The sequence below is a fragment of the Mycolicibacterium boenickei genome (genome assembly GCF_010731295.1).
In the GTDB taxonomy this organism is placed as follows: domain Bacteria; phylum Actinomycetota; class Actinomycetes; order Mycobacteriales; family Mycobacteriaceae; genus Mycobacterium; species Mycobacterium boenickei.
In genome coordinates this window covers 4775433-4833103 of record NZ_AP022579.1, presented here as the reverse complement: position 1 = coordinate 4833103, position 57671 = coordinate 4775433, and the positions used below count along the sequence as shown (strand labels likewise).

54 protein-coding genes (2 of these 54 cut by a window edge) are annotated in these 57671 nt (G+C 68.1%); 44 read left to right on the top strand and 10 right to left on the bottom strand.

Annotation, left to right across the window (positions count from 1 at the left end):
• The 4 genes in view from alaS to G6N57_RS22990 are tightly spaced (at most 4 nt apart) and all read left to right on the top strand, a layout consistent with a single transcriptional unit that may run on beyond the window.
• Nucleotides 1-1270 carry the 3' end of an alanine--tRNA ligase gene (gene alaS / locus G6N57_RS23005; protein ID WP_077741715.1) on the top strand. Its footprint begins 1421 nt before the window's first position, so the window shows 1270 of its 2691 coding nt (coding positions 1422-2691); its start codon lies beyond the left edge, outside the window; it ends in the stop codon at nt 1268-1270.
• 4 nt (nt 1271-1274) lie between these two features.
• Nucleotides 1275-1793 carry a Holliday junction resolvase RuvX gene (gene ruvX, locus G6N57_RS23000; protein ID WP_019344427.1) on the top strand — a complete coding sequence of 173 codons (519 nt, stop codon included), beginning with the start codon at nt 1275-1277 and terminating at the stop codon, nt 1791-1793.
• Complete coding sequence (locus G6N57_RS22995; RefSeq protein WP_097926377.1) at nt 1786-3030, top strand: endolytic transglycosylase MltG; 1245 nt, start codon at nt 1786-1788, stop codon at nt 3028-3030. Before ruvX ends, G6N57_RS22995 begins: the two co-directional genes overlap by 8 nt.
• Complete coding sequence (locus G6N57_RS22990) at nt 3020-3844, top strand: shikimate dehydrogenase (RefSeq protein ID WP_077739242.1); 825 nt, start codon at nt 3020-3022, stop codon at nt 3842-3844. The genes G6N57_RS22995 and G6N57_RS22990 overlap by 11 nt, the downstream gene beginning before the upstream one ends.
• A gap of 4 nt (nt 3845-3848) precedes the next feature.
• On the opposite strand, the gene G6N57_RS22985 is transcribed toward G6N57_RS22990, so the two are convergent.
• Nucleotides 3849-4829, bottom strand: coding sequence for an NAD-dependent epimerase/dehydratase family protein (locus G6N57_RS22985; protein WP_077741716.1), 981 nt, complete (start codon nt 4827-4829; stop codon nt 3849-3851).
• Between the two features lie 169 nt (nt 4830-4998).
• Between G6N57_RS22985 and G6N57_RS22980 the strand changes: the two genes are divergently transcribed.
• The 4 genes from G6N57_RS22980 (at nt 4999) to aroB (ending at nt 8527) form a co-directional block, all read left to right on the top strand.
• Nucleotides 4999-5424 (top strand): prepilin peptidase, encoded by a 426-nt coding sequence (locus G6N57_RS22980; protein WP_077739243.1) that lies wholly within the window; start codon nt 4999-5001, stop codon nt 5422-5424.
• 94 nt (nt 5425-5518) lie between these two features.
• A complete protein-coding gene (gene aroC / locus G6N57_RS22975; protein ID WP_077739244.1) occupies nt 5519-6727 on the top strand; it encodes a chorismate synthase in 1209 nt (402 codons plus the stop codon).
• The gene (locus G6N57_RS22970) at nt 6727-7455 is read left to right on the top strand and encodes a shikimate kinase (RefSeq protein ID WP_097926376.1); all 729 of its coding nucleotides are present in this window, start codon (nt 6727-6729) and stop codon (nt 7453-7455) included. Before aroC ends, G6N57_RS22970 begins: the two co-directional genes overlap by 1 nt.
• On the top strand, nt 7448-8527 hold the full coding sequence (aroB, locus tag G6N57_RS22965) for a 3-dehydroquinate synthase (protein WP_163646657.1): 1080 nt from the start codon (nt 7448-7450) through the stop codon (nt 8525-8527). The genes G6N57_RS22970 and aroB overlap by 8 nt, the downstream gene beginning before the upstream one ends.
• A 54-nt stretch (nt 8528-8581) precedes the next feature.
• Here aroB and G6N57_RS22960 read toward each other — a convergent pair whose 3' ends face one another.
• Entirely contained in the window at nt 8582-9151 is a 570-nt protein-coding gene (locus G6N57_RS22960; RefSeq protein ID WP_077739245.1) for a B-4DMT family transporter, read from the bottom strand.
• A 33-nt stretch (nt 9152-9184) separates the two neighbouring features.
• On the opposite strand from G6N57_RS22960, the gene G6N57_RS22955 reads away from it, so the two are divergent.
• The 4 genes from G6N57_RS22955 (at nt 9185) to G6N57_RS22940 (ending at nt 13694) form a co-directional block, all read left to right on the top strand.
• Entirely contained in the window at nt 9185-10270 is a 1086-nt protein-coding gene (locus tag G6N57_RS22955; protein ID WP_077739246.1) for a M24 family metallopeptidase, read from the top strand.
• Between the two features lie 24 nt (nt 10271-10294).
• Complete coding sequence (efp, locus tag G6N57_RS22950) at nt 10295-10858, top strand: elongation factor P (protein ID WP_077739247.1); 564 nt, start codon at nt 10295-10297, stop codon at nt 10856-10858.
• Between the two features lie 2 nt (nt 10859-10860).
• Nucleotides 10861-11349 carry a transcription antitermination factor NusB gene (nusB, locus tag G6N57_RS22945; RefSeq protein WP_019349168.1) on the top strand — a complete coding sequence of 163 codons (489 nt, stop codon included), beginning with the start codon at nt 10861-10863 and terminating at the stop codon, nt 11347-11349.
• Nucleotides 11350-11444: 95 nt separating this feature from the next.
• A complete protein-coding gene (locus G6N57_RS22940) occupies nt 11445-13694 on the top strand; it encodes a molybdopterin-dependent oxidoreductase (RefSeq protein ID WP_077741717.1) in 2250 nt (749 codons plus the stop codon).
• A 138-nt stretch (nt 13695-13832) separates the two neighbouring features.
• On the opposite strand, the gene G6N57_RS22935 is transcribed toward G6N57_RS22940, so the two are convergent.
• Nucleotides 13833-15413, bottom strand: a complete 1581-nt coding sequence (locus G6N57_RS22935) for an HNH endonuclease signature motif containing protein (RefSeq protein WP_077739248.1) — start codon at nt 15411-15413, stop codon at nt 13833-13835.
• A 266-nt stretch (nt 15414-15679) separates the two neighbouring features.
• On the opposite strand from G6N57_RS22935, the gene G6N57_RS22930 reads away from it, so the two are divergent.
• The 10 genes from G6N57_RS22930 to G6N57_RS22885 all read left to right on the top strand — a co-directional run bounded on the left by G6N57_RS22930 (nt 15680) and on the right by G6N57_RS22885 (nt 27096).
• Nucleotides 15680-16435: a GntR family transcriptional regulator gene (locus tag G6N57_RS22930; protein ID WP_077739249.1), complete on the top strand. Its 756-nt coding sequence runs from the start codon at nt 15680-15682 to the stop codon at nt 16433-16435.
• Complete coding sequence (locus G6N57_RS22925) at nt 16432-16659, top strand: 4Fe-4S dicluster domain-containing protein (protein ID WP_036444492.1); 228 nt, start codon at nt 16432-16434, stop codon at nt 16657-16659. The genes G6N57_RS22930 and G6N57_RS22925 overlap by 4 nt, the downstream gene beginning before the upstream one ends.
• A 9-nt stretch (nt 16660-16668) precedes the next feature.
• Complete coding sequence (locus G6N57_RS22920) at nt 16669-18099, top strand: ABC transporter substrate-binding protein (protein ID WP_077739250.1); 1431 nt, start codon at nt 16669-16671, stop codon at nt 18097-18099.
• Nucleotides 18096-18956, top strand: coding sequence for an ABC transporter permease (locus G6N57_RS22915; RefSeq protein ID WP_077739251.1), 861 nt, complete (start codon nt 18096-18098; stop codon nt 18954-18956). Before G6N57_RS22920 ends, G6N57_RS22915 begins: the two co-directional genes overlap by 4 nt.
• Nucleotides 18953-19708: an ABC transporter ATP-binding protein gene (locus G6N57_RS22910; RefSeq protein ID WP_077739252.1), complete on the top strand. Its 756-nt coding sequence runs from the start codon at nt 18953-18955 to the stop codon at nt 19706-19708. Before G6N57_RS22915 ends, G6N57_RS22910 begins: the two co-directional genes overlap by 4 nt.
• A complete protein-coding gene (locus tag G6N57_RS22905; RefSeq protein ID WP_077739253.1) occupies nt 19705-22392 on the top strand; it encodes a fumarate reductase/succinate dehydrogenase flavoprotein subunit in 2688 nt (895 codons plus the stop codon). Before G6N57_RS22910 ends, G6N57_RS22905 begins: the two co-directional genes overlap by 4 nt.
• Before the next feature lie 63 nt (nt 22393-22455).
• Entirely contained in the window at nt 22456-22950 is a 495-nt protein-coding gene (locus G6N57_RS22900; protein ID WP_197908746.1) for a DinB family protein, read from the top strand.
• Between the two features lie 87 nt (nt 22951-23037).
• Complete coding sequence (locus tag G6N57_RS22895) at nt 23038-25644, top strand: helix-turn-helix transcriptional regulator (RefSeq protein WP_097926472.1); 2607 nt, start codon at nt 23038-23040, stop codon at nt 25642-25644.
• 55 nt (nt 25645-25699) lie between these two features.
• Nucleotides 25700-25891, top strand: coding sequence for a hypothetical protein (locus G6N57_RS22890; protein ID WP_077739255.1), 192 nt, complete (start codon nt 25700-25702; stop codon nt 25889-25891).
• A gap of 182 nt (nt 25892-26073) precedes the next feature.
• Entirely contained in the window at nt 26074-27096 is a 1023-nt protein-coding gene (locus G6N57_RS22885; RefSeq protein WP_077739256.1) for a hypothetical protein, read from the top strand.
• Here G6N57_RS22885 and G6N57_RS22880 read toward each other — a convergent pair.
• On the bottom strand, nt 27093-28295 hold the full coding sequence (locus G6N57_RS22880; RefSeq protein ID WP_077739257.1) for a serine hydrolase domain-containing protein: 1203 nt from the start codon (nt 28293-28295) through the stop codon (nt 27093-27095). The genes G6N57_RS22885 and G6N57_RS22880 overlap by 4 nt on opposite strands.
• A 115-nt stretch (nt 28296-28410) precedes the next feature.
• Here G6N57_RS22880 and G6N57_RS22875 point away from each other — a divergent pair, with 115 nt between their 5' ends.
• From G6N57_RS22875 to pyrF, 8 genes are all read left to right on the top strand, one after another.
• A complete protein-coding gene (locus G6N57_RS22875) occupies nt 28411-29757 on the top strand; it encodes an MFS transporter (RefSeq protein WP_077739258.1) in 1347 nt (448 codons plus the stop codon).
• 101 nt (nt 29758-29858) lie between these two features.
• Nucleotides 29859-30416 (top strand): bifunctional pyr operon transcriptional regulator/uracil phosphoribosyltransferase PyrR, encoded by a 558-nt coding sequence (pyrR, locus tag G6N57_RS22870; RefSeq protein ID WP_070187432.1) that lies wholly within the window; start codon nt 29859-29861, stop codon nt 30414-30416.
• A complete protein-coding gene (locus G6N57_RS22865) occupies nt 30413-31369 on the top strand; it encodes an aspartate carbamoyltransferase catalytic subunit (RefSeq protein WP_077739259.1) in 957 nt (318 codons plus the stop codon). The genes pyrR and G6N57_RS22865 overlap by 4 nt, the downstream gene beginning before the upstream one ends.
• Nucleotides 31366-32685: a dihydroorotase gene (locus tag G6N57_RS22860; RefSeq protein WP_077739260.1), complete on the top strand. Its 1320-nt coding sequence runs from the start codon at nt 31366-31368 to the stop codon at nt 32683-32685. The genes G6N57_RS22865 and G6N57_RS22860 overlap by 4 nt, the downstream gene beginning before the upstream one ends.
• The gene (locus G6N57_RS22855; RefSeq protein ID WP_077739261.1) at nt 32682-33182 is read left to right on the top strand and encodes a PH-like domain-containing protein; all 501 of its coding nucleotides are present in this window, start codon (nt 32682-32684) and stop codon (nt 33180-33182) included. The genes G6N57_RS22860 and G6N57_RS22855 overlap by 4 nt, the downstream gene beginning before the upstream one ends.
• Nucleotides 33179-34342 (top strand): glutamine-hydrolyzing carbamoyl-phosphate synthase small subunit, encoded by a 1164-nt coding sequence (carA, locus tag G6N57_RS22850; protein WP_077739262.1) that lies wholly within the window; start codon nt 33179-33181, stop codon nt 34340-34342. The genes G6N57_RS22855 and carA overlap by 4 nt, the downstream gene beginning before the upstream one ends.
• Nucleotides 34343-37696: a carbamoyl-phosphate synthase large subunit gene (carB, locus tag G6N57_RS22845; RefSeq protein WP_077739263.1), complete on the top strand. Its 3354-nt coding sequence runs from the start codon at nt 34343-34345 to the stop codon at nt 37694-37696.
• Between the two features lie 2 nt (nt 37697-37698).
• Nucleotides 37699-38511 (top strand): orotidine-5'-phosphate decarboxylase, encoded by an 813-nt coding sequence (pyrF, locus tag G6N57_RS22840; RefSeq protein ID WP_077739264.1) that lies wholly within the window; start codon nt 37699-37701, stop codon nt 38509-38511.
• 193 nt (nt 38512-38704) lie between these two features.
• Here pyrF and G6N57_RS32115 read toward each other — a convergent pair whose 3' ends face one another.
• Nucleotides 38705-39268, bottom strand: coding sequence for a hypothetical protein (locus G6N57_RS32115; RefSeq protein WP_234815875.1), 564 nt, complete (start codon nt 39266-39268; stop codon nt 38705-38707).
• Between the two features lie 499 nt (nt 39269-39767).
• Here G6N57_RS32115 and mihF point away from each other — a divergent pair, with 499 nt between their 5' ends.
• From mihF to metK, 5 genes are all read left to right on the top strand, one after another.
• Nucleotides 39768-40082 (top strand): integration host factor, actinobacterial type, encoded by a 315-nt coding sequence (gene mihF, locus G6N57_RS22830; protein ID WP_003880790.1) that lies wholly within the window; start codon nt 39768-39770, stop codon nt 40080-40082.
• A gap of 11 nt (nt 40083-40093) precedes the next feature.
• On the top strand, nt 40094-40687 hold the full coding sequence (gene gmk, locus G6N57_RS22825; protein ID WP_077739265.1) for a guanylate kinase: 594 nt from the start codon (nt 40094-40096) through the stop codon (nt 40685-40687).
• Nucleotides 40688-40778: 91 nt separating this feature from the next.
• Entirely contained in the window at nt 40779-41105 is a 327-nt protein-coding gene (rpoZ, locus tag G6N57_RS22820) for a DNA-directed RNA polymerase subunit omega (protein WP_036444461.1), read from the top strand.
• An 18-nt stretch (nt 41106-41123) separates the two neighbouring features.
• Nucleotides 41124-42371, top strand: coding sequence for a bifunctional phosphopantothenoylcysteine decarboxylase/phosphopantothenate--cysteine ligase CoaBC (gene coaBC / locus G6N57_RS22815; RefSeq protein ID WP_077739266.1), 1248 nt, complete (start codon nt 41124-41126; stop codon nt 42369-42371).
• A 143-nt stretch (nt 42372-42514) separates the two neighbouring features.
• The gene (gene metK / locus G6N57_RS22810) at nt 42515-43714 is read left to right on the top strand and encodes a methionine adenosyltransferase (protein WP_003880794.1); all 1200 of its coding nucleotides are present in this window, start codon (nt 42515-42517) and stop codon (nt 43712-43714) included.
• Nucleotides 43715-43794: 80 nt separating this feature from the next.
• On the opposite strand, the gene G6N57_RS22805 is transcribed toward metK, so the two are convergent.
• A complete protein-coding gene (locus tag G6N57_RS22805) occupies nt 43795-44394 on the bottom strand; it encodes a TetR/AcrR family transcriptional regulator (protein WP_077739267.1) in 600 nt (199 codons plus the stop codon).
• Nucleotides 44395-44490: 96 nt separating this feature from the next.
• Here G6N57_RS22805 and G6N57_RS22800 point away from each other — a divergent pair, with 96 nt between their 5' ends.
• Nucleotides 44491-44964: an SRPBCC family protein gene (locus G6N57_RS22800; RefSeq protein ID WP_077739268.1), complete on the top strand. Its 474-nt coding sequence runs from the start codon at nt 44491-44493 to the stop codon at nt 44962-44964.
• 4 nt (nt 44965-44968) lie between these two features.
• On the opposite strand, the gene G6N57_RS22795 is transcribed toward G6N57_RS22800, so the two are convergent.
• On the bottom strand, nt 44969-46441 hold the full coding sequence (locus G6N57_RS22795) for a flavin-containing monooxygenase (RefSeq protein WP_077739269.1): 1473 nt from the start codon (nt 46439-46441) through the stop codon (nt 44969-44971).
• Complete coding sequence (locus G6N57_RS22790; RefSeq protein WP_077739270.1) at nt 46441-47820, bottom strand: cytochrome P450; 1380 nt, start codon at nt 47818-47820, stop codon at nt 46441-46443. The genes G6N57_RS22795 and G6N57_RS22790 overlap by 1 nt, the downstream gene beginning before the upstream one ends.
• Nucleotides 47821-47903: 83 nt before the next feature.
• On the opposite strand from G6N57_RS22790, the gene G6N57_RS22785 reads away from it, so the two are divergent.
• Nucleotides 47904-48947, top strand: coding sequence for an AraC family transcriptional regulator (locus G6N57_RS22785; protein WP_097926476.1), 1044 nt, complete (start codon nt 47904-47906; stop codon nt 48945-48947).
• A 54-nt stretch (nt 48948-49001) separates the two neighbouring features.
• On the opposite strand, the gene G6N57_RS22780 is transcribed toward G6N57_RS22785, so the two are convergent.
• Entirely contained in the window at nt 49002-49658 is a 657-nt protein-coding gene (locus tag G6N57_RS22780) for a suppressor of fused domain protein (protein WP_077739272.1), read from the bottom strand.
• 148 nt (nt 49659-49806) lie between these two features.
• Between G6N57_RS22780 and G6N57_RS22775 the strand changes: the two genes are divergently transcribed.
• Together G6N57_RS22775 and G6N57_RS22770 are read left to right on the top strand one after the other, a co-directional pair.
• Nucleotides 49807-50886: a catalase family peroxidase gene (locus G6N57_RS22775; RefSeq protein WP_234815876.1), complete on the top strand. Its 1080-nt coding sequence runs from the start codon at nt 49807-49809 to the stop codon at nt 50884-50886.
• Nucleotides 50883-51449: a cytochrome b gene (locus G6N57_RS22770; RefSeq protein ID WP_077739273.1), complete on the top strand. Its 567-nt coding sequence runs from the start codon at nt 50883-50885 to the stop codon at nt 51447-51449. The genes G6N57_RS22775 and G6N57_RS22770 overlap by 4 nt, the downstream gene beginning before the upstream one ends.
• 3 nt (nt 51450-51452) lie before the next feature.
• On the opposite strand, the gene G6N57_RS22765 is transcribed toward G6N57_RS22770, so the two are convergent.
• Nucleotides 51453-52397: an alpha/beta hydrolase gene (locus tag G6N57_RS22765; RefSeq protein WP_077739274.1), complete on the bottom strand. Its 945-nt coding sequence runs from the start codon at nt 52395-52397 to the stop codon at nt 51453-51455.
• Between G6N57_RS22765 and G6N57_RS22760 the strand changes: the two genes are divergently transcribed.
• The 5 genes from G6N57_RS22760 to G6N57_RS22740 all read left to right on the top strand — a co-directional run.
• Entirely contained in the window at nt 52360-53166 is an 807-nt protein-coding gene (locus G6N57_RS22760) for a lysoplasmalogenase (RefSeq protein ID WP_077741718.1), read from the top strand. The two genes, G6N57_RS22765 and G6N57_RS22760, sit on opposite strands and share 38 nt — an antisense overlap.
• Nucleotides 53163-55163: a primosomal protein N' gene (locus G6N57_RS22755; protein WP_097926473.1), complete on the top strand. Its 2001-nt coding sequence runs from the start codon at nt 53163-53165 to the stop codon at nt 55161-55163. The genes G6N57_RS22760 and G6N57_RS22755 overlap by 4 nt, the downstream gene beginning before the upstream one ends.
• Before the next feature lie 48 nt (nt 55164-55211).
• Complete coding sequence (locus G6N57_RS22750) at nt 55212-57032, top strand: DUF2207 domain-containing protein (RefSeq protein ID WP_163646655.1); 1821 nt, start codon at nt 55212-55214, stop codon at nt 57030-57032.
• Nucleotides 57026-57562: a LemA family protein gene (locus G6N57_RS22745; RefSeq protein WP_077739276.1), complete on the top strand. Its 537-nt coding sequence runs from the start codon at nt 57026-57028 to the stop codon at nt 57560-57562. The genes G6N57_RS22750 and G6N57_RS22745 overlap by 7 nt, the downstream gene beginning before the upstream one ends.
• 108 nt (nt 57563-57670) lie before the next feature.
• Nucleotide 57671 carries a 1-nt sliver of an HNH endonuclease signature motif containing protein gene (locus G6N57_RS22740; RefSeq protein WP_077739277.1) on the top strand. It continues 1598 nt past the right edge of the window, so just 1 of its 1599 coding nucleotides falls inside the window; the start codon is cut by the window's right edge — 1 of its three bases falls inside, at nt 57671; its stop codon lies off the right edge, out of view.

The following is a 57671-nucleotide window of genomic DNA, read 5'->3' as shown; positions in this document are numbered from 1 at the left end:
GGCACGCATTCTCGGCATCTTCGTGGACGGCAAGCGGGTGCCCGTGGTGACCCATGAAGGCCTTGACGCCGATCGCGTGGAACTGATCCTGGATCGCACCCCGTTCTACGCCGAGTCCGGTGGCCAGATCGCCGACGAAGGAACGATTTCCGGCACGGGCGCCTCGGTCACCGCCAAGGCTGCCGTCACCGATGTGCAGAAGATCGCCAAAACCCTGTGGGCGCACCGGATCAACGTCGAGTCGGGCGAGTTCGTCGAAGGCGACACCGTCACCGCCGCGGTGGATCCCAAGTGGCGTCACGGCGCGACCCAGGGGCACTCGGGTACCCACATGGTGCACGCCGCGCTGCGACAGGTACTGGGCCCCACCGCCGTTCAGGCCGGTTCGCTCAACCGTCCGGGCTACCTGCGGTTCGATTTCAACTGGCAGGGCGCGCTCACCGACGATCAGCGCACGCAGATTGAAGAGGTCACCAACGAGGCCGTCGAGGCCGACTACCAGGTGAACACCTTCATCACCGCCCTGGACAAGGCCAAGGCCATGGGCGCGATGGCGATGTTCGGCGAGAACTATCCCGACCAGGTGCGGGTGGTCGACATCGGCGGGCCGTTCTCACTGGAACTCTGCGGTGGCACCCACGTGCGCAACTCGGCCCAGATCGGCCCCGTGACCATCCTCGGGGAGTCTTCGGTCGGCTCGGGTATCCGCCGTGTCGAGGCCTACGTCGGGCTCGATTCCTTCCGCCACCTGGCCAAGGAACGCGCCCTGATGGCGGGCCTGGCCTCGTCGCTCAAGGTGCCCTCCGAAGAAGTGCCCGCCCGGGTGGCGAACCTGGTCGAGCGGCTCAAGGCCGCCGAGAAGGAACTGGACAAGGTCCGGCTGGCCAACGCCAGGGCCGCGGCAGCCAACGCCGCCGCCGGCGCCGAGACCATCGGCAAGGTCCGGGTCGTCGCCCAGCGGATGGCCGGCGGCATGTCCGGCGGTGATCTGCGCACCCTGGTGGGCGACATCAAGGGCAAGCTCGGCAGCGACCCGGCGGTGATCGCGCTGATCACCGAGGGGGAGAACGACGCGGTGCCCTTCGTGGTCGCGGTCAACCCGGCCGCCCAGGATCTGGGGCTGCGCGCCAACGAACTGGTCAAACCGCTCAGTGCAGCGGTCAACGGCCGCGGCGGCGGCAAAGCGGACATGGCACAAGGTTCCGGTAAGGGGGCGGCGGGTATCGACGCGGCATTGGCCGCGCTGCGCGCCGAGATCGGCCGGGGCTAGCTTCGTGTCCGACACGGTCGACGACCGGCTACCGGACCGCCCAGGGGACGACGACCCCGGACGCGGGCGGCGCATCGGCATCGATGTCGGGACCGTGCGGATCGGCGTGGCCAGCTGTGATCCTGACGGCATATTGGCCACCCCCGTCGAGACCGTTCAGCGGGACAAGCGCGACCGGTCGGGCAAGCACCTGCGCAGACTGGTCAAGCTGATCGGCGAGTACGAAGCGGTCGAGGTCATAGTCGGACTGCCGCGCACACTCGCCGACCGGGCCGGAAGCTCAGCCGTCGATGCCGTCGAACTGGCCGATCTGCTGGCGCGTCGAATCGCCCCGATACCGGTGCGGATGGCCGACGAGCGGCTCACTACTGTGACGGCTCAACGGTCGTTGCGTGAGGCGGGGGTTCGGGCAAAGGGACAGAAGGCGATGATCGACCAGGCCGCTGCGGTGGGCATTCTGCAGAGCTGGCTGGATCAGCGACGTGCGGCTCTGGCTGCGCGCGGAGAGGGCATGGATGGCTGAGAAGTGGGGCGCCAACAAGGCGAAGCCCGAGGCGATCGGGCCGCCGCGCCGCGGGTTGAGCAAGGCCGAGCGGGCCCGCAAAGCGCGCAACGACCGAAAGCGGCGCGTCACCCGGGGCTTCTCCATCGCGGCGCTCATCGTGGTGGTGATCGGTGCGGTGTTCCTGGGTTCCAAGCTGTGGCACAGCATGTCCGGCAGCGCCAACGACTACGCGGGTGACGGCGTGGCCGACATCGTCGTCCAGGTCCACGACGGCGATTCCACGACGGCCATCGCCAAGACCTTGCAGGACAAGAAAGTGGTCGCCACCGTCAAGGCGTTTGTCGACGCGGCACACAAGAACGAGGAGATCTCGGCGATCCAGCCGGGCTTCTACAAGCTTCGCACCGAGATCCCGGCCGCCAATGCCGTTGAGCGCCTGGTAGATCCGGAGAGCCGGGTGGGCAAGCTCACCATCCCGGAAGGGCGTCAGCTCGACGACACGGCCGACGTCAAGACCAAGGCCGTCACCGAAGGGGTCTTCACGCTGATCTCGCAGGCCTCCTGCGTCGAACTCGACGGCAAGCAGCGTTGCGTGCCGGTCGACGAGCTGCGGGCGGCCGCGCAGACAGCGCCGGCGGCGGCGCTGGCCGTACCCGACTGGGCCGCCGCCCCGGTCGCGGCGATGCCCAACGACCACCGGCGGTTGGAAGGGCTGATCGCACCGGGCACCTGGAACGTCGACCCCGCGGGCACGGCGCAGGACATCCTGTCCACCTTGATCGCGGGCAGTGCCAATCTCTACACGCAGAGCGGTCTGCTCGACACCGCCGCCGCAATGCAGATGTCGCCGTATCAGATCCTCACCGTCGGATCCCTGGTGCAACGAGAGGCCAAGCCGCAGGACTTCGCCAAGGTCGCGCGGGTGATCTACAACCGGCTGGCCGAACACCGCAAGCTGGAGTTCGACTCGACCGTGAACTACCCGCTGGATCGCCAGGAAGTGGCGACCACCGATGACGACCGGGCCAAGACGACTCCGTGGAACACCTATATGAGCCAAGGACTTCCGCAGACCCCGATCTGCTCGCCGGGCACCGATGCGCTGGCCGCGGCCGAGCATCCGGCCGACGGGGACTGGTTGTACTTCGTGACCATCGACATGCAGGGCACCACGCTGTTCACGCGTGACTACGAGCAGCACCTGGCCAATATCGAGCAGGCGCAGCACAACGGTGTCCTCGACAGTGCCCGATAGGCGGCCCGCCGCCGTGCCCGATAGCCGGAAAGCGGCCGTTCTCGGCTCGCCGATCACCCACTCACGTTCGCCGCAACTGCATCTGGCGGCCTACCGGGCGCTGGGGCTGATGTCGTGGACCTACGAGCGCATCGAGTGCACGGCCGAACAACTGCCGGGCCTCGTCGGTGGGCTCGGCCCGGAATGGGTCGGGCTGTCGGTCACCATGCCAGGCAAGTTCGCCGCGCTGGAGTTCGCCGATCAGCGGACCGAACGCGCCGAATTGGTGGGTTCGGCCAACACCTTGGTGCGGACGCCCACAGGAGGCTGGCGCGCCGACAACACCGATGTCGACGGAGTGGTCGGAGCACTCGGCACGGCCGGCGACGCGGCACTGGTGATCGGATCCGGCGGCACCGCCCCGGCCGCCGTGGTGGCCCTGGCCGAGCTCGGCGTGCAGCGGATCACCGTCGTCGCGCGCGACGAGGGCAAGGCGGCACGGCTGGTCGAGTTGGCCGGCCGGTGCGGAGCGCAGGGCAGCTGGTGCGACATCGGCAGCAGCGCACTGACCGACGCGGTTGCCACCGCGGATTCAGCCGTCAGCACCATCCCGGCGGACGCGGCTGCCGCCTACGCGGACACGCTCGCCGCAGTGCCGCGGGTGCTCGACGCCATCTACGACCCGTGGCCGACGCCGCTGGCCGCGGCCGTCGAGGCCGCAGGTGGCGAGGCGATCAATGGGCTGCAGATGCTGCTGAACCAGGCCTTCGCTCAGGTGGAGCAGTTCACCGGGATGCCCGCTCCGAAAGAGGCGATGCGCGCCGCGCTGGGCTGAGCCGTCACGGGACGAACGTTCCCCTGTGGTAGGAGCTGTGGAGGTACTCCTTGGATCCGACCAGGCGGGCCATCGGGGTCTGGACTGTGTCCGCGGTGTCCACCAGTTCGGCGATCGAGGCCAGGTCGTAGCGCGGGCGCCAGCCCAGATCGGCACGAGCCCGGCTGTTGTCGTAGACGCGGTCGATGCGGGTGGGAAAGCGCCAACCGCGCCGCGCCCAAACTTCCGCAACCCGGGGAGCCCGTCGGGCGAAGACAGCGGCCGCGTCCGCGCGCAACTGGGCCAGGTCGCCGGGCCCGAACGGTGTGGTGGCGGAGACGATGTAGCGGCCGAACCCGATTCGGCCGGCGGCGGCCGCGGCCAGCAGGTGCGCGTCGACCGCGTCTTCCAGCGCAACTCGGCGGGTCGCGTATTCATCGGCCTTGACGTTGGCGTCGGTCCGGCCCTCGTGGGCATCAGGCCGGTCGTCGCCTTCCGGGAAGAACCGGGCCACTCGCAGCACGACGCAGGGCAACCCGTGATTCCGGTGGGCCAGCTGGCACAGGTCCTCGGCCGCGGCCTTGGTGACGCCGTACATGTTCTTGGGCACCGGCGCCACCGACTCGTCGATCCAGGCCGCCGGGCGGTGCAGATCGGGCACCAGTGCATCGCCGAAAACCGTTGTGGAAGACGACATCACGAACGCTCGTACGCCTGCGCCCGCGGCCGCCTCCAACAGCGCCAGGGTTCCGCTGACATTCGTGTCGATGAAAGCCTGCCCCGGTACGAACGCCAGCTGCGGCTTGTGCAGCGTCGCGGTGTGGAGCACCACGTCGACGCCTGTCATCGCCGCCCGGACCGCTTCGGAGTCGGTGACCGAACCGACCATGTCCGTCCACGGCGAGGGCCGGACGTCCATGCCCGCCACCTCTTCGCCGCGGTCGCGAAGGGTGCGGACGATCGCCTCCCCGAGATGGCCGGAACTGCCGGTGACGAGTGTGCGCACCACTCGACCGTGTCATACCGCTGCAAGCGATTTTGCGGGTGGCGCCGGGGGCAACCTGGCCACTGTTTCCCGGGCCGGATCCGGGTCGGGATCGGTCACGGTGTGCAGGCCTGGATGCGCCACCGAATGAGCGCATTCCCGGATGCCCGGCCGCGATTAGCCTCGGTGCATGGGGGCGGGGGTAACGGTGGTGGGGGCGCTCTGGCTGCTCGCGCTGAGCGGCTACGACATCGCCGAGCGCAGGCTGCCGAACTGGCTGACGCTGCCCGGCGCGGTGCTGGTCTTGGTGGTGGCGGCGTTGGCCGGGCACGGTGGTGCAGCCACAGCCGGGGCCTTGGCGCTGTCGGCCCTGTACCTGGCGGTGCATCTGGTATCGCCGCGGGCCATGGGCGGCGGCGACGTCAAACTGGCGGTCGGCTTGGGCGCGATGACGGGGGCATTCGGCGCGGACGTGTGGTTGTTGGCGGCGCTCGCGGCACCGGTGTGCACGGCGGTGCTGGCGCTGGGTGCCGCCTTGCGCGGAATTCGGACGGTGCCGCACGGACCGTCGATGTGTGCGGCGAGTGCCGCCGCGGTGGCCCTGGTTCTGGTCTAGCCGCGCCGCGGCGGCCTCAACGCCAACAGGTCGCGTGCGTCACGATTGACCACGGATTTCGGGAGGCAAACCCCGACGTGGGAGAATGACACCCGTGTTGCGTTGGACCACAGCTGGTGAATCCCACGGCCGCGCCCTGGTGGCCATGCTCGAAGGGATGGTTGCCGGCGTGCCCATCACTTCCGAGGAGATCGGGGCACAGCTCAAGCGCCGTCGTCTCGGCTATGGCCGGGGCGCCCGGATGAAGTTCGAACAGGACCAGGTCACCATGCTGGCCGGGGTGCGTCACGGCACCACCCTGGGCGGGCCGATCGCCATCGAGATCGGCAACACCGAGTGGCCCAAGTGGGAGACCGTGATGTCTCCCGACCCGGTCGACGAGGCCGAGCTTGCCGCAGAAGGCGCAGCCCGTAACGCCCCGCTGACCCGTCCCCGACCGGGGCATGCCGACTACGCCGGCATGCTCAAGTACGGCTTCGACGACGCCCGTCCGGTGCTGGAACGTGCCAGTGCCCGCGAAACCGCCGCACGGGTCGCGGCGGGCACCGTGGCCCGGGCCTTCCTGCGCGCCGCGCTCGGTGTCGAGGTGGTCTCGCACGTCATCTCCATCGGCGCATCCAAGCCGTATGACGGCCCGCCGCCGCGGTTCTCCGACCTGGACCAGATTGACGCGAGCCCCGTTCGGGCGTTTGACGAGGCTGCTGAAGCCTCGATGATCGCCGAGATCGAGGCCGCCAAGAAGGACGGCGACACCCTCGGTGGCGTCGTCGAGGTCGTCGTCGAGGGCCTGCCGATCGGGCTGGGCTCGTTCACCAGCGGCGACAACCGCCTCGACAGCCAGCTCGCGGCCGCGGTGATGGGCATCCAGGCGATCAAGGGTGTGGAGATCGGCGACGGCTTCGAGACCGCCCGCCGCCGCGGCAGCGTGGCCCACGACGAGATGTACCCCGGCCCCGACGGAGTCCTGCGCTCGACGAACCGGGCCGGTGGCCTGGAAGGCGGCATGACCAACGGCCAGGCCCTGCGGGTCCGGGCCGCGATGAAGCCCATCTCGACCGTCCCCCGGGCGCTGGCCACCGTGGACATGGCGACCGGTGAAGAAGCCGTCGCCATCCATCAACGGTCCGACGTCTGCGCGGTCCCTGCCGCCGGCGTGGTGGTGGAGACCATGGTTGCGCTTGTGGTGGCCCGCGCCGTGCTGGAGAAGTTCGGCGGGGACTCGCTGGCCGAGACCCGTGCCAACATCGACGCCTACCTGCGGGCAGTCGCCGAGCGCGAGCCGGCGGCGCAGGCCCTGGGCTGATGGCCCCCAAGGCGGTTCTGATCGGCCTGCCGGGTTCGGGCAAGTCGACCATCGGCCGCCGGTTGGCCAAGGCGCTGAACCTCACGATGCTCGACACGGACGCCGCGATCGAGGAGACCACCGGCCGCACCATCGCCGACATCTTCGCCACCGACGGCGAGGCGGAGTTCCGCCGGATCGAGGAAGAGGTCATCCGCTCGGCGCTGGCCAGCCACGACGGCGTGCTGTCGCTGGGCGGCGGCGCGGTCACCACCCCGGGCGTGCGCGCCGCACTGGCCGGACACACCGTCGTCTATCTGGAGATCAGCGCGGCCGAAGGGGTCCGCCGCACAAGCGGTTCGACCGTCCGGCCGCTGCTGGCGGGGCCGGACCGGGCCGAGAAATTCCGTGCCCTGATGTCCGAACGGGTACCGCTGTACCGTCGGGTCGCGACCATGCGGATCAACACCAACCGGCGCAATCCCGGTGCGGTCGTGCGCACGATCGTCACCCGACTGGAAAACCCGCCGGCCCAGAAACCCGCCCAGAAGCAGGCCCAGCAGCCGCGGGCGGGCAAGCGACGCCGGCGTCGCCCACCGTGGCGCCGCGGCCCGGCGTCCTCACAGACCTCGTCCGGTTCGGAGGCCAAGGGCGGCAAGACCGCCACTGCCGCACCCGATCCCGAGCCCACAGCCATACCCACCCCCGCGGCCCTGGCCGCTCGCAACGCGGAGCGTAATGATGACTGACCCGGTAATCGTCGAGGTACTGGTGGACCGGCCGTACCCGGTCATCATCGGAACCGGCCTGCTCGGCGAACTGGGCAATACGCTCGAGGGTCGGCACAAGGTGGCGATCCTGCATCAGCCGGTGCTGACCCAGACCGCTGAGGCGGTACGACAGCACTTGGCAGACAAGGGAATTGAAGCCCACCGGATCGAGATCCCGGATGCTGAGGCGGGTAAGGAGCTGCCCGTCGTCGGCTTCATCTGGGAAGTGTTGGGGCGCATCGGCATCGGCCGCAAGGACGCTGTCGTCAGTCTGGGTGGGGGAGCGGCCACCGACGTCGCGGGATTTGCTGCGGCCACCTGGCTGCGCGGGGTCGACATCGTGCACGTGCCGACCACGCTGCTGGGGATGGTGGACGCCGCGGTCGGTGGCAAGACCGGGATCAACACCGACGCCGGCAAGAACCTCGTCGGCGCCTTCCATCAGCCGGCGGCGGTGCTGGTGGACCTCGCTACCTTGGAGACGTTGCCGCGCAACGAGATCGTCGCCGGGATGGCCGAGATCGTGAAGGCCGGCTTCATCGCCGACCCGGTCATCCTCGACCTGATCGAGGCCGATCCGGAATCGGCACTCGATCCCACCGGGACCGTGTTGCCCGAACTCATCCGCCGCGCGATCGCGGTGAAGGCCGAGGTGGTTGCTGCCGACGAGAAGGAATCTGCATTGCGCGAGATCCTGAACTACGGCCATACACTTGCCCACGCCATCGAGCGCCGCGAACGCTACAAGTGGCGTCACGGTGCCGCGGTGTCGGTGGGATTGGTGTTCGCGGCCGAATTGGGCCGGCTCGCCGGGCGTCTCGACGACGAGACCGCCGACCGGCACCGGACCGTACTGACCGCACTCGGGTTGCCGATCACCTACGACGGTGACGCGCTGCCCCAACTGATGGATTACATGGCGGGCGACAAGAAGAACCGCTCGGGCGTGCTGCGATTCGTCGTCCTCGACGGCCTGGCCAAGCCGGGCCGGCTGGAAGGCCCCGATCCGTCATTGTTGGCGGCCGCCTACGCAGAAGTGGCGCGGGCCTGACTGCCCGCGCCACTCGCGCCTGAATCTCTGAGCTGCCCTCGCGGGCAGGAGCCGCTACTGCTTGGGCTGCTCGGGGTACTCGATGGTCTGCGTGGTGTCGTCGGTGTTCTCGGCGGCGCCGTTGGCGGACACCGCGGCGAACACATCGGTGTCGGCGCGTTCCTCGGCTGCCAGGCCGTGGTGGCGTTGGCGGGGCATCGGCGGGGCCTTGCGGTCCACCAGCCAGCGGCCCACCGTCACACCGCCGACGCCGAGGAGGAACACCAGCAGCGCGGTGAATGCCGCGAACGTGGTGACCTCGTTGAGCAGCGCATCGGTGTAGAGGCTCTTGTAGAAGAGCCCGATGAACCACGCCACGGCGCCGCTGACGATGCCGGCGAACAGGCCGGCGATCAGCCACGTCATGGCCAGGTCGGCGCGACGATCCGGATCCGGATTGGCGCGGGCATCGCTCTGGCCGTCGAACAGACCCCAGATCAGCACCGCGATTCCGAACAACGTGACCAGCCCCAGGCTGAACCAGGTGGCGTTACCCGGCGAGGCGTTGATCAGTGCTCCCTGAAGTAAGCGCACGATGACCATCGCTGTTGCGAACACCACTCCGCGCAGTAACCACTTGCTCATGGGGGCACACTGTAGCGAGTAGCGTCACAGACCGTGACTATTTCCCAGCGCAGGGAGCGGCTGCGCCGTCGGCTGGCGGATTCGGGCCTGGACGCGATGCTGGTAACCGACCTGGTCAACGTGCGTTATCTGTCCGGATTCACCGGTTCCAACGCGGCCCTGCTGATCCTCGCCGAGGACGTCACTCCCGTGCTGGCCACCGATGGGCGCTACCGGACGCAGGCCGCGCAGCAGTCCCCGGACGCCGAGGTGGTGATCGAGCGCGCCTGCGGATCGCATCTGGCCGGGCGCGCGGCGCGCTGCGGGGCGCTGCGACTGGGTTTCGAGAGTCACGTGGTGACCGTTGACGCGTTCGCCGCGCTGAAGAAGGCGGCCGGTGACACGGTCGACTGGGTGCGCGCGGCGGGCGCCGTGGAGGCCCTGCGCGAGATCAAGGACGCCGGGGAGATCGCCATGCTGCGCCTGGCCTGCGAGGCTGCCGACGCGGCGCTGACCGATCTGCTGGAGCGAGGTGGCCTGCGGCCCGGCCGGACCGAACGAGAGGTGCGCAACGAGCTGGAAGCGCTGATGCTCGACCACGGCGCCGACGGGCCGTCTTTCGAGACGATCGTGGCGACCGGCGCGAACTCGGCCATTCCACACCACCGGCCCACCGACGCGGTGCTGACGGCGGGCGACTTCGTCAAGATCGATTTCGGGGCCCTGGTGGAGGGCTACCACTCCGATATGACGCGCACCTTCGTGCTGGGCCCCGCGGCCCAGTGGCAGCACGACATCTACGACCTGGTGGCCACCGCGCAGCAGGCCGGCCGTGACGCGCTGGCTCCCGGGGTTTCGCTGAGCTCCGTCGACGCCGCATCGCGCCAGGTCATCGTCGATGCCGGCTACGGTGACAACTTCGGCCACGGCCTCGGACACGGCGTCGGACTGCAGATCCACGAAGCGCCGGGAATCAATGCCGCTGCCGCCGGTACACTGCTTGCTGGCTCTGCGGTCACCGTTGAGCCAGGTGTCTACTTGCCCGATCGCGGCGGTGTCCGGATCGAGGACACCCTGGTCGTCGGAGAGGCGGCACCCGACCTGCTTACCCGGTTCCCCAAGGAACTGACCATTTTGTGACAAAAGCTTAGGAGCTACACCCTCATGGCATCGACTGCCGACTTCAAGAACGGGCTCGTCCTGCAGATCGACGGACAGCTGTGGCAGATCGTCGAATTCCAGCACGTCAAGCCGGGTAAGGGCCCGGCCTTCGTGCGGACCAAGTTGAAGAACGTGGTGTCCGGCAAGGTCGTCGACAAGACCTACAACGCCGGTGTGAAGGTGGAGACCGCCACCGTGGACCGCCGCGACGCCACCTACCTGTACCGCGACGGCAACGACTTCGTCTTCATGGATTCCGAGGACTTCAATCAGCATCCGCTGTCCGAGGCGCTCGTCGGCCGCTTGTCCGACTTCCTGCTGGAGAGCATGCCGGTGCAGATCGCCTTCCACGAGTCCGCTCCGCTGTACCTCGAGCTGCCGGTCTCGGTCGAACTCGTCGTCAGCCACACCGAGCCGGGCCTGCAAGGTGACCGCTCCAGCGCCGGCACCAAGCCCGCCACCATGGAGACCGGTGCCGAGATCCAGGTGCCGCTGTTCATCAACACCGGCGACAAGCTCAAGGTAGACACCCGCGACGGCAGCTACCTCGGCCGCGTGAATGGCTGACCATGCCTGACCGCCGTGGTGACCGGGGCCGTCACCAGGCCCGCAAGCGCGCCGTGGATCTGCTGTTCGAGGCCGAAGCGCGCGGTCTGACGCCGGAGGCGGTGGCGGACGGCCGTGCCGCGCTGGCCGAGGACCAGGCCGACGTCACCCCGCTGAATCCGTACACCGTGTCGGTGGCGCGCGGTGTCACCGAGCACGCCGCGCACATCGACGACCTCATCTCGGCGCATCTGCAGGGGTGGACGCTCGAGCGGCTGCCCGCCGTCGACCGGGCCATCCTCCGGGTGGCGGTCTGGGAACTGCTTCATGCCGAGGACGTGCCCGAACCCGTCGCCGTGGACGAGGCGGTCGAACTCGCCAAAGAGCTGTCCACCGATGAGTCGCCCGGATTCGTCAACGGGGTGCTGGGCCAGGTGATGCTGGTGACCCCGCAGATCCGCGCCGCCGCCGCGGCTGTGCAGGGCGCGGTGCAGGACCGGCCCGAGCAATAGGGAAGCGTCCCGGACATCGGGACCATCGGTGCCGTTCGGCGTCACGATGTTGTTACGTGTGGGGTGACACCCGCACCGACATCCGGAGGCCGCTGATGGGACACGAGCCGAGAAGTATCGCGGACGTCGGCGAGGACGGCCTGCATCTGCATGCCTGCCCGCTGTGTGAGGCCATGTGCGGCTTGGAGATCCAGGTCGCCGGCGGCAAGGTGGCGAGCGTTCGGCCGAACAAGTCCGACGAGTGGAGTGCGGGGCACATCTGTCCGAAGGGTGCGTCGCTGGCCGCGCTGCACGACGATCCCGACCGGATCCGCCGGCCGATGATCAAGGTGGACGGCCAGTGGCACGAGGTCGACTGGGACACCGCGTTCCGGCGTTGCACCGAACTGCTCGCACCCGTCATCGAGAAGTACGGCATCGGCGCGGTCTCCGCGTACACCGGAAATCCGCTGGCGCACTCGTTTTCGCTGTCCCGCTACTCGGCGATCCTGCTGGGCCTGTCGGGCATGCCGATCACCTACTCGCCGGGAACGATCGACCAGTGGCCCAAGAACCTGTCGTCGCACCTGATGTACGGCAGTTGGTGGGCCTTCCCGACGCCGGACATCCAGCGCACCGACCTGCTCGTGGTGATGGGCGCCAACCCCGCGGCTTCGCAGGGTTCGCTGTTGGCCGCCCCCGACGTGATGGGCATCATCTCCGGTATCCGTAAGCGCGGCAAGGTGATCGTCATCGACCCGGTGCGCACCGCGACCGCCGCCAAGGCCGACGAATGGTTGCCGATCACACCCGGCACCGACGCTGCGCTGTTGCTCGGAATCATCCACACCGTGTTCGACGAGGGACTGGTCAACCTCGGCGATTTGGAACGCCACCTCGACGGGGTGTCGACGCTGCGGCAGACGGTGGTCGAATGGTCGCCCGAAAGAGTCTCTGCCGCAACGGGTATCGACGCCGAGCGGATTCGTGGGCTGGCCCGCGAACTGGCCGGTACCCAGCGTGCGGTGGTCTACGGCCGGATCGGCACCTGTAACCAGGAGTTCGGCAGCCTGGCCAGCTGGCTGGTGGATGTGGTCAACATCGTCACCGGACACTTCGACACTGCCGGCGGCGCCATGTTCGCCACCCCGACGGCATGGACGATCACCGGCCAGCCGATCCCAGGACTGGAGGACGGCGCGCCGAATTTCGGCCGGTACCGCACCCGGGTCCGCGGGGCCAAGGAGGTACTCGGGCAGGTGCCGGTGTCCTGCATGCTCGAAGAGATCACCACCCCCGGCGAAGGGCAGATCAAGGCCCTGATCACGGTGGCAGGCAACCCGGTGCTGTCCACTCCCGGCGGCGACAAGCTCGACGAGGCGCTGCCGCAGCTGGAGGCGATGATCTCGGTAGATCTGTGGCTCAACGAGACCACCCGGCACGCCGACGTCATCCTGCCCGGTGCCTCGGCTCTGGAGCAGCCGCACTCCGCGGACCTGTTGCTGGGTGCGGCGATCAACAGCTTTGCCCGGTACTCGCCGCCGGTGTTCCATCGTGAGGATCCCGAGGCGCCGGAGGAGTGGGAGATCCTCATCCGGCTGACCGGGTTGTGCACCGGCACTCCGGCCGAGGACGTCGACATCGCCGCGCTCGACGACGGTTGGTTCGACTACCTGTGCTTCACCCAAGGGCTCGACGGTGCCGAGATCCGTAAGCACTACGATCACGGCGGACCGGAACGCATGCTCGATCTGACGCTACGGACCGCCGCGTTCGGCGACCGCTACGGTGAGAACCCCGACGGCCTGACGCTGGACAAGCTCAAGGCCCATCCGGACGGAATCAACTTCGGCCCCATGGTGCCCCGCGTTCCCGAGGTGCTGGGTACCGCCGACCAGAAGATCCGGCTGGCGCCGCAGTATCTGCTCGACGACCTGCCACGGCTGGCCGAGCGGCTCGACCGGGCCCCCGACGAATTGGTGTTGGTGAGCCGGCGGCACCTGCGGTCCAACAACTCCTGGCTCCACAACGTCGGCTCCCTGATGAAGGGGCGCGACCGATGCACGCTGCTGATGCACAGTCAGGATGCCGCATCGCGGGGAATCGCCGACGGCGACAACGCGGAGGTGGCCTCGGGGGCCGGGACGATCGTGGTGCCGGTCGAGGTGACCGACGCGATCAAGCTCGGGGTGGTGTCGATGCCCCACGGCTGGGGCCACGGCCTGCCCGGCACACGGCTCGGTGTCGCGAACGCGTCGCCCGGGGTCAACACCAACATCTTGTCTCTGCCCGACTTCATCGACGAGCCGTCGGGGAACGGTGCGCTCAATGGCATCCCGGTGACGGTCAGCCGCACGACGATCTAGCGGTGAGGGACGAGCCGCGTTGAGGAGTGCGGCCAATGGGGCTCAGCCGCACGACGATCTAGCGGTGAGGGACGAGCCGCGTTGAGGAGTGCGGCCAATGGGGCTCAGCCACACGACGATCTAGCGGTGAGCCAGGGGCTAGCCGTCGTCCGTTTCTTCCGGAGAGATCAGTAGTTCTTCGGGGTGGAAGTGGTGGTTGAGGGTGTCTTGGCCGGTGTTCATCAGGGGTGGTGGGTGCCAGTGGATGCGGCCGGTGTCGGGGTCGATGGTGGTGGTCCAGCCGAGTCCGACCAGGCGGTTGTCGGGTCCGCAGCCCAGGGCGAGGTCGGGGGCGTCGGTGTGGCCGCCGTGTTGCCAGTCGGCTCGGGCGTGGTGGACTTCGCAGCGGTCGGCCGCGGCGGTGCATCCGGGGCGGGTGCAGCCGCGGTCGCGGTTGTAGAGCAGCAGGCGTTGGGCTGTGGTGGCCAATCGTTTGGTGCGGGCCAGGTACAGCGGTTCGGCGGTGTGGCGTTTGTAGACGGTGAGGTAGTGAAAGCTGTGTGATGCCAATCGGATCAGGTCGTTCATCGGCATCCGCAGGCCCGCGCCGGTGACGGCGATGCCGGCGCCGGCTTCCAGTTCGGCCAGGGTGGTGGACACGACCACGGTGACCGGCAGGCCGCCGTGGCGGCCGAGTCGTTTGGACATCAGCACTTCGCGTAGCGCGACTTTGAGGGCGTCGTGGTTGCGTTGGGCTTGGGTCCGGGTGTCCCGGTCGGCGGCGGCCTGCTGGGCTTGTTCGGCTTGCTGGGCTGGGGCCTGCTCATAGGGGGCGTCGGCCTTGGAGGCTTCGGGTTCGGGTTCGGCGGCCTCGACGTCGGCGCCGGCGGGCGCGGCACTGGCCTCGGAAGCGTCGGGGGCCTGGGAAGTGTCGGGGGTGTCGGTCTCGCGCGCGACTTCGTCGGGTGGGTCGTCGAGTGGGTTGGGTGTGGGGTTGTGGACCGGTTCGGGATCGGCCGGATTGTTGAGGCCCGGCGCACCCCAGACGCCGGTGACCGTGGTCAGATACGCCGCGGTCTCAGGGTCCAGCCAGCCCTGGACATGCACCAGCCCGTCGGCGTCCTGTGTGCCGATCCGCAACCCCCGCAGATGCGCCGCGACATCGGGTGAGTCGCCGTCCTGGTTGAGCAGATAGAGCAGTTTGTCGGCGGCGGCTTTCAGCGTTTCGGGGGTGTCGCGGGTGGCGGCGGCGACCAGGTCGGATTCGATCTGGCCGAGTTCGGCGGTGCTGACGTATTTTTCGACCTTGGCCACGGTGTCGCGGATGATCGTGATGTGGTCGGTGTTGATCGCCCCGGCGCCCAGCGCGGCGGCACACGCGGGAAACAGCGGGTCGAGCACCTCGCCGCCGATGGCGTAGCGCGGTCCGAGAGCGGCGGCGGCGGCCACCCGGCGGGCGGCTTCTTTGGTGCTGATCCGCATCCGGGTGGCCAGTACGTCTTTGAAGGATTTCCCGCCGATCTCGTGCGGGGTGGCCTGCGCCATCAGGGCGGCTTGGATCCGGTGATCGATCATCGCCTCGGTGCGGGCGAGCTGTTCGCGCGCGGACTGCAGTGTCAACAACTCCGCGGTGTCCAACCCGGTGAAATCGACATCGAGCAGCGCTGCGGTCGCGGCGCGGTGGCCGGCCAGCGCGGTCTGCACCACGTCCCGGCCCTGCACCACTCCCGCCATCACCATGATTCGAACACTAGTTCGACACGCTGACAAGAATCCTCAGATTGTGACTGGAGAGGCCAAAGAGGCCAAAGTTTTTTGCAGCCGGCGCAACGAGTTTCGATCATCGCGATTTGTAAATTCTGGTCCGGGCCGAGGTGGCGTAATACCGGCCGGTGCGGCGGTTTCGCCAGGTACGGCACTTTGGTCGGCGGCGCAATCGGTTAACCTGCGTCGACGGCGTATCGGCCGCACTGCGACGGCCCTGAAATGGCATTTACCTTGAGTGCGTGTCGCAGCCCGAAGCTCATCCCGTATCGCTGCCGAGTCGCCGCGCGCGTGCCGATCAGGCCCGCCAGGTGGCCGATGTGCTGCGTCATCAGATCTACGAGGGCACGTATGCCGGCGCCCTACCGCCGGAGGCGGAGTTGGCCGCCGAGTTCTTCGTGTCCCGCAACACCATCCGGGAAGCGCTTGCCGTCCTAAAGACCGAAGGCCTGATCGACCGCGGCACCAAGGTGGGCACGCATGTGGCGGCCCGCAAGTACGACCACGGTCTCGACGCGTTGGTGGGGCTGAAGGAGACCTTCAAGGACTACGGCGACGTCCGCAACGAAGTCCGTGCCGTGCAGCGGCTCTCGGCCCCGCCCGCGGTCGCCCGCAAGCTCGCCCTCGAACCAGGCGCCCAGGTGGTGTTCATCGAGAGACTGCGCTATCTCGCCGATCTACCGCTGTCGCTGGATCTGACGTACCTGGCCCCCGAGATCGGCGAGCAGGTCATCGGTCACGCGCTGGAGAGCAACGACATCTTCGCGCTCATCGAACGGGTCAGCGGGCACCGCCTGGGCGGGGCGAGCCTTGCGTTGGAGGCCGTCTCGGCCGATCCCCATACCGCCGCGACGCTGCAGGTGCCGGCCGGATCGGCACTGCTGATGGCCGAACGGCTCACGAGTCTGGACGACGGTACGCCCGTCGACCTGGAGTACATCAGGATGCGTGGTGATCGAATCACCATGCGCGGCAACCTCACTAGGAGAGATGCATGACGCTGGTCAATCAACGCGCCGATGTCCCGGTGACCATCGACGAGTCCCTGTGTATCGAGGGCTGCACATTGTGCGTCGACGTGTGTCCGCTCGATTCGCTGGCCATCAACCCCGCCAACGGCAAGGCCTTCATGCATGTCGACGAGTGCTGGTACTGCGGCCCGTGTGCGGCCCGCTGTCCCACCGGCGCCGTCACCGTCAACATGCCCTACCTCATCCGCTAGAGGACCCAAGTGAAAACAGCCCTGATCGCCCTGACCGCCGGTCTGACCCTCGCCGCGGCCGGATGCTCTCTCGATTCGGCGACGAAGTCTGCCGACACTGTCGACGTCGTCGTCGGCTACCAGTCCAAGACCATCAACACCGTCACCGCAGGCACGTTGCTGCGCGCCCAGGGGTATCTGGAACGCCGGCTGGCCGACATCACCACCCGCACCGGCACCAAGTACAACGTGACGTGGCAGGACTATGACACCGGCGCCCCGATCACCGCGCAGATGGTGGCGGAGAAGATCGACATCGGCTCGATGGGCGACTACCCGATGCTCATCAACGGATCCAAGACCCAGGCCAACGAACGCGCCAAGACCGAGATCGTTTCGGTCACCGGGTACAACCCGAAGGGCGCGCTGAACATGGTTGTGGTGGCACCTGATTCGCCGGCCAAGTCGTTGACCGATCTGGCGGGAAAGAAGGTCTCGGCGAGCGTCGGTTCGGCGGGCCACGGCATGCTGGTGCAGGCCCTCGGCAAGGCCGGCGTCGATGCCAAGACCGGTGTGGAGGTGCTCAACCAGCAACCTCAGGTCGGTGCTTCCGCGCTGGAATCCGGTCAGGTCCAGGCGCTTTCGCAGTTCGTGGCCTGGCCGGGCCTGCTGGTCCATCAGGGCAAGGCCAAGCTGTTGTACGACGGGGCCGAACTGAACTACCCGACCTTGCACGGCGTGGTGGTGCGCAGGGCGTATGCGGCTGAGCACCCGGAGGTGCTCGACGCGTTCCTCCAGGCGCAGCTGGATGCCACCGATTTCCTCAACACCAAGCCGTTGGAGGCGGCCCGCGTGGTGGCCGAGGGCAGCGGTCTGCCGCAGGAGGTCGTCTACCTCTACAACGGGCCGGGCGGCACCTCGTTCGACACCACGCTCAAGCCTTCGCTGGTAGCCGCGCTCAAAGGCGATGTGCCCTATCTGAAGTCGATCGACAACTTTGCCGACCTCGACGTGGCCGGTTTCGTGCAGGACGGTCCGCTGCGGGCCGCGTACTCCGCTCGCGGCCAGGATTACGACAAGGCGCTGAACTCGAGCGCCAACCCTTCGGCGTTGAGCGGCACCGACCCGGTGTGCCAGACCGCCGTCGACAATCCCGCCACCGCAGGCGAACTCTGGCTCGACGGATCGGACACCACCACCGCGGCCGCCACGCCGGTCTGCCTGCTCAAGGCGATCCGCCAGGCTGAAGGGGACGGCAAGAAAATCCGCGCCGCCTACATCTCCGACGCCGAGTTCGGCACCCGGTGGTTCGCCGACAAGTCCGTGTGGGTGCGCCTGCCCGCAGGCGGCGCCGAGGGATACCTTCCGTTCGGCACCCAGGCCGGCGCCGAACGCTACACCGCCGCGCATCCCGGCGCCGCGATCGTGGACTACCGGCAAGCGTTGGCGGGTGCGGTATGACCACCACCGACGCCGTCCCGGTCACGGCCACCGAACTCTCAGCCGTACCCGAGACCGAGCGCGCCCGGCCCGCGCCTTCGGTCTGGCCGCATCGTCTGGTCCGGCTGGCGTCGGTGGTCAGCGCAATCGTCCTGTGGCAGTTGCTGACCGCGAACGACGTGCGACTGGGCCTACGGTTCGACACCCTGCCCACGGTCACCGAGATCACCGCCGCCCTGGTTAATCGGCTGGGCGCACCGGAGTACTGGCTGGATCTCGGTCAGTCGCTGATCCGGATTCTCACCGGGTTCGGGATCGCCGCGGTCGTCGGCGTGATCACCGGAATCCTGTTGGGGCGCACCGCCTTGTTCGCCGACATCTTCGGCCCGCTCACCGAACTGGCCCGGCCGATCCCGGCGATCGCCATGGTGCCGGTGGCGATCCTGCTGTTCCCCAGCGACGAGGCGGGAATCGTGTTCATCACGTTCCTGGCCGCCTATTTCCCGATCATGGTCAGCGTCCGGCATGCGGTGCGCGCCTTGCCGACCATCTGGGAGGACTCGGTGCGCACCCTCGGTGGCGGTCGCCTCGACGTGCTGCGCCAGGTCGTCCTCCCCGGCATCCTGCCCGGGCTGTTCGGCGGGCTCTCGGTCGGCATGGGAGTGGCCTGGATCTGCGTGGTCTCGGCCGAGATGATCTCGGGCCGTCTCGGTGTGGGCTATCGCACCTGGCAGGCGTACACGGTGCTGAACTATCCCGACGTGTTCGTCGGCATCATCACGATCGGTGTCCTCGGTTTCGTGACCGCCGCGGCGGTCGAACTGATCGGCCGCCGGGCCACCCGCTGGCTGCCGCGTGGTGAGGAGTCGACGCGATGAGTCCCACCGCGACCGCCACCGCCTCCGGGATGAGATTGGAACTTGACCGAATCCGGTTGTCCTACACCGGTGCTCCGGTGATCGACAACCTGAGCCTCACCGTCGAGCCAGGTGAGATCCTGGTGCTCACCGGTCCGTCGGGCTGCGGCAAGTCCACGTTGTTGCGTGCGTTGACCGGACTGCTGCGACCCGACGGTGGCCGGGTGCTGGCCGACGGTGACCCGGTCACCACCACCTCGCGCGACCGCGGCATGGTGTTCCAGGACAGCGCGCTGCTGCCGTGGCGCACGGTGCGGTCCAATATCGAACTGGCCCTGCAGTTGCGCGGCGAGCCGAAAGCGACGCGTCGCGAGCGGGCGGATCGCTGGATCGACGAGGTCGGACTGGCCGGGTTCGCCGACTTCCTGCCGAAGAACCTGTCCGGCGGCATGCGGCAGCGGGTGCAGCTGGCCCGCGGCCTGGCCGGTGCACCGCGTGCGGTGATGATGGACGAGCCGTTCGCCGCGCTGGACACCCAGACCCGGGCGGCCATGCAGCGGCTGTTGATCGACACCTGGCGCGCGCATCCGACGACGATCGTGTTCGTCACCCACGACGTCGATGAAGCCCTCACCCTCGGTGACCGCGTTGCGGTGCTCGGTCGCGCCGGACAGCCGTTACGTGCCCTGATCGAGGTGGCCCAGCCCAGAACCGACCATCCCGAACGATCCGCGCTGCGCGCCGAGATCATTGCCGCCCTGGAGCAACGATGACCGAACTGACCGAGATTCCCGATGTTTCAAACGCGATCCGGATCGACTGCGACGTACTGGTGATCGGCGGCGGCACCGCGGGCACGATGGCGGCGTTGACCGCCGCCGAGAACGGTGCCCAGGTGCTGCTGCTGGAGAAGGCCCACGTGCGGCATTCCGGTGCGTTGGCGATGGGCATGGACGGCGTCAACAACGCCGTCATCCCCGGCAAGGCCGAGCCCGAGGACTACGTCGCCGAGATCACCCGGGCCAACGACGGAATCGTCAACCAGCGCACCGTCTATCAAACCGCGACCCGTGGATTCGCCATGGTGCAGCGGCTGGAACGGTACGGCGTGAAGTTCGAGAAGGACGAGCACGGTGAGTATGCCGTGCGGCGCGTGCACCGCTCCGGCTCCTACGTGCTGCCGATGCCAGAGGGCAAGGACGTCAAGAAGGCGCTGTATCGGGTGCTGCGGCAACGCTCGATGCGCGAGAAGATCCGCATCGAGAACCGGTTCATGCCGGTGCGCGTGCTGACCCAAGGCGGAAGGGCCGTTGGTGCGGCCGCATTCAACACCCGCACCGGGGAATTCGTCACCGTGGCGGCCAAGGCCGTGATCCTGTCCACGGGTGCCTGCGGCCGCCTTGGGCTGCCCGCCTCGGGGTATCTGTACGGCACCTATGAGAACCCCACCAACGCCGGTGACGGCTACGCCATGGCCTACCACGCCGGGGCCGAGCTATCCGGAATCGAGTGCTTCCAGGTCAATCCGCTGATCAAGGACTACAACGGTCCGGCGTGTGCGTATGTGGCCAACCCATTCGGCGGATACCAGGTCAATGCGTTGGGGGAGCGGTTCGTCGACTCCGACTACTGGTCGGGTCAGATGATGGCCGAGGTCAAGGAGGAGATCGAATCCGCCAGGGGGCCGATCTACCTGAAGGTCAGCCATCTGCCGGATGAAACGCTGACCACCCTGGAGAACATCCTGCACACCACGGAACGACCCACCCGGGGAACGTTCCACGCCAATCGCGGGCACGACTACCGCACCCACGATATCGAGATGCACATCTCCGAGATCGGTTTGTGCTCAGGTCATTCCGCATCCGGGGTGTGGGTGGACGAGCATGCCCGCACCACGGTTCCCGGACTGTATGCGGCCGGGGACCTGGCGTGTGTGCCGCACAACTACATGATCGGCGCCTTCGTCTACGGTGATCTCGCCGGCGAACATGCCGCGTCGACCCTTTCGGACGTGGCTGCACCGGTTGACCTTCCGGCCGACCAGGTGGCCGACGCGCACGAGCTCATCTACCGTCCGCTGCGCCACCCGGACGGCCCGCCGCAACCGCAGGTCGAATTCAAGCTGCGGCGGTTCGTCAACGACTATGTGGCACCGCCGAAGACCGCCACCAAGCTGTCGATCGCAGTGCAGACCTTCGAGCGGATGGCGACCGAGGTCGAGGGCATCGGGGCGCGCACACCGCACGAGTTGATGCGTGCGGCAGAGGTGTCCTTCATCCGAGACTGCGCGGAGATGGCCGCCCGTTCCTCGCTGACCCGGACCGAATCACGCTGGGGGCTGTACCACGAACGGGCTGACCTGCCGGAGCGCGACGATGCGCAATGGCGCTATCACCTCAACCTCTACAAGGACGCCGACGGGGCGATGAAGTTCGTGAAGCGGCCGGTGGCACCGTATTTCGTCGCGGTGCCAGAGCTGGACCATCTGACTTCGCAAGACCCGGTGACCGCCGTCGAACAGCCTCACCTGCACGGGGGCCGCGCGCCCGCCGCCGAACGCTCCAGGGTCCGCGACGCCGGGTCCGGGCAGCCTCCGTCACCGCGTATCGCCGCGGTCCTGGCACTGGAGGAGCCCGCACTGGAGGATCTGAGCGCCTACCTGGCCGATGCGGATGCCGGCGTGCGCCGAACCGCGGTCGCCACCCTCGTCGAGCATCTGCCCGACGGCTACCAACCCGCGCTGGTGGCCGCATTGGCCGACGACGACGCCGGAGTGCGGCGCGAAACCGCTGACGCGGTACGTGAACTCGTCGAGGTCCTTCCCGATCCGGAGGCTTTCGCCGACCGACTGCACTCCGCAGACCCGGTGGTGCGGGCCGTCACGGTGTATCTGCTGAGCTCCCGACGCGTCGGCAACGGCCAGGCGTACCGGGTGGCATCGACCGATGCCGACCACCGGGTACGGATCGAGGCGGTCCGGGCCCTCGTGTCCGTCGACGACGACGCCGGGGTCGCGGCCGCCACCTCCGACGAGAACCGGGAAGTGCGGATCGCCGCGGTCGGTGGGCTGGCCACCCTGCGCGCCGGTGCCGATGCGGTGCGCGTGGCCCTGGACGACCCCGACCCGCTGGTCCGGGCGGCGGCCCTGGCTTCGCTCGGCGCCGTCGGCTGCACCGACGACGACGTGGTCAGCGTCGAGAAGGCGTTCACCGAGTCGGCCTGGCAGATCCGTCAGGGCGCAGCCCGGGCGTTGGCCGGGGCCCTTCCGGAGGTGGCGGTACCTACCCTGACGCGGGCGCTCGACGACCAGCATCTCGACGTGCGCAAGGCCGCGGTGCTGAGCCTGAGCCGGTGGGCGAATTCGGAATCGACCGCGCGGCAGGCCCTGACCGTGGCGCTGGAGGACAGTGACGCCGACGTCCGGGCGTATGCGCGCCAGGCCCTCGCCGGCTGAGCCGCATTTGCCCGGACAGCAAGATCCGTGCCGTAGGGCGCGGCCGCGCTGATACTGGGCATCGTGCACACAGACCAGCGCAGGAGGCACGATAATCCGCCGCCGCGGACCGCGAACACCGAAACCGAGGTTCTCCGGGGGTTTCTCGATTACCTCCGCACATCGATCGCCGCGAAGGTCGACGGTGCGCCCGAACCGATGGCCCGGTCGTCGCCGGTGCCATCGGGCACAACGCTGCTCGGCCTGCTGAATCACCTGACCAACGTCGAACGGTGGATTTTTCTCGGTGACGACGTCACCGACTGGCCGGCGACATTCACGGTCGACCCGTCGGACGCCGTTGCCGATGTGGTGGCCCGCTACCGGGACGCCGTCGAGCGCGCCAACGAGGTGCTCGACGGCTGTACCGACCTCGGGGCGCCGGTTCCCCGGTCGCCTTCGGGACGGTCCGCGCCCACTGTCCGCTGGGCGCTCACCCACATGATCGAAGAGACCGGCCGCCACGCTGGTCACGCCGACATTCTGCGCGAACTGATCGACGGGACGACGGGCCGCTGACCAGGCATCGGGTCGGCCCGCATGCCGGCAGTGTGGAAGTTCGTCGTTAACGCTGCTAACGACCGGTCCTGGGCCTAATCTCGATGCGTGCGACTCGCTTGGCCGCTGACGGGGCGGTTGGAGGAGACCCGGCTGATCGACGCCGCGCTGGACTCCACCGACCTGTCCGGCATCGTGATCTACGGGACCGCCGGGGTCGGCAAGAGCCGTATCGCCCGTGAGGCGCTCTCGACGGCGGGCGGCGACGGCTACGAAACCCGCTGGACGGTCGGGACATCAGCGGCCCGCGCCCTGCCGCTGGGGACGTTCGCGCGATGGGTGGGAACCTCGGACGCCGACAGCGTGGCGCTGGTGGGCCGGGTACTCGAGGGCCTGACCTCCACTTCTGACGGCCGGCCGGTGCTGGTCTGTGTCGACGACGCGCACCTGCTCGATGGCCTGTCGGGTTTCGTGTTGCAGCAGATCGTGCAGCGCCGGGCCGCCAAGCTCCTGCTGACAGTGCGTACCGGTACGCCGGTACCGGCCGAGGTGCTGACGGCTTGTGACCGTGGCCGGTTCGAGCGGCTGGACCTGCAGCCGTTGTCCCGTGACGAGTCGGCCCAGTTGCTGGCGGCCGCGCTCGGTGGACCTCTCGATGCCGATGCAGCGCAACGGTTGTGGCGCCTCACCAGGGGCAACGTGCTCTACCTGCGCAACATCGTCGAACAGGAAGTCGCTCAAGGCCGCCTTGCCTGCCGGGACGGATCCTGGCAGTGGACCGGAGACCCGGTGATGCCACCCGGATTGGTCGAACTGATCGAGACACGGATCGGCGCGCTGCCGCCGGCAGTGAGCGAAGTCGTCGATGTCCTGGCGGTGGCCGAGCCGATTCAGTTGGACCGGCTGACCGCGATCACCGATGCCGATTCAGTGGCTGCCGCCGAGTCGCGGGGGCTGATCACCATCGATTCCGCCGACCGCGAGGTTCGTGTCGCCCATCCGCTGTACGCGGAGGTGCGACGCAACCGGGTGCCGGGTTCTCGATTGCGTCGGCTGCGGGGGCTGGTGGCGAACGCCCTCGGGGATCGGGAGGACCGCGATGCCATGCGGGTGGTGGTCCGGCGGGCCACGCTGATGCTCGACTCGGATCTACCGCCCGATCCCGAGTTGCTGACCCGCGCCGCGCAGGGCGCGGTGTGGTTGTCCGATCTGGCCCTGGCCGACCGGCTGGCGCAGGGGGCAATCGCGGCGGGCGCGGACGCGGAGGCGAAATTCATCCGAGCTCATGCCTTGTCGTGGCTCAGCCGGGGCGAGGAATCGGACGCCGTGCTCGACGCCATCGACACCTCCGAGCTCACCGACGACGGGCGGGCCCGGCTGGCGTTCCTGCGGGCCTCGAACATGCTGTGGTCGCTCGCCGACCCGACGGGCGCCAAGCGGCACATCGACGATGCGGCGGTCGGCATCCCGGCAGAGTCCCGTGCCGCCATCGACGCGTTCTACACCGTGTACTGGGCTGCGATGGGCGATCCTGAACGGGCCGGCGCAGCTTCCGACGGACTGGATCTGGACGCTCTGCCCGCCATCGTGGGGGCGGTGACCGCATGGGCGGTGGCCGCATCGGGTGGTGATGCCGGCCGCGCCGACGAGGCCGTCACGGCGGCGCACGCCGGGTATCGCATCACGGACAATTCGTTTGATGCGGCGCACACCCGATTCGTCATCGCCGACGCCCACATCGGTGCGTTGCTGCTGGCCGGGCGGATCCGTGAGGCGCGTGAGGAGGCCGAGCAGCTGAGCCGGCGAGCCGCCGAGCGGCCCGGCGCGGCACCACTGTTCGCTGCCGCACTGGCAGGTCGTGCCGCCGCAGGCGCCGGCGCCCTCGGAGCCGCGGCCGAACTGTTGGATCCGGCGGTCGAGATGATGCGGGCCGCCGGGGAGACAAACGGGTTCGGCTACCGCTTTCACCTGCCCCGGGTCACCGCACTTGCCATCCGGGGTCTCGCAGGCGACACCGCCCTGGCCGAACTCGACGAATGCCGCCACGCCAGCTGGCGCTATCTCGCCTACGAGCACACGCTGGTCCGGGCCTGGGTCGCCGCGACCCAGGGCGCGGTATCCGAGGCCGTCGAGATCGCGCACGCCGCGGCCGACACCGCCGGGGCCAACGGGCAACTGGCCGCCGAAGGGTGGTGCCTACAGATCGCGGCGCAGTTCGGTGACCATTCACGCACACACCGGCTCGACGAGCTGACCGGTCTGGTCGAGGGGCCGCGGGTTCGTGCCGCCGCCGCGCTGTCACGTGCCCTCGCCCGCGACGACGGAGATGGGTTGGCAACGGTCTCAATCGAATTCGAGAATTTCGGAGATCTGGTGGCGGCGGCTGACGCAGCGGGTTTGGCGGCCGCGGCGTACCGCCGCAAAGACATGCGCGGCTCGGCGATGGCGTCGGCGGCCAGAGCCACCGCGCTGGGGGAGTCCTGCGGCGGTGCGGCCACGCCCGCGCTGCTCGCCGCCGCGGAACGCCTGCCGTTGACCGACCGGGAACGCGAGATCGCCATGCTGATCGGCGCGGGGCTGTCCAGCCGGGCCATCGCCGAGCGGTTGCGGTTGTCCGTGCGCACCGTCGAGGGACACATCTACCGCGCCATGGCGAAAACCGGGGTATCCACCCGGGCCGAGCTGATCGCGCTCCTGCCTCGACGGCACCGCTGATTCGAGTATCTGGCTACTCGCTCCGGTTCGGCTGGACCGTCGCATCCTGAATCGCATGGCCGACGAGGGCGAGGTACGCGAGCAGGCACTGCGAGCACTGCCATTGCCGTACTCGCTGGCCCTACGCCTGCGCGACGCCGGGGTCGCACGCGATGTCGTGTGCGAATACCTCAGCATCGAAGACTCCGCACTCGACGGTCTCTACCGGATCGCCGAGGCCAAACTGGCGGCCGCGCAGCGCCCATGAGGTGAATGTCGAGTCGGCGAACCGAAGTGGGGTAGTGAACTACCCCAGCCCGCACCCCCTGCCTGCGGACAGGATTCCGTCGGCGTCACATCGTCTCAACGACCTCAGGGGGCAGCGTGTATTCGGTACTTCGTCCATATGTCACCACTGGAATCGCCCTCACGGGGGCAGGCGTCATCGCAATGAGCCCGCTCCTGGCGCCACCGCAGGCCGTGCCGGATGTGCACGTAGCGGCACCGCGCATCGTCGATCATGCGCAGCTGCAGTTGACGACGCTGGGTATTCCGGATCTGGCAGCGGCGGCCCAAGCACTCCAGCTCCTGCTCAGCTCGGGCCCTCAGGCGTTGGCCGCGGTTGTGGGACAACTGGACGATATCGCCGGCGGCTCACTGCCGTTGGATCAAGCGTTCTACGACACCGTCGTCCACCTGCGCACAGGCATAGTGGGTACGGCCAACGGCGCCGCGAACCTGATCGTCGCCGTGACAGGTGCGGAAGTCCAATCCCTGGCGCACATCGGCCTTGGGGATGTGCTGGTGTTGGCGGTCGCCGCCGGAGCCGGGCAGGCGATCGATCTGATCGGCGCGCCGCTGGATGTCGTCAAGGATGTGATGGACGGCGTACCGCTGGTCGATTCGGTGCGGATCGTGCTGGCGAACGAAGTGGTACAGCCGATCTTCACGCTGCCGGTGATCGTCGGAATCGGGCTCAACAACGGCCTTCCCGCACCGATCGGCGGCGATCCCGACATCGGTGATGCGGTCGACGAGGGGTTGATCATGCCCGTGGTTCGGCAGGTTCAGAAGCTGCAGGTCGCGGTCTACAACGCCGTGTACCCGAGTCAGTCGCAACCCTTTGTGCAGCAATTGAAGTCGGGTGTCGAGGTGAACAGCACCGAGATCGAGCAGGCCGACGCCGTCACCCTCGACACCGCACCACACGATGTGGACGAACCTCGTGCTCCTCGCACGCCCAAACTCGTCGACCGGCTGGCGAACTCGACCAAAGGCGGAAACAAGGTGGCGCCCGGTGTCGTCGGTGGACACACCAAAATCCGGGCAGGACTCAAGGATTCCGGTACTGGGCTACGGACCGCGGTGAACGACCTCGGCACCCACGTCGACAGGGCGGTCAAGAAGCTCACCGGCGCGGACAAGGCCGGCACAGACGAAGGAGACTCGAACGCGCAGCCGGCTCAGGACTAGATCTCGAGTGCCTGATACGTGCGGCGGACGAATCTGGGTTGTGCGGTCTGGAGTTTCGCCGTCGACGTGTTGCCGCTGACGGCGGCGGCGTCCACCGACAGGTTCGGATGGTTCTGGATCAGGTAGATCAGGATCAGATCCGCCGAGGGGTCGGCCTGCCACCAGGTGCCGTAGGCGCCTGGCCAGCTGAAGGTACCCAGCCCGCCCGGGCCGAACACCATGCGCGATTTCTCCGGATCGGTCACCACCGACAGGTTCAGACCGAAGCCCCGCCCGATCCAGAACGGTGCTCCGAGGAACTGAAACTGCTTCTGTTCGGCAGTGAGCCGGTCGGTACGCATCACGCGGACCGACTCCTCGGACAGCACGCGCACGCCGTCGACCGTGCCGCCCGCCAACAACATCCGGGCGAATTTCAGATAGTCGTCGGCAGTGGAGAACAGCCCGGCGCCACCCGTGCAGAACGGGGGATCGGTGATCGGCGCGGGACCCATCACGTCGTGGGTCAGCTTGTTGTCGGGGGTGAGCTGGTACATCGTCGCCGCGCGCCGTCGACCGGCCGCGTCGACGGAGAAGCCGGTGTCGGCCATGCCGAGAGGGCCGAAGATGCGCTCGGACAGCACCTGGGACAGCGGTTTGCCCTCGATCCGGGACAGCGCGATTCCCAGCACGTCGGTGGAGTGACTGTAGGTGATGCGCTCGCCGGGCTGGTGGGCCAGCGGCAGCTTGGCGACCTCGGTCAGCCAACGGTCCTGATCCTGCCGCAGCGACAACTTTCCGTACGCCGACGCGAGCGGACCCAGCACCGAGAACACGTAGGCCAGGCCACTGCGGTGGGTCATCAGGTCGTCGAACGTGATGGGCCGGCGCGCGGGCTCGGTGCGGTCCAGCGGTCCGCGGGGTTCGCGCAGCACCCGCATGTCCGCCAGCTCCGGCAGCCACTTCGTCACCGGCTCGTTCAGGGCCAGCTTGCCTTCCTCGGCCAGCGCCATCGCCGCCGCCACCGTCACGGGCTTCGTCATCGAGGCGATCCGGAAGATGGTGTCGCGCTGCATCGGCAACCCGGCGTCGACATCGCGGTGACCGAGTGCGTTCACCTGCAGGACCTGGCCCGCCTGCCACACCAGGGTGACCGCGCCGGCCAGCAGCCCGGCGTCGATGGCCTCACGGATGGACGTCTGATTGCCGTCGAGGTTCACCCGCGCCAGGCTAGCGGGCGACCGCCCGCCCGTGGCGTCTCACCGTGCGTTCCCGACAAGTTCCGCCGTGGATTGGGTGATACTTCTCTGGCGAACACGGCGTGAGAAGAGGCCCATGACCCAGCAGGACCAGGTCGAGAACGAACCGAGCCCGGCACCCGGCGCCGAGCCCAACCCGATGCGGCGGGTGGCGTTCGCCAGCTTCGTCGGCACGGCGATCGAGTTCTACGACTTCTACATCTACGGCACCGCCGCTGCGTTGATCTTCCCTCACGTCTTCTTCCCGAACATGGGGTCGACGATGGCCACGATCTCGTCACTGGGAACCTTCGCGGTCGCCTTCCTGTCCCGTCCGATCGGTGCCGCGGTATTCGGTCATTTCGGAGATCGATTGGGCCGCAAGAAGACTCTGATCGCGACCCTGTTGATCATGGGTCTGTCGACCGTCTGCGTCGGATTGGTGCCCAGCGCCGCGACGATCGGTATCGCCGCACCGATCATCCTGCTGGTGCTCCGGTTGTTGCAGGGCTTCGCCGTCGGCGGGGAATGGGCGGGATCGGCGCTACTGAGCGCCGAGTACGCGCCAGTCGGCAAGCGCGGCATGTACGGGATGTTCACCCAGCTCGGCGCGGGCGCCGGGCTCGCGGTGAGCAACCTGGTGGTCTTCATCGTCAGTGTGACCATCGGTGAGAAGAGCGCGATGTTCCTGGACTGGGCCTGGCGGCTGCCGTTCCTGTTCAGCGCTGTCCTGCTGATCGTGGCGCTGTATGTGCGATTGAGCATCGACGAGACGCCCGTCTTCGCCCGCGAGCAGGTGGCCGGTGGGGTGCCCAAGGCGCCGCTGGCCGAGCTGTTCCGCACCCAGACCAAACAGGTGGCCCTCGCGGCGGGATGCATGGTGGGCATCTTCACCATGAGCTTCCTCGGCGGCACCTACCTGATGAGCTACGCCAGCACCCGCGTCGGGCACCCGCGCAGCCTGATCCTCGGCGTCGGGGTGCTCGCCGGCGTCGCACTCATGGCGTTCTCGGCGATCTCGGCGGTGCTCTGCGACCGCTATGGCCGGCGCCGCGTCATCCTCGCCGGCTTCGGGCTCGCGTTGCCCTGGGCGTTCGTGGTGATGCCGCTGATCGACTCCGGCTCCCCGGTGGGTTTCGCGGTGGCGATCGCCGGCATCTTCTGCATCTTCGGCCTGTCCTACGGCCCCATCGGGTCATTCCTGCCTGAGATCTTCGCCACCCGCTACCGCTACACCGGCGCGGGTCTCGCGTTCAACCTGGCAGGCATCGTGGGCGGGGCGATTCCGCCGTTGGTCGCCGGAGTCTTGGTGGCCACGCTGGGGAGCTGGGCTGTTGGGGCGATGATGGCGGCGTTCGTCGTCGTCAGCATCATCTCGACCGTGCTGCTACCCGAGACAAAGGGAACCGAACTGGACGCCGTCCTGAGTGACTCTGCGCGGTGACCGTCGCGGGCCGCAGGTTTGCGGCCTGCTAAGCTGCCGTGCAGTTCGACGTCCTTTAACGATCCGTCCAGAGAGGCGGAGAAGGAGGTCAGAGTCACCTCATGGGCTCTTCAGGTACCGACCGGGAATTGTTGTCTGCGGCGGACGTCGGCCGCACCATTTCCCGGATCGCCCATCAGATCATCGAGAAGACGGCTCTCGACGATCCCGCCGAACGTGAGCGGGTCGTCCTACTGGGTATCCCCACTCGCGGTGTGACCCTCGCCAAACGGTTGGCAGCCAAGATCAACGAGTTCGCCGATGTGGCGTTGCCGGTCGGTGCCCTGGATATCACGCTCTACCGCGACGACCTCAACTTCAAGCCGCCGCGACCGCTGGCGGCCACGTCGATCCCGCCCGGCGGTATCGACGACGCCGTGGTGATCCTCGTCGACGACGTTCTGTACTCCGGGCGTTCGGTTCGCTCGGCGCTGGATGCCCTGCGCGACATCGGCCGCCCGCGGGTGGTGCAGCTGGCGGTGCTGGTCGACCGCGGGCACCGGGAACTGCCGGTCCGCGCCGATTACGTCGGCAAGAACGTGCCGACCTCCCGCACCGAGAGTGTCCATGTGCTGCTGTCCGAGGATGACGATCGTGATGGGGTGGTGATTTCAAAGTGACGACACGTCATCTCTTGTCGGCGGGTGACCTCAGCCGTGATGACGCGACGGCGATCCTCGATGACGCCGACCGCTTCCGCGAGGCACTGCTGGGCCGGGAAGTCAAGAAGCTGCCGACGTTGCGCGGCCGCACCGTCATCACGATGTTCTACGAAAACTCGACCCGGACCCGGGTGTCGTTCGAAGTCGCGGGCAAGTGGATGAGCGCGGACGTGATCAACGTCAGTTCCTCGGGATCCTCTGTGGCCAAAGGGGAGTCGCTGCGTGACACCGCGCTGACCCTGCGGGCTGCCGGAGCCGATGCGCTGATCATCCGCCACCCCGCTTCGGGTGCGGCGCAGCAACTCGCCGAATGGACTGCCGAGGACGGCGGCGGCGGACCCAGCGTCATCAACGCCGGCGACGGTACGCATGAACATCCCACCCAGGCGCTGCTCGACGCCCTGACCATCCGCCAGCGGCTGGGCTCGGTCGAGGGCAAGCGTGTGGTGATCGTCGGCGACGTGCTGCACAGCCGGGTGGCCCGGTCGAACGTGACACTGCTGGCCACCCTGGGGGCCGAGGTGGTGCTGGTCGCGCCGCCGACGCTGCTGCCGGTCGGGGTGTCCGGGTGGCCGGTCACCGTGTCGCACGACCTCGACGCCGAATTGCCCGCCGCCGACGCGGTGTTGATGCTGCGGGTCCAGGCCGAGCGGATGAACGGAGCGTTCTTCCCGTCCGCGCGCGAGTACTCGGTGCGCTACGGGCTGTCGGAGAAGCGTCAGGCCATGCTGCCCGGCAATGCCGTTGTGCTGCATCCGGGGCCGATGCTGCGTGGCATGGAGATCGCGTTCCCAGTCGCTGACTCCTCGCAATCGGCTGTTCTGCAACAGGTTTCAAATGGTGTCCACGTGCGGATGGCGGTGCTGTTCCATCTGATGGTGGGTGCCGATCGGGAGGCGATCAGCGTATGACGAAACACAGCGCACACTCGAACCCGCCGGTCCTGATCCGCGGCGTACGCCTCTACGGCGAGGGCGACGCGCTCGACGTTTTGGTCGCCGACGGGCAGATCGCCGAGATCGGTACTGCTCTCAAGGCTCCCGAGGGTGCCGAGGAGATCGACGCGACCGGGCAGGTGCTGCTGCCGGGGTTCGTCGACTTGCACACCCACCTGCGCGAACCGGGCCGGGAATACGCCGAGGACATCGAAACCGGTTCGGCTGCCGCGGCACTCGGGGGCTATACCGCGGTGTTCGCGATGGCCAACACCGATCCGGTCGCCGATACCGCGGTGGTCACCGACCACGTGTGGAACCGCGGACAGCAGGTCGGTCTGGTCGACGTGCATCCGGTCGGCGCGGTGACCGTGGGCTTGAAAGGCAAGCAGCTCACCGAGATGGGCCTGATGGCAGACGGCGTCGGCCAGGTCCGGATGTTCTCCGACGACGGTCTGTGTGTCGACGATCCGCTGGTCATGCGGCGGGCGTTGGAGTACGCCACCGGCCTCGGGGTGCTCATCGCCCAGCATGCCGAAGAGCCCCGTCTGACCGTCGGTGCCGTCGCACACGAGGGGCCCAACGCTGCCAAGCTCGGACTGGCGGGTTGGCCGCGGTCGGCCGAGGAGTCGATCGTCGCCAGGGATGCGATCCTGGCCCGCGATGCCGGTGCCCGCGTGCACATCTGCCACGCGTCCACGGCGGGCACCGTCGAATTGCTCAAATGGGCCAAGGCACAGGGCATTTCGATCACAGCCGAGGTCACCCCGCACCACCTGCTGCTCGACGACGGCCGGCTGGCCAGCTATGACGGGCGCAACCGGGTCAACCCGCCGTTACGGGAAGCCGGCGACGCAGAGGCGCTGCGGCAGGCGCTGGCCGACGGCGTCATCGACTGCGTGGCAACCGATCACGCACCGCACGCAGATCACGAGAAGTGCTGCGAGTTCTCGGTGGCCCGGCCGGGCATGCTCGGCCTGCAGACCGCGCTGTCGGTGGTGGTCGAGACCATGGTGCGCCCCGGCCTGCTGACCTGGCGCGGCGTCGCCAAGGTGATGAGTGAGGCTCCCGCCGCCATCGTCGGTCTGCCCGATCAGGGCCGACCGCTGGAGGTGGGCGAGCCGGCCAATCTCACGGTGATCGATCCCGACGCAACCTGGACGGTCGAAGGCGACACGCTGGCCAGCCGCTCGGACAACACGCCATTCGAATCGATGACGCTGCCTGCGACGGTCACCGCCACGTTGCTGCGGGGGAAGATCACGGCGCTCGACGGGAAGTGTCCCCATTGAACACTCCCACGCTGATCGCCTCGCTGGTGCTGGCGGCCCTGCTGGCAGTGCTGATCGCTTTCCTGATCCGGCAGATGATGCGCGGCTGGCTGCATCGTGCGCAGCGACAGGCCGAGCTGATCGGCACCCTGCCGCCGCTGCCTGACACGGTCGGCGCGGCGACCATCCCGTCCACCAAGGGGATGTATGTCGGTACCACGCTGGTGCCGCACTGGAACGACAAGGTCGCAGCGGGGGATCTGGGCTTTCGCACCAAGGCGGTGCTGACCCGTTACCCCGAGGGAATCATGATGCAGCGCAGCGGCGCCGGACCGATCTGGATTCCGGCCGAGTCGATCACCGCGATCCGGACCGAACGCGGAATCGCAGGCAAGGCACTTACTTACGACGGGATCCTGGCCATCAGGTGGCGGCTGCCCTCTGGCACCGAGATCGACACCGGGTTCCGCGCCGACAATCGCGCAGAGTACGACCGCTGGCTGGAGGAAGAGGCATGACGAGCAACGCGAGCAAGAGCAACACGGCGGCGAGCCGCCAATCCGGCACGGCGGTCCTGGTACTCGAGGACGGGCGCGTCTTCACCGGTACCACCTTCGGAGCGGTAGGCCAGACCCTCGGCGAGGCGGTGTTCTCCACCGGCATGTCCGGCTACCAGGAAACGCTCACCGACCCCAGCTACCACGGCCAGATCGTGGTCGCCACCGCACCGCAGATCGGCAACACCGGCTGGAACACCGAGGACGGCGAGAGCCGCGACGACAAGATCTGGGTCGCCGGCTACGCCGTGCGCGATCCCTCACCGCGCGCGTCGAACTGGCGCGCCACCGGAACCCTCGACGAGGAGTTGGTCCGGCAGGGGATCGTGGGCATCGCCGGAATCGACACCCGGGCAGTCGTGCGTCACCTGCGTACCCGCGGGTCGATGAAAGCAGGAGTGTTCTCCGGCTCAAGCTTGGCCGGCACCGACGAACTGGTGGCCCGGGTTCTCGACCAGCCTTCGATGCTGGGCGCGGATCTGGCCGGTCAGGTCAGTACCGCGAGCTCCTACATCGTCGAACCCGAAGGCGGTCACCGGTTTACCGTCGCGGCCGTCGACCTGGGCATCAAGACCAACACCCCGCGCAACTTCGCCCGGCGCGGGATCCGCAGCCACGTGCTGCCGTCCTCGGTGACCTTCGATCAGATCGCCGACCTCGAGCCGGACGGGGTGTTCCTGTCCAACGGCCCCGGCGACCCGGCCACCGCCGACCACATCGTCGCGGTGACCCGCGAGGTGCTCGGTGCCGGAATCCCGTTGTTCGGCATCTGCTTCGGCAACCAGATCCTGGGCCGTGCGCTCGGCCGGTCCACCTACAAGATGGTGTTCGGCCACCGCGGCATCAACATCCCGGTGGTCGACCACATCACCGGGCGGGTGGCGATCACCGCCCAGAACCACGGCTTCGCACTCGAGGGCGAGGCGGGGGAGCAGTTCGACACCCCCTTCGGCACCGCCGAGGTCAGCCACACCTGCGCCAACGACGGTGTGGTGGAAGGCATCCGGCTGGCCGACGGACGAGCGTTCTCAGTCCAGTACCACCCCGAGGCCGCGGCAGGGCCCCACGATGCCGAATACCTATTCGACCAGTTCGTCGACCTGATGGCAGGAGACAAGTAGATGCCACGTCGCTCTGACCTCAACCACGTGCTGGTGATCGGGTCCGGCCCGATCGTCATCGGCCAGGCCTGCGAATTCGACTACTCGGGCACCCAGGCGTGCCGGGTGCTGCGTTCCGAGGGCATCCAGGTCAGCCTGGTGAACTCGAACCCGGCGACGATCATGACGGACCCCGAATACGCCGACAACACCTACGTCGAGCCGATCACCTGGGAGTTCGTCGAGAAGGTCATCGCCCAGCAGGCCGAGCGCGGCAACAAGATCGACGCCGTGCTGGCCACCCTGGGCGGGCAGACCGCCCTGAACACCGCGGTCGCCCTGCACGAGAACGGTGTGCTGGAGCGCTACGGCGTCGAGCTGATCGGTGCCGACTTCGAAGCCATCCAACGCGGCGAGGACCGGCAGAAGTTCAAGGACATCGTCGCCAAGGTCGGCGGCGAATCCGCCCGCAGCCGGGTCTGTTACACGATGGACGAGGTCCGCGAGACGGTGGCCGACCTCGGTCTGCCGGTCGTGGTCCGGCCGTCGTTCACGATGGGCGGCCTGGGCTCGGGCATGGCGTACTCGGCAGAAGACGTCGAGCGGATGGCCGGCGACGGCCTGGCCGCCTCGCCTTCGGCGAACGTGCTGATCGAGGAATCCATCTACGGGTGGAAGGAATTCGAACTCGAGCTGATGCGCGACAGCCGCGACAACGTCGTGGTGGTCTGCTCGATCGAGAACTTCGATCCCATGGGCGTGCACACCGGCGACTCGGTGACCGTGGCGCCGGCGATGACGCTGACCGACCGCGAATACCAGAAGATGCGCGACCTGGGCATCGCGATCCTGCGCGAGGTGGGCGTCGACACCGGCGGCTGCAACATCCAGTTCGCGATCGACCCGCGCGACGGCCGCCTGATCGTCATCGAGATGAACCCGCGGGTGTCGCGGTCGTCGGCCCTGGCGTCGAAGGCCACCGGCTTCCCGATCGCCAAGATCGCGGCCAAGCTGGCCATCGGCTACACCCTCGACGAGATCCTCAACGACATCACAAAAGAGACCCCGGCCTGCTTCGAACCCACGCTGGACTACGTCGTGGTCAAGGCACCGCGGTTCGCGTTCGAGAAGTTCCCCGGCGCCGACGCCACGCTGACCACCACGATGAAGTCGGTCGGTGAGGCGATGTCGTTGGGCCGCAACTTCATCGAGGCCCTCGGCAAGGTGATGCGGTCCCTGGAGACCAGCCGGGCCGGATTCTGGACGGGCCCGGACCCGGACGTCACGGTCGAGCAGCTGCTGACCGGCCTGCGTACCCCGGTCGACGGCAGGCTCTACGACATCGAACATGCGCTGCGCCTTGGCGCCAGCGTCGAACAGGTGGCCGAGGCCTCCGGTGTCGACCCGTGGTTCATCGAGCAGATCGCCGGCCTGGTCGCCCTTCGGGTCGAGCTGCTGGAAGCGCCGGTGCTCGACGCCGAGCTGCTGCGCCGGGCCAAGCACAGCGGCCTCTCGGATCGCCAGATCGCCGCGCTGCGACCGGAACTGGCCGGCGAGGCGGGCCTGCGCGCGCTGCGCCGCCGGCTCGGGATCCACCCGGTGTACAAGACCGTCGACACCTGCGCGGCCGAGTTCGACGCCAAGACGCCGTACCACTACAGCAGCTACGAGCTCGATCCCGCCGCGGAGACCGAGGTCGCCCCGCAGACCGAGAAGCCCAAGGTTCTGATCCTGGGGTCCGGGCCGAACCGGATCGGGCAGGGCATCGAATTCGATTACAGCTGTGTGCATGCCGCGACGACATTGAGCGCGGTCGGGTTCGAAACCGTGATGGTCAACTGCAACCCCGAGACGGTGTCCACCGACTACGACACCGCCGACCGGCTGTACTTCGAGCCGCTCACCTTCGAGGACGTGCTGGAGGTCTACTACGCCGAGGACGCCTCGGGTAAGGGCGAGGACGGCACCGGCCCCGGTGTCGTCGGCGTCATCGTCCAGCTCGGCGGCCAGACGCCGCTGGGCCTGGCCAAGCGCCTCGAAGAGGCCGGAGTCCCGATCGTCGGCACCGGGCCCGATGCGATCGACCTGGCCGAGGACCGTGGGCTTTTCGGCGAGGTGCTGGTCAACGCGGGCCTGCCCGCGCCGCGCTTCGGCACCGCCACCAGCTTCGAGCAGGCCCGGCGGATCGCTTCGGACATCGGCTACCCCGTGCTGGTCCGGCCCTCCTACGTCCTGGGCGGCCGGGGCATGGAGATCGTCTACGACGAGGCCACCCTGGAGGGCTACATCGCCCGCGCCACCCAGCTGTCGCCGGAACATCCGGTGCTGGTCGACCGGTTCCTCGAGGACGCGATCGAGATCGACGTCGACGCGCTGTGCGACGGCAACGAGGTGTACATCGGCGGCATCATGGAACACATCGAGGAGGCCGGTATCCACTCCGGCGACTCGGCGTGCGCGCTGCCCCCGGTGACCTTGGGCCGCAGCGACATCGAAGCCGTGCGGCGCGCCACCGAGGCCATCGCGCACGGCATCGGCGTGGTCGGATTGCTCAACGTCCAGTACGCGCTCAAGGACGACGTCCTCTACGTGCTGGAGGCCAATCCCCGCGCCAGCCGTACCGTGCCGTTCGTCTCCAAGGCCACCGCGGTACCGCTGGCCAAGGCCTGCGCCCGGGTGATGCTGGGCGCCACCATCGCCGAGCTGCGCGCCGAAGGCCTGCTGAACAAGAACAGCGACGGGGCCACCATCGCCCGCAACGCTCCCGTGGCGGTCAAGGAAGCCGTGCTGCCGTTCCACCGGTTCCGCCGGGCCGACGGTGCCCAGGTCGACTCGCTGCTGGGACCGGAGATGAAGTCGACCGGCGAGGTGATGGGCATCGACCACGACTTCGGCACCGCCTTCGCCAAGAGCCAGACCGCGGCCTACGGATCGCTGCCGGCCTCGGGAACCGTGTTCGTGTCGGTGGCCAACCGCGACAAGCGTTCGCTGGTGTTCCCGGTCAAGCGCCTTGCTGATCTCGGGTTCCGGGTGCTGGCCACCGAAGGCACCGCGGAGATGCTGCGCCGCAACGGTATTCCCTGCGACGAGGTGCGCAAGCACTCAGAACAACCCAGCGGAAGCCGCGACCTGCCGTCCGCGGTCGACGCCATCAAGGCCGGCGAGGTCGACATGGTGATCAACACGCCGTACGGAAACTCCGGGCCTCGCGTCGACGGTTACGAGATCCGTTCGGCCGCAGTGTCGATGAACATTCCGTGCGTCACGACGGTGCAGGGCGCCTCGGCCGCGGTGCAGGGCATCGAGGCGGGGATCCGCGGCGACATCGGAGTGATGTCACTGCAGGAACTGCACAGCGAGCTGGAATCGCACTGACCATGGAGGCTTTCGGGCAACGGCTGGCCGCCGCGGTGTCGGAGCGGGGGCCGCTGTGCCCCGGCATCGACCCCCACCCCGAGCTGCTGAGGGCCTGGGGGCTGTCTGCCGACGCCGACGGCCTGGCCGCGTTCAGCGACATCTGTGTGACGGCCTTCGCGGGGTTCGCGATGGTCAAGCCGCAGGTGGCGTTCTTCGAGGCGTACGGGTCGGCCGGTTTCGCGGTGCTGGAGCGCACGATGGCCGCGCTGCGCGAGGCCGGGGTACTGGTGCTGGCCGATGCCAAGCGCGGAGACATCGGCTCGACCATGGCCGCCTACGCCGCGGCGTGGGCCGGTGACTCACCGCTGGCCGCCGATGCGGTGACCGCGTCGCCGTATCTGGGTTTCGGGTCGTTGCAGCCGCTGTTGGACACCGCCGCGGCCCATGGCCGGGGCGTGTTCGTCCTTGCCGCCACCTCCAACCCGGAGGGGCCGAGCGTGCAACGCGCCATGGCCGGGTCGCGCACCGTGGCGCAGTCCGTCGTCGACGATGTGGCTGCCGTGAACGGGACGGCAGGTCAGCCCACCGGATCGGTCGGTGTGGTGGTCGGTGCGACGGTGACCGACCTGCCCGATCTGAGCGCGCTGGGCGGCCCGGTGCTGGTTCCCGGGGTCGGGGCCCAGGGCGGTCGGGCCGATGCGCTGGGCGGGTTCGGAGGTGCCCGTCTCGTGCTTCCCGCGGTGTCTCGTGAGGTGCTGCGGGCAGGTCCGGCCGTGGCCGATCTGCGAGCGGCGGCCGAGCGCCTGCGCGACGAAGTCGCCTACCTCATCTGACCGCCCTCACCCGACGGCGTCCGCAGCCCGACGCGTGGGCCGCGTTCCGCCGTGCCGCGCGCCGTTTTCCACGCCTGGGTCGTGGACGTCGCGTGGTCGCGACCCAGGCGTAGAAAGCGATGACTGGGGCGAGACACGTTCGAGCCCAGTCGGATTGGTCAGCCGGCTGTCAGATCCGTTGTGGCACAGCCGGTCACAGCGGAATCCAGATACCGAAGAACCAGAAACCCCACGCGTTGTAGCCCGGATCGAAAATGGGTGTCACCCAGCTGCCGTTGTAGTTGAACGGCTGGTGATCGAACCGTCCCTGGTCCACGCCACGCCACGCCAGGTCAGGGGGTGGCGGTCCCCAGTGCCGGCCACGGTCGTCGGGGCCGCCAGGGCCTCGGTCACCCGGCCATCCGGGACCGCCTGGACCTCCGGGCCCACCCGGGCCGCCGGGCCAGCCGGGACCACCCGGCCCACCGGGCCCGTCAGGGCCCCCTGGACCGCCCGGACGGTCCGGTCCACCCGGTCCGCCTGGTCCGCCCGGCCCACCGGGGTGTTCGGGCCCTCCTGGGCCTCCTGGGCCACCGGGACGGTCGGGTCCACCCGGTCCGCCCGGCCCCCCAGGTCCTGGTCCGCCCGGTCCCTGGCAGTTGCCGAAGCCGCACGGCGGCCCGGGTTGGGCCGCTGCTACGCCGGCGCCCGCCGCCAAGGTGGCGGTTCCGAGCGCGATGGCTACAGCAGAAGCGCAGGTCAGACGCTTGATGTTCATGTCCAGCTTCCCTTCGGGGGTCATGGATACCCGACCAGGCGAGGCTATTTAGCCAAGCTGTGTAATCGCTATGTGGCAATTAGGCGCGGGCTGGGCACCGTGAAACGCACCCCGGTTGGCGTGCGCGATGCCGGCTCCGACACGCCCGACACGCCGTGACCAGCGAAAATTTTCTCGAATACCCGGCGGTAACCGGGTCCGGTGGCGTCGGAACCGGTGCTGGACCCCTGAGTAGTTAGCTGTCAGTCGCTCGAAATGCATTGACTTGCAGGAATATCCGGCCCGGTGTGGACCTCGCGACGATGCCGGGCGGCGCTTTCGGAGGCGAACCGGGTGTCGCGGGCGCGCACTACACGCTGGGCTTTTAGCGCCGTAACCAGGGGGTGGCGTTCGCATTCGTCAGCCAGCGTGGGTAGGTTCGTCGTCGCTGGCTGGTTTGCACTCCAGCCGTACAAAACAAGAATGGCCGAAGAAGAATCGCCAGGAGACGGAGGAACCCGTGGCCCTTCCCCAGTTGACCGACGAACAGCGCGCGGCAGCGTTGGAGAAGGCTGCTGCCGCACGTCGAGCGCGAGCCGAGCTCAAGGATCGACTCAAGCGCGGCGGCACCAACCTCAAGCAGGTGCTCACCGACGCCGAGACCGATGAGGTCTTGGGCAAGATGAAAGTTTCTGCGCTGCTCGAGGCCCTGCCCAAGGTTGGCAAGGTCAAGGCGCAGGAGATCATGACCGAGCTGGAGATCGCCCCGACCCGCCGTCTGCGCGGCCTCGGTGATCGTCAGCGCAAGGCCCTCCTGGAGAAGTTCGACCAGTAGAGACCCCCGCATTGAGCGCTGGTAGAGGGGCCGGACAACACACAGCGACGGCTCCGGTCGTCGTGTTGGCCGGCCCCTCCGCTGTCGGGAAGTCCACCGTGGTCCGCTGTCTGCGGGAGCGGCTTCCCGACCTGTATTTCTCCGTCTCGGTCACGACCAGGGCACCGCGGCCGGGGGAGGTCGACGGTGTCGACTACAAATTCGTGTCCGCGGAACGCTTTCAACAGCTGATCGACGACGGTGAGCTGCTGGAATGGGCCGAAATCCACGGCGGGCTGCACCGCTCCGGAACACCTGCCCAGCCTGTGCGCGACGCCACCAGGGCCGGCCGCCCGGTCCTGATCGAGGTTGATCTGGCCGGTGCGCGAGCCGTCAAGCAGGCCATGCCCGAGGTGACGACGGTGTTCCTGGCACCGCCGAGCTGGGACGAACTGGTCAGCCGATTGTCGGGTCGGGGCACCGAGACACCCGAGGTGATGGCCAGGCGATTGGAGACCGCGCGGGCCGAAATGGCCGCGAAGTCCGACTTTGACCAGGTTGTCGTGAACCGCCAGTTGGATACCGCATGCGCTGAATTGGTATCCTTGCTGGTGGCCAGCCGATGACTCACAGTGCCGGGACCGACGCGATCGGGTCCGCGAGCCACCCGAGGCTGTCCACTAAACGCATTTTCGCTAACCGCCAGGAGACTTTTTCGTGAGCACCCCGCACGCCGACGCGCAGCTGGCCGCTGCGGACGACTTGGGTATCGATTCGTCCGCTGCCAGCGCCTACGACACGCCGCTGGGCATCACCAACCCGCCCATCGACGAGTTGCTGGACCGCGCGTCGAGCAAGTACGCGCTGGTCATCTACGCCGCCAAGCGCGCGCGTCAGATCAACGACTACTACAACCAGCTGGGTGACGGCATCCTCGAGTACGTCGGACCTCTGGTCGAGCCGGGTCTGCAGGAGAAGCCGCTGTCGATCGCGATGCGGGAGATCCACGAGGACCTGCTCGAGCACACCGAGGGCGGCGAGTAGCCAGGCCAGGGCCGGGACGTGAGCGCGGGTAAGCGAATCGTCGTCGGTGTGGCCGGCGGCATTGCCGCCTACAAGGCGTGCACCCTGGTCCGTCAACTCACCGAGGCGGGCCACTCGGTACGCGTCTTGCCCACCGAGTCGGCTCTGCGCTTCGTCGGAGCAGCCACGTTTGAAGCCCTGTCGGGCAATCCCGTGCACACCGGTGTGTTCACCGACGTGCACGAGGTTCCGCACGTCCGGATCGGCCAGGAGGCCGATCTCGTCGTGGTCGCACCCGCTACCGCGGACCTGCTGGCGCGCGCGGTCGCAGGCCGCGCCGACGATCTGCTGACCGCCACGCTCCTGACGGCGCGATGTCCGGTGCTGTTCGCCCCGGCCATGCACACGGAGATGTGGTTCCACCCGGCCACCGTCGACAACGTGGCCACGCTGCGCCGGCGGGGCGCCGTGGTGCTGGAACCCGCATCCGGTCGGCTCACAGGGGCCGACAGCGGCGCGGGCCGGTTGCCCGAGGCCGAAGAGATCGTCACTTTCGCGCAGCTTCTGCTGGAGCGGGGCGATGCGCTGACCTATGACCTGGCCGGAGTCAAGGCCCTGGTGACCGCGGGCGGTACCCGCGAACCCCTCGATCCGGTGCGGTTCATCGGCAACCGCAGCTCCGGCAAGCAGGGCTACGCGGTGGCGCGGGTTCTGGCCCAGCGCGGCGCCGACGTGACGCTCGTCGCGGGGAACACCGCGGGCCTGATCGACCCGGCCGGCGTCGACGTGGTGCACATCGGCTCGGCCGCGCAATTGCGTGACGCGGTGACCAAGTACGCCCCCGAGTCCAACGTCCTGGTGATGGCCGCGGCCGTCGCCGACTTCCGGCCCGCACAGGTGGCGACCGCCAAGATCAAGAAGGGCGGCGCGTCCGAGCCCAGCTCCATCGACCTCGTCCGCAACGACGACGTCCTCGCCGGAGCGGTGCGGGCCCGGTCCGAAGGGCAGCTGCCGAACATGCGGGCCATCGTCGGCTTCGCGGCCGAGACCGGTGACGCCAACGGCGATGTGTTGTTCCACGCCAGGGCCAAACTCCAGCGCAAGGGATGCGACCTACTCGTGGTCAACGCGGTGGGGGAGAACCGGGCATTCGAGGTCGACCACAACGACGGTTGGTTGCTGAGTGCCGACGGTGCCGAGGTCGCACTCGAGCACGGTTCGAAGACTCTGATGGCCACCCGTATCGTGGACGCAATCGTGGCGTTCCTGGGCAAGCGCGACGGGTGATCTGGTTCCGCATCAATGTGCGGATAAGGGTTGCGCATCGGCGTCCCACGCGCTTGGGTGCAACAGGGCATGGATATTATTCGCCTAACTAAGTAGTTTTGAGACTGAGAACTTTTTCAGATCGGCAAGGAAGGAAGCAGACCGTGAGCGAAGGTCGCCTGTTTACCAGTGAGTCGGTAACCGAAGGGCACCCCGACAAGATCTGTGATGCGATCAGCGACTCGGTGCTCGACGCGCTGCTGGAGCAGGATCCCAAGTCGCGGGTCGCGGTGGAAACCCTGGTGACCACCGGCCAGGTGCACGTCGCCGGCGAGGTCACCACCTCTGCCTACGCCGACATCCCGAAGATCGTCCGGGACCGCATCCTCGAGATCGGCTACGACTCGTCGACCAAGGGCTTCGACGGCGCTTCGTGCGGTGTGAACATCGCCATCGGCGCGCAGTCGCCCGACATCGCCCAGGGCGTCGACACCGCCCATGAGGCGCGCGTCGAAGGCGCCGCCGATCCGCTGGACGCCCAGGGCGCCGGCGACCAGGGCCTGATGTTCGGATATGCCATCGGCGACACTCCCGAGCTCATGCCGCTGCCCATCGCTCTGGCCCACCGGCTGTCGCGGCGGCTGACCGAGGTCCGCAAGAACGGCGTGCTCGATTACCTGCGCCCGGACGGCAAGACCCAGGTCACCATCCAGTACGACGGCCGGACCCCGGTGCGGCTGGACACCGTGGTGCTGTCCACCCAGCACGCCGACGGCATCGATCTCGACGGCACCCTGACCCCGGACATCCGGGAGAAGGTCGTCAACACCGTGCTGGCCGACCTCAACCACGAGACGCTGGACACCTCCGATTTCCGCCTGCTGGTCAACCCGACCGGCAAGTTCGTCCTCGGCGGGCCGATGGGTGACGCCGGTCTGACCGGCCGCAAGATCATCGTGGACACCTACGGCGGCTGGGCCCGTCACGGCGGCGGTGCCTTCTCCGGCAAGGATCCGTCAAAGGTGGACCGTTCGGCCGCGTACGCGATGCGCTGGGTGGCCAAGAACGTTGTCGCCGCCGGGCTCGCGGAGCGCGTCGAGGTCCAGGTGGCCTACGCGATCGGCAAGGCTGCCCCGGTCGGCCTGTTCGTCGAGACGTTCGGCACCGAGACCGTCGACCCGGCCCGGATCGAGAAGGCCATCAGCAGCGTGTTCGATCTGCGCCCCGGCGCGATCATCCGTGACCTGGACCTGCTGCGGCCGATCTACGCCCAGACCGCGGCGTACGGCCACTTCGGTCGCACCGACATCGAGCTGCCCTGGGAGCAGCTCAACAAGGTCGACGACCTGAAGGCCTCGGTCTAGCTTTTCCTCGACAGCCCCCGGTCACTGACCGGGGGCTGTCGCGTTTCCCGGGCAGCATCGCGTTGATCTGGGCGGGATGGTCAGGTGTGGTAGTGCTCTACGACACGGCCCGCGAGGGCATGGGCCCACTCCAGTCCGTCATCGGTGCCGAACAGCTCGCGGCGGGTATTGCCCGCACTCAGGTAGGCGTCGACCCGGAAGGTGTCTTCGGCGGGGTCGGGTGAACCCGCGACGGAGAACTCGTTTTCCAGCAGATCCAGCCACTCCCGCTTGAGGTTTCGCACCGCGTCGGCCACGGGCCCGGTCCGGTGCCCGAACTCGACCGATGTGGCCGATACGAAGCAGCCGCCGGGAAACACCGCGGCGCGCAGGTAAGCCAGCCAGGAATCGAGAAGGGCGTCGAGCCGCGCGGCTCCGGGCCGAGAGCTCAGGGCCGGACGGATCACCACGTCGATGTAGACCTCGCGCGCCTCGGCGACGGCGGCCAGCTGGATCGCCTCCCGGTTGCCGAAGACGGTCAGGATTCCGCTCTTGCTCACTCCGGTCGCCGTGGACAAGCCGCCCACGGTGATCCCGTCCAGGCCGTGGGTGGTGGCGATATCTGCCGCGGTGCGCGCGACCAACCGGCGGGTGGCATCACCGCGCGCCCGCCGCCCGTCAACTGCAGGCACAGCGGTCATCAGTTCACAGTAGCCACAGTCTGGACGAAGGGCGGCCGCGTCGCGTACGGTCTTGACCTATATGCGACCGATCGGTCGTATAGATTGGAGGATGAAGTGACTACCACGTTCAAGCCTCTCCTGGAACGCCGGATCACCATCGACGCCACACCTTCCGCGGTGTGGGAGATCATCCGCGACATCCGACGCATGTCGCAGTGGAGCCCGCAGGTGGTGTCGGTGAAACTGCGCGATCCCGACGAGGACATCCGGCTCGGAACGACGTTCACCAATCTCAACCGCCAGGGTGAGCTTGAGTGGATCACGCACGGAGAGGTGGTGCGGTACGTGCCAGAGGAAGAGATCGCTTTCCGGATCGCTGAGAACTACGCGATCTGGTCGTTCTCGATCAGCGCCGAGGGTGCGGCCGCCACGGTGCTCACCCAACGGCGCGAGACGCCCGACGGCATATCGCAACTTTCGCTCGATCTGACCGAGTCGCACCTCGGCGGCCAGCAGGCCTTCACCGAACTGCTGGAAGCCGGAATGGTGCAGACCCTCACCGCGATCAAGGAATGCGCCGAGTCCTGAGGGGCTACGACGTGAACGCGTAATCGTCCAGCGGGAAGCTGCGGCTGCGCCAGTACGCCTCGACCGTGGTGGCCGGCCGCAGCGGCACATCGCCGTTGGCGTCGAAGTAGTAGCTGTTGGCCAGGTTGCAGCTGTCCTGCCAGAAGATCTGGCGGTGCCGCTTGCGCATCATCTCGGCGAAGTACCGGTCGTTGGCCTCCTGGCGGACCTCGACGCGGCTGGCGGCGCGGTGCTCGGCCTGGGCGATACACCGCACCAGGTGGCGGGTCTGCGCCTCGATCAACGCGAAGTACGACGACCCGACGTAGCCGTACGGGCCCATCACCGAGAAGAAGTTCGCGAAACCGGGGACGCTGACGCCTTCGTAGGCCTGCATCCGGTGCTGCCTCCAGAACTCGCTCAGCGACTGCCCGCCCGACCCGATGATGTCGAAAGTCAGCGCGTCGACGTCCATCACCTTGAAGCCGGTGGCCAGGATGAGCACGTCGGCGTCATGGCTCTCACCGTCGGCGGTGGCGACGCCCGCGCCGGTGATCTTGTCGATCGGTTCGGTGACCAGCCGGACGTTGTCTCGGTTGAATGTGGCCAAATAGGTGTTGTGGAAGCCGGGTCGCTTGCATCCCACCGCATACCGAGGTGTGAGCTTGTCGCGCACCTGCGGATCGCGGACCTGCTGGCGCAGATAGGCCCGGCCGGCCGCTCCGGCGCGCTTGGCGAACGGGTTGATCGTGAAGTACTGCGCGGCGAGCGGGAAGGTGAACTCCACATACGCCTGGCTGATCAGCCGGTGCAGCGTCCGGCCGCCCGGCAGCCGCATCAGGGTGCGGGCGATCGGCGGGATCGGCACGTCTAACTTCGGGAAGCACCAGATCGGGGTGCGCTGAAACACGTTGAGCTGCTTGACCTTCGGGGCGATCTCGGGGATCACCTGGACTGCCGAGGCGCCGGTGCCGATGATCGCGACCCGCTTGCCCGTCAAATCCAGGGTGTGGTCCCAGCGGGCGGTGTGCACGGTAATCCCGGCGAAGGAGTCCACGCCGTCGATCTCGGGCAGCTTCGGGATGGTCAGCACCCCGCTGGCGTTGACCAGGAACCGGGCCGTGAGCGTGGCACCGGATTCGAGGTCGAGCCGCCACAGGTTCTCGTCGTCGTCGAAGACCGCGCGGGCAACCGTGGTGCTGAACCGGATCCGGGGCCGCAGACCGTACTTGTCCACGCAATTGTCGGCGTAGTCCCGCAGCTCGCTGCCGGGAGCGTAGGTGCGGGACCACCTTCGTGACTGCTCGAACGAGAACTGATACGAGAACGACGGGATATCCACGGCCACACCGGGATAGGTGTTCCAGTACCACGTGCCGCCGGCTCCGTCCCCGGCCTCGAGGATCAGGTAGTCGTGCAAGCCCGCCTTGTCGAGCGCAATCGCGGCGCCGATGCCGGAGAACCCGGCACCGACGATGACGGTGTGAACGTCGGGCATCAAGCCACCTCCCGGCTGCGTCCGATCATGTGGACGCCGTGTTTGGGTCTCAACGTCAACGTAGCCTCCAATTCCACCGAGTGATCAGGATTGAGGTCGAACGCGAAGCGCCGGCTCATGATCGCGGCGATCAACACCATCTCCATCAGTGCGAAACTCTGCCCGATGCAGATGCGGCGCCCGCCGCCGAACGGGAGGTAGGCCGAGCGCGGGCGAGCCTTGGCGACATCGCCCAGGAATCGGTTGGGGTCAAAGGTTTCCGGATCGGGCCACCATCGTTTGTCGTGGTGAATTTGGTGGATCGGGATGATCACCGTCGTGCCGGGCCGGATGTGGTGACCGTCGAGGTCATCGGGTTCGATCGCCTCGCGCGCGATGATCCACACCGCGGAGTAGAAACGCTGCGACTCCTGCAGACACGCGGTGGTCCACGGCAGCCGGGTCAGGTCGGCAGCGGTCGGGCGGCGTGCGCCGACCACGTCGTCCACCTCGGACAGCATCCGGTCCCGGGCGTCGGGATGGCGCGCCATCAGATACCAGAACCACGACATCGCGTTGGCCGTGGTCTCGTGCCCGGCGAGCATGAATGTCAGTGCCTCGTCCCGGACGCGCCGGCGGGGCCAGGTTCCGTCGTCGGCGCCGAACAGCACGTTGAGCAGGTCGGCCGATTGCGTGGGATGGGCGATGCGTTCGTCCAGCACGGTGTTCACTGCCGCGTCCAGGGCCAGGGCGATCCGCTGTCCTTCGCGCAGCGGCGGGGGCAGGCGGATTCCGGAGAACGTACTCGCCGCCAGCGCGGCGTAGACCGGACGGGGAAGCAGGCCCAAGAGGCCGAGCCGGCCCAGTAGTTCGGTGCGCCGAAGCCCTCGCGTGGTGAGGTCGCGCATGCTGTGCACGATCGGGCCGAAGTCCTGGCTGAACAGTGCGTTCGAGACCACCCGCAGGGTGGTTTCGACCATGGCCGCATGCATGTCGAACTGCGCGCCGTCGCCTTGTTCGGCGAGCTCGTCGGTGGCTCGCTCGATCGGGTCGATCATCAGGTCGACGATCGTATTGAGGTGCCTGCGCGCGAACGTCGGATTCAGTGCCGCTCGGTGGCCGGCCCAGGAGTCGCCTTCGTCGGTCAGTAGGTTGATCCCCGCCGCGGCTCGGATCGGTTCGTACTCGTTGGACTTGACGTACCGAAGGCGCGCCCGGTGGAGAACGTGGTCGACGTAATCAGGGTGCGTGATCGATACGAAACGTCTTCCTGCACAGCGGTATCTGGTGATGTCCCGGCCCTGGGTCCGGGCCAGGAATCCGCTGTCGGCGCTGAATCCGACCGTGATCGCCTCGCGGGTCATGGTCCAGGTGCTCAGTCGTGCCGCCGGCGCCGCCATGAACCCAGCGTATGAGTGACAGGACGGCCTAGGAATGGGACTATCGGACACAGAGTTGGGATTTTGGGACAGGGATGGGGGTCATGTCCGCCAGGACGGGTTCATCGTGGTCGGCCGATGTGTGCCATCCGATTCATGCCACCAGGGTGCTGTGCGAGGTGGCAGCGGAGCGCGGCGTGACGGCGGCGCGCGTCCTGGCCGGAACCGGTGTGGCACCAGCGGAACTCGATGACCCCGATGGCGTGATCCGCGCCCATGCCGAGATCCTGGCGGTCCGCAACCTGCAGGCCCAGCTGCCTGACGTACCCGGACTGGGCATCGACGTCGGCGGACGGTCGGCCCTGACGCACATGGGGCTGTTCGGGTTCGCCGTCATGTCGTGTGCCACGCTGCGCGAACTGTTCAGTATCGGGATGCGCTACTTCGCGTTGACCACCCTGCAGATCGATCTGCAGCTGTTCGAAGGCGCCGAGGACTGCGTGCTGGAACTCAACGCCGGCCATCTGCCCGCCGACGTCCAGCGGTTCTTCATCGAACGCGACATTGCCGGGATCGCCGCCACCACAAGCAGTTTCGCGTACCCGGTGGTGGCACGCTATGCCGACCGGATGCTCGCCGAGGTATCCATCGGCGAGGAAGTGCTGCAGCCGCTACTGACCTTGATGCCACTACCGAACATCGCATTCGGCCGCGCCCACTCCCGGTTGCACTTCCCTCGCGCCATGCTCGACGAGCCGCTCCCACAAGCTGATCCATACACCCTCGATCTGTGTATCGCCCAGTGTGATGCGCTGATGCAACGCTACGAGCACCGGCGAGGCATCACCGCTGTGGTGCGCAGCAAGCTATTTCGCGATACCGGAGGGTTTCCCTCCCTGCCTGAGGTGGCAGCCGAGCTCGATGTGCATCCGCGGACACTGCGGCGCCGGCTCGCCGACGAGGGCACCTCATTTCGTGCGCTGGTGAACGAGGCACGGTCCACGCTCGCGCGCGATCTGCTGTGCAACGTCGGGCTGACCGTCGACGAGGTATCGCGCCGTCTCGGCTATACCGAGACCTCGACGTTCTGCCACGCGTTCAAACGCTGGCACGGGGTGCCGCCCAGCACGTTCTCGCAGAGACACTGATGGAACAAGCGCCTGGGCGGCTTTATGAGAGTCCCGGACTCGTCGGCCGTGGGCTCATTTTGAGCTGGAATGGTTGATGTCGGTGATGAGCAGGGGATTGGTCTCCGCCATGCTTTCGAGTATCCGCAGTGTGCCGGCCACGCCGTTGTCCAGTGATTGTGCGGCTGCGACGGCGTCGGCGGTAACCCCGACGAGCTGAACAAAGCGCAGCCGTCCGAATCCGGTGTCGATCTGCGTGAGCTGGGGATCGCTACCGAACATGATTGCGGTCAGGTCGGTTTGGGGTGCGCCCAGCGTGATGGGGCCGCCGACTTGGATGCGGTGGCCGATGTCCAGTTCAGCGCTGCCGCTGAAAACCAGGTCTCCGAGCCGTTGCAGAAGCAGCACAGACCAGGTGGGAACCTGTGCCGGCAGTGGTTGCGTGAGATCGATGTCGGCAGCAACCCGAAAGGTCCATTCGAAGTCCGTCCAGATGTCGCCGTCATCTGGACGTGGTTCGGACTCGAACACGTTGGAGAATCCGTAGGTCACCAGGTGCCAGTGCGGGTGAGGGGCCTCGGCGTTCGGGATGGCAGTGATCCCCCAGATTCCTTGGCCGGGGAGGCGCGCATCGGTACGTCCGAAATGCGGTGCGACGTCGGCGAGCCCGGGGTAAAGCTTTGCCAGTGCGGAGTCGATCGCATCCCAGCCAGGCGCCGGATCCATAGGCATGGGCCTGGATGCTACCTCGAAACTCAGCACGTTATGGGTTGGGACACAGTAGATTCGAAGGTTAACTCCAGTGGAAGGCTTCCGTGCGTCGCGGCGGCACTCCGTTCACACTGGAAGGAGTCCAACGGCGAAATGGGGTGCGACCACGATGGAATCCGATGACTCTCCGGCGCTCAACCGCAGACGGGCGCTGCTCGGTCTGGCCGCGGTCGGCGGTGTCGCGGCGGTCGGCGTCGGCGGGCTGGCCGAGGCGGCAGGCTGGTTGCGGCCCGACGCGCTGACACCGGCCGATTTCGCCGACCGTTTCGAGCAGATCGCCGGCCGTCACGACGGATTCCGGCGCAACCATGCCAAGGGCCTGGCCGCGACCGGAACGTTCACCAGCACGGGGGCGGGTGCCCAGGTGAGTAGGGCCGCGGTGTTCAAACCCGGCACAGTGCCCGTCGTCGGCAGGTTCTCATTGTCGGGGGGACTGCCCGACCAGCCCGACAAGGCCGACACGGTCCGAGGCCTCGGGTTGATGTTGCGGCTTCCCGACGGGGAGCAGTGGCGCATCGCGATGGTCAACGTCCCGGTCTTCACCGACAACACACCCCAGGGCTTCTACGACCGGATGCTCGCGTCTCGACCGCAACCGCAGACCGGCAAGCCCGACCCGCAGGCGATGGCCGATTTCCTGGCCGCCCACCCGGAAACCGCGGCGGCGATGAAGATCATCAAGCAAGACCCGCCGAGCGCCGGATTCGCCGACAGCACCTACCGCGGGCTGCATGCCTTCCGCGCCACCAACGACCAGGGCCGGTCGACGTTCGTCCGGTGGACGGCCGTGCCGGCGCACGCGGACGAGCCCGCCCAGCCACCGCGGACCGACGACAAGAACGGCCTCTTCGACGCACTGATCGGCACCGTGGCGCGCGGCCCGATCAGCTGGAAGCTGATCCTCACCCTGGCCGAACCGGGCGACCCCACCAACGATCCGACGCTGCCGTGGCCGCCGAACCGCCCGACGATCGACGCGGGCACCATCACCATCGACGCCGTCCACACCGAAGCCCCCGGAAACGCCCGCGACATCAATTTCGATCCGCTCGTGCTGCCCGACGGCCTGGCCGCCTCCGAGGATCCGGTGCTGCACGCGCGGTCTGCCGTCTACGCCCGATCGTTCAACCGGCGGGCCCGGGAACCCAAGTCGCCCAGCGCCGTCGTCGTCCCCGGAGGTGAGCAATGACCACCGAGACGAAGCAGGCGATCACCCGCTTCAACCTGCCGGCCAGGCTGCTGCACTGGTCCATGGCGGTGATGGTGATCGCGCAGTTCTTCATCGGTGTCACGATGATCGCCGCGCTCAGCTACTACCCGCTGCTGCTGGCGATCCACCGGCCGCTGGGCATAGCGATCCTGGTCTTCGCGATCGTGCGGCTCGTCAACCGGCTGACCCACCGGCTGCCGCCGTTCCTGGCCACAATGGGCCCGGTGGAACGCCGCGTCGCCAGCTACTCCGAATACCTCTTGTACGCACTGCTTTTGGTGCAGCCACTGATCGGTTGGGCCATGCTGTCGGCCGCGCAGTCCCCGGTCGTGATGGTGGGGGCGATCCACCTGCCGGCGATCGCCCCGCACAACATCACCCTCTACGCCGCGCTGCGTACGGCCCACACGGTGGCGGCCTATCTGCTGTTCGCGACGTTCACCGCACACATCTGCGCGGTGCTGTTCCACACTGTGGCGCTGCGCGACGGAATCATCCGTCGAATGTCGCTGTGGCCCAGTAGGAACGAACCCAAGAGTTAGGCCTCAGCCGTGCAGCGCCTCGCGCAACACGGCCATGGCCCGCTCGAACGATTCGGTGGAGGCCGGAACCACGCCGACATAGCCGAGATAGCCGTGCACCAGGGTCTCGGCGTTGTCCAGCTGCACCGGAACGCCTGCCGCAGCCAGCAATTCGGCGTAGCGGATGCCGTCGTCGCGCAACGGATCGTGCCCGGCCACCGCGATGTACGCCGGTGCCAGGCCCGACAGGTCCGCCGCGCGGGCCGGCACGAGCGTGGCCGGCGGATCGGACAGATCGACGTGACCGGCGTACCAACGGGAGAACCCTGTGACGGCGTCGAGTCCCAAAATCGGTGCCTTGGCGTTCTCGGTGAACGACGGCAGGCTGGTGTCCCACGTCGTGGCCGGATACCAGAGCAACTGCAAACGCAACGGGAGGCCGGCGTCGCGCGCCAGCAGGGCCACCACCGCGCTGAGGTTGCCGCCCGCGGAATCGCCGGCCACGGCCATCCGGGTGGCGTCGGCACCCAGTTCGGCGGAGTTGGCGGCCACCCACTGGGTCACGGCCCACACGTCGTCGACCGCGGCGGGGTACGGATGCTCAGGGGCCAGCCGGTAGTCCACCGACACCACCACGGCGTTCGCGCCGACGGCGTGCTGGCGGGCGGTGCCGTCGTAGCTGTCCAGGTCACCCAGCGCCCAGCCGCCGCCGTGGATGAACACCACGACCGGCAGCGTCGTGCCGTCGGCGGTCGGCGGCCGGTACACGCGCACCGGGACCGGACCGGCCGGCCCCTGGATCGCCCGGTCGGTGGCCTCGACCTCGGGATGGACCGGCAACCGCGGGATCTCACTGAACTGGCGGCGGGCCTCCTCGACACCTATGTCGGTGGATAGTTGGAACGGCACTGCCTCCAGTACCTTCTGCAGAATGGCATCGACAGCCGGTTTCTCATCAGCAACGGACATTCCGCCACCGTACGCACACCGCCGGACGGTGTGGTTGTGGGGCGCCGCCGCGGTCATCGGCGCGGCGTACGGCCTGTTTCTCCTCGTGGTGGCGCTGAGGCTGCCTGCCGGGTCCGAACTCACCGGCCAGTTCGTCGCCCAGCCGGCCGTCAAAGCGCTGCCCGCGCTGCTGCTGGCGGGGGCCGCGTGGTCACATCCGATCGTGCGGGAACGCCGCTGGCTGGTGGGGGCCGCGTGGTCACATCCGATCGTGCGGGAACGCCGCTGGCTGGTCGGCGCATTGGTGTTCTCCGCACTCGGCGACTTCCTGCTCGCCATCCCGTGGTGGCAGCCGTCCTTCGTGCTGGGCCTGGCTGCGTTTCTGGTCGCGCACCTGTGCTTCCTCGGCGCACTGCTGCCCCTGGCTCGGCGCTCGACGCCAAGGTTGATCGCCGTCGCGGTCACCGTCCTGGCCTGCCTGGCGCTGCTGACCTGGTTCTGGCCCCGGCTGGTCGAACAGGGGATGGCTGTCCCGGTGGTCGCCTACATCGCGGTGCTCGGAGCCATGGTGTGCGCGGCGCTGCTGGCCCGGCTGCCCACACCGTGGACCGCGGCAGGGGCCGTGTGTTTCGCGGTGTCGGACTCCATGATCGGCATCAGCCAGTTCGTGCGGGGCGACCAGCTGCTCGCCGTCCCGATCTGGTGGGCCTATGCGGCATCGCTACTGCTGATCACGGCGGGCCTGTTCTTCGGCCGGGCGTCAGACAAGTCTGCTAAAGCTGTGCAGTGACGATCACCCGCCGCGCCGCCCAGCATGAGCCCATCGCGCGGGTGCTTCCCCTTCTCACCGTTCCGCACCTGGACCGGGAATTCGACTATCTCGTGTCGGAAGAGCAGTCCGACGACGCCCAGCCGGGTGTGCGGGTCCGGGTGCGCTTCAACGGCAGGCTGGTCGATGCCTACCTGCTGGAGCGGCGATCCGACACCGATCACACCGGCAAACTCGGCTGGCTCGACCGCGTGGTCTCGCCCGAGCCGGTGCTCACCCCGGAGGTCCGCCGGCTCGTCGACGCCGTCGCGGCGCGCTACGCCGGAACGCGCGCGGACGTACTGCGTCTCGCGGTGCCGCCGCGCCACGCCAGGGTCGAGAAGCAGACCCCCGACGAGCCGGATCCGGTCTCGGCCGCCCCGGTCGACACCAGTGCCTGGGCCCGTTACGCGCGCGGCGAACAATTCCTGACCGCGGTCGGTGAGGGCCGAGCCGCGCGGGCGGTGTGGCAGGCGCTGCCCGGAGAGAACTGGGCCCGCCGGCTGGCCGAGGCCGCCGCAGTGGCGGTGAACGCGGGACTCGGTGTGGTGGCGGTGGTGCCCGACCAGCGCGATGTCGATGCGCTGCACGCCGCGGCCACCGAACGGGTGCCCGCGTCGCGGGTGGTCGCGTTGTCGGCCGGGCTCGGTCCGTCTGCCCGCTACCGCCGCTGGCTGGCGGTGCTGCGCGGGCAGGCCCAGCTGGTGATCGGTACCCGGAGCGCGGTGTTCGCCCCGGTCGCCAACCTCGGGCTGGTCCTGGTGTGGGACGACGGCGACGACAACCTCTCCGAGCCACGCGCGCCCTATCCGCATGCCCGTGACGTCGCCATGCTGCGCGCCCACCAGCTGCGGTGCGCGGCGATCATCGGTGGTTACGCGCGGACCGCCGAGGCCCAGGCCCTGGTGCGGACCCGCTGGGCGCACGACGTGGTGGCGGCGCGGCCGGTGGTGCGCGCTGTCGCGCCGCGGGTGGTCGCGCTGGAGGACAGCGGGTACGCCCAGGAACGCGACCCTGCAGCCCACACCGCCCGGCTGCCGTCCATGGCGCTGCAGGCCGCCCGGACGGCACTGCAGGCACAACGCCCGGTGCTCATCCAGGTCCCACGGCGCGGATACGTGCCCGCCCTGGCGTGCGCGCGGTGCCGCACCGTGACCCGCTGCAGGCACTGCACCGGCCCACTCGCTCTGCCGGACCGGGGCAGCGCTGCGGCCGAATGCCGGTGGTGCGGCCGGGCTGAGCCCGCATTGCGTTGTGCGCGTTGCGGTTCCGACGCGGTGCGGGCGGTCGTGGTGGGGGCGCGGCGGACCGCCGAAGAGCTGGGCCGGGCCTTTCCGGGCACCTCGGTGATCACCTCGGGTGGTGACGCGGTGCTCGATGCGGTGGGCGATGGCCCAGCCCTGGTGGTCAGCACGCCCGGCGCGGAGCCGATCGCGGCCGGCGGTTACGGCGCCGCCCTCCTGCTCGACGCGTGGGCACTGCTGGGCCGGCAGGATCTACGCGCCGCCGAGGACACGCTGCGCCGGTGGATGGCCGCGGCGGCCCTGGTCCGGCCGCGCACCGACGGCGGGGTGGTGGCCGTGGTCGCGGAATCGGCCATCGCCACCGTGCAGGCCCTGATCCGGTGGGACCCGGTGGGGCATGCCGACACCGAGCTCGATGCCCGCAGCGAGGTGGGACTGCCACCCGCGGTGCACATGGCGGCCATCGACGGGACGACGACGGCAGTCGAGGCACTGCTCGACACCGCGCATCTGCCCGATGTCGCGGAAACTCTCGGGCCGGTGGAACTGCCGGTGGGTGCGCGCCGCCCGCCGGGTCTGGATGCCGATGCCGAGGTGAGCCGAATGCTGGTCCGGGTGCCCCGCGACGGGGGCCTGGAGCTGGCGGCCGCGCTGCGCCGGGCCACCGCGGTGCTCAGTGCCCGCAAGGATCAGCAACCGTGTCGCATCCAAATCGACCCTCTGCACATCGGGTAAGGCGGATACTTCACCCGTTGTCGGTGAGTACCGAATCAGGAGGCTGCCATGCGCCGGGTGTGCTCGTGGTTGTTTGCGTTGGCGCTCATCGCCTTTGGGCTCCTCTGGCCGCTGCTGTTCAGCGGCTCGGGGTCGGGTGCCGCGACGGGTCCGGCGGATCCGGTGGTGATCACCGACTACCGGGCTGATTTCACCGTCGGTGCCGACGGCCGGATGGATGCGGTCGAGACCATCACGGGAGACTTTCCCGGCGGGCGGCACGGCATCTTCCGCTATTGGGACGTGCAGAACCAGAACAATTCGCACGTTCGGCAGGAACCCGAGATCACGTCGATCACGATGGACGGATCACCGATTCCCTACCAATTGCTGTGGGAGAGCGGCAAGCGGTTCCGGGTGGCCAAGATCGGTGACCCCGCCACCACCCTGGACTGGGGCAGCCACGTTTTCGAACTGCGGTACACGATCGACGGGGTCCTCGACCCGGGCACCGTCGGCGCCCAACACCGGTTCGCCGTGAACACCGGCCATCCCGACGCCCGGTCCGCCTTCTACTGGAACGTGGTCGCGCCGGCCTGGAACAACACGATCGAACGGGCCGACATCTCGGTCACCCTGCCGGCCGCGGTGACCGGGGCGGGGTGCAGTGTGGGATTCGGCGTCGGCGAAGCCTGCACGGATCTGCACATCGACGGCAACACCGTGCGGCTCGTGGCCACCGGCCTGGAGCCCCACACCCCCGTGACGCTTCGCGCCGGCGTCGATGTGGCGACGCCGCCGCAGGCGACTTTGCCGTGGCCCCACACCTGGGACCGCATCCTCGGCCGGTCGGTGCCCACACTGGGCTGGATCGCCCTGCTGACCGGCGGCATGGCACTGCTCGCCTACCTCTGGACGCGGACCACGATCGAACCGGCACCGGGGTTCCCGGTTCAGTACGCGCCGCCGGAAGGGCTCGGGCCGGTACAGACCGAGTTCATCCGCACCGAGACCGTCCCCAAGAACGGGCTGAGCGCGACGCTGTTCCATCTCGCCGAGCGGGGACTCGTGGAGCTGCGGCAGGTCAGTGACCAACACTGGAAGATCAAAGGTCTCGTGAAGCCGGCCGAGTGGGCCGATGTCGATCCGGTCGGCATCGACGTGGCCGCGGCGCTCAAGGTGATGTCCCCGGGTGCGGAGTTCTCCGCCAAGAACACCGCGACGTCGGGCAAGAAGCTGAGTAAGGCCAAGGCAGATATGGCTGTGGCCGTACGCAAGTGGGCGTTCGACGGCGGCTTCATGGTCAGGCGGCGCAAGGAACTGTGGGTCCGCGTCGCCAATGTGGTGGCGTTCTTCGCCGCACTGGCCGGTTTCTTCCTGTGGTTCGGTATCACGTTGTGGGCGTTGCCCTTCGCGGTGTTCTTCCTGTGCTCGGTGCGTGGCTGGCGCGGCGGTGTGGGTACCCGACGAACGGCCGAGGGTCGGGAATTGTGGTCGCGGGCCGAGGGTTTCCACCGTCTGCTGTCGACCGATTCCGCGGAGACCAGATTCGACTTCGCCGCCCGCAAAGACCTCTACCTGGCCTACATTCCGTTCGCGGTGGCCGGCGGCACCGCCGCGTTGTGGGCCAAGAAGTACCAGGATTCCATGGGGGCACCGGCGCCCCAACCGGATTGGTACAACTCGTCGTCATCGTCGTCGGATACCAGCCACGGCTTCACCGGCGGATCCGGCGGCGCGGACTTCGACAGCTTCGAGTCGGCACTATCGTCATCGATCGGGGCATACACGGCCTCGCAGTCGTCTTCGTCCTCGTCGTCGGGCGGCGGGTCGTCGTCGTCCGGCGGCGGCGGGGGTGGCGGCGGAGGGGGAGGAGGTGGATCGTGGTGAGACTGCTGTTGATCGTGGTGCTGGCGCTCGCGGTCGCGGTATTGGTGGGGTTCGTCGTCGGCTACAACAAATTGCGGGCGGCCGATGTGCATGTCGCCGAGGCGTTGAGCGGCATCGATGTCGAGCTGACCCGCCGGGCCGCGCTGATCCCGGCGCTGGTGCAGACCGTGGCGACGTTCGCCTCCCACGAGACGGCCGTCCTGGGCCGGGTCAGCAGTGCCCAGGCGGCGCTGACCTCGGCGACCGGCGGGGCCTCGGTGCAACAGCGCAGCGCCGCCGAACATGATCTCGACTCGGCGTTGACCGGGGTGCTGGCGCTGGGATCGTCCTACCCGCAACTGAATTCGTCGAACAACTTTCTGAATTTGCAGGAGAACCTGGCCGACACCGAGAACAAGCTCGCATTCGCCCGGCAGTACTACAACGACGCCGTCGCCACCCTCAACCGGCTTGCCGGAACCATCCCGTGGGTGTACCTGGCGCCGCTGGCCGGGGTGTCGGAACGGGAGTACTACCGGTCGCCCCAATAAGCTTCGAGGCTCCAGGCAGCCTGAGCTCGCCGAAAAACTTTGGTCACTGTGGCCACGTCAGTCCCAAACTCGGTGTTCCTGTCAGTGTGTCGAACTAGTGTTCGAATCA

Bases quoted from the DNA above. Each gene is read 5' to 3' on its own strand.
- G6N57_RS22995 (WP_097926377.1), top strand. From the start codon at position 1,786: ATGGCTGAGAAGTGGGGCGCCAACAAGGCGAAGCCCGAGGCGATCGGG.
- G6N57_RS22980 (WP_077739243.1), top strand. From the start codon at position 4,999: ATGGGGGCGGGGGTAACGGTGGTGGGGGCGCTCTGGCTGCTCGCGCTG.
- G6N57_RS22970 (WP_097926376.1), top strand. From the start codon at position 6,727: ATGGCCCCCAAGGCGGTTCTGATCGGCCTGCCGGGTTCGGGCAAGTCG.
- aroB (WP_163646657.1), top strand. From the start codon at position 7,448: ATGACTGACCCGGTAATCGTCGAGGTACTGGTGGACCGGCCGTACCCG.
- G6N57_RS22960 (WP_077739245.1), bottom strand. From the start codon at position 9,151: ATGAGCAAGTGGTTACTGCGCGGAGTGGTGTTCGCAACAGCGATGGTC.
- efp (WP_077739247.1), top strand. From the start codon at position 10,295: ATGGCATCGACTGCCGACTTCAAGAACGGGCTCGTCCTGCAGATCGAC.
- nusB (WP_019349168.1), top strand. From the start codon at position 10,861: ATGCCTGACCGCCGTGGTGACCGGGGCCGTCACCAGGCCCGCAAGCGC.
- G6N57_RS22940 (WP_077741717.1), top strand. From the start codon at position 11,445: ATGGGACACGAGCCGAGAAGTATCGCGGACGTCGGCGAGGACGGCCTG.
- G6N57_RS22935 (WP_077739248.1), bottom strand. From the start codon at position 15,413: ATGGTGATGGCGGGAGTGGTGCAGGGCCGGGACGTGGTGCAGACCGCG.
- G6N57_RS22925 (WP_036444492.1), top strand. From the start codon at position 16,432: ATGACGCTGGTCAATCAACGCGCCGATGTCCCGGTGACCATCGACGAG.
- G6N57_RS22915 (WP_077739251.1), top strand. From the start codon at position 18,096: ATGACCACCACCGACGCCGTCCCGGTCACGGCCACCGAACTCTCAGCC.
- G6N57_RS22910 (WP_077739252.1), top strand. From the start codon at position 18,953: ATGAGTCCCACCGCGACCGCCACCGCCTCCGGGATGAGATTGGAACTT.
- G6N57_RS22905 (WP_077739253.1), top strand. From the start codon at position 19,705: ATGACCGAACTGACCGAGATTCCCGATGTTTCAAACGCGATCCGGATC.
- G6N57_RS22890 (WP_077739255.1), top strand. From the start codon at position 25,700: ATGGCCGACGAGGGCGAGGTACGCGAGCAGGCACTGCGAGCACTGCCA.
- G6N57_RS22885 (WP_077739256.1), top strand. From the start codon at position 26,074: ATGAGCCCGCTCCTGGCGCCACCGCAGGCCGTGCCGGATGTGCACGTA.
- G6N57_RS22875 (WP_077739258.1), top strand. From the start codon at position 28,411: ATGACCCAGCAGGACCAGGTCGAGAACGAACCGAGCCCGGCACCCGGC.
- pyrR (WP_070187432.1), top strand. From the start codon at position 29,859: ATGGGCTCTTCAGGTACCGACCGGGAATTGTTGTCTGCGGCGGACGTC.
- G6N57_RS22860 (WP_077739260.1), top strand. From the start codon at position 31,366: ATGACGAAACACAGCGCACACTCGAACCCGCCGGTCCTGATCCGCGGC.
- carA (WP_077739262.1), top strand. From the start codon at position 33,179: ATGACGAGCAACGCGAGCAAGAGCAACACGGCGGCGAGCCGCCAATCC.
- carB (WP_077739263.1), top strand. From the start codon at position 34,343: ATGCCACGTCGCTCTGACCTCAACCACGTGCTGGTGATCGGGTCCGGC.
- pyrF (WP_077739264.1), top strand. From the start codon at position 37,699: ATGGAGGCTTTCGGGCAACGGCTGGCCGCCGCGGTGTCGGAGCGGGGG.
- G6N57_RS32115 (WP_234815875.1), bottom strand. From the start codon at position 39,268: ATGAACATCAAGCGTCTGACCTGCGCTTCTGCTGTAGCCATCGCGCTC.
- G6N57_RS22805 (WP_077739267.1), bottom strand. From the start codon at position 44,394: ATGACCGCTGTGCCTGCAGTTGACGGGCGGCGGGCGCGCGGTGATGCC.
- G6N57_RS22795 (WP_077739269.1), bottom strand. From the start codon at position 46,441: ATGCCCGACGTTCACACCGTCATCGTCGGTGCCGGGTTCTCCGGCATC.
- G6N57_RS22790 (WP_077739270.1), bottom strand. From the start codon at position 47,820: ATGGCGGCGCCGGCGGCACGACTGAGCACCTGGACCATGACCCGCGAG.
- G6N57_RS22785 (WP_097926476.1), top strand. From the start codon at position 47,904: ATGTCCGCCAGGACGGGTTCATCGTGGTCGGCCGATGTGTGCCATCCG.
- G6N57_RS22780 (WP_077739272.1), bottom strand. From the start codon at position 49,658: ATGCCTATGGATCCGGCGCCTGGCTGGGATGCGATCGACTCCGCACTG.
- G6N57_RS22775 (WP_234815876.1), top strand. From the start codon at position 49,807: ATGGAATCCGATGACTCTCCGGCGCTCAACCGCAGACGGGCGCTGCTC.
- G6N57_RS22770 (WP_077739273.1), top strand. From the start codon at position 50,883: ATGACCACCGAGACGAAGCAGGCGATCACCCGCTTCAACCTGCCGGCC.
- G6N57_RS22760 (WP_077741718.1), top strand. From the start codon at position 52,360: ATGGCATCGACAGCCGGTTTCTCATCAGCAACGGACATTCCGCCACCG.
- G6N57_RS22765 (WP_077739274.1), bottom strand. From the start codon at position 52,397: ATGTCCGTTGCTGATGAGAAACCGGCTGTCGATGCCATTCTGCAGAAG.
- G6N57_RS22750 (WP_163646655.1), top strand. From the start codon at position 55,212: ATGCGCCGGGTGTGCTCGTGGTTGTTTGCGTTGGCGCTCATCGCCTTT.